At 74.3% G+C, this 53,967-nt stretch carries 59 protein-coding genes and 1 pseudogene (2 of these 60 cut by a window edge); 20 read left to right on the top strand and 40 right to left on the bottom strand.

Annotated features, from left to right (window positions below; translation table 11 throughout):
• Positions 1–53: the 3' end of a bifunctional 3'-5' exonuclease/DNA polymerase gene (locus J7W19_RS31210; protein ID WP_004941188.1), read on the top strand. Its footprint begins 1,573 nt before the window's first position; the window shows 53 of its 1,626 coding nt (coding positions 1,574–1,626); its start codon lies beyond the left edge, outside the window; the stop codon is at positions 51–53.
• Between the two features lie 436 nt (positions 54–489).
• Here J7W19_RS31210 and J7W19_RS31215 read toward each other — a convergent pair whose 3' ends face one another.
• The gene (locus J7W19_RS31215) at positions 490–1,416 is read right to left on the bottom strand and encodes a phytoene/squalene synthase family protein (RefSeq protein WP_004941191.1); all 927 of its coding nucleotides are present in this window, start codon (positions 1,414–1,416) and stop codon (positions 490–492) included.
• A gap of 131 nt (positions 1,417–1,547) precedes the next feature.
• Entirely contained in the window at positions 1,548–2,153 is a 606-nt protein-coding gene (locus J7W19_RS31220; protein ID WP_004941194.1) for a TetR/AcrR family transcriptional regulator, read from the bottom strand.
• A 108-nt stretch (positions 2,154–2,261) separates the two neighbouring features.
• Here J7W19_RS31220 and J7W19_RS31225 point away from each other — a divergent pair, with 108 nt between their 5' ends.
• Positions 2,262–3,164, top strand: a complete 903-nt coding sequence (locus tag J7W19_RS31225) for an NAD(P)-dependent oxidoreductase (RefSeq protein WP_004941197.1) — start codon at positions 2,262–2,264, stop codon at positions 3,162–3,164.
• A gap of 144 nt (positions 3,165–3,308) precedes the next feature.
• Here J7W19_RS31225 and J7W19_RS31230 read toward each other — a convergent pair whose 3' ends face one another.
• Both J7W19_RS31230 and J7W19_RS31235 read right to left on the bottom strand, forming a co-directional pair.
• Positions 3,309–3,929 (bottom strand): hypothetical protein, encoded by a 621-nt coding sequence (locus J7W19_RS31230; protein ID WP_004941200.1) that lies wholly within the window; start codon positions 3,927–3,929, stop codon positions 3,309–3,311.
• Positions 3,930–4,507: 578 nt separating this feature from the next.
• Entirely contained in the window at positions 4,508–5,134 is a 627-nt protein-coding gene (locus J7W19_RS31235) for a CBS domain-containing protein (protein WP_040888526.1), read from the bottom strand.
• A gap of 182 nt (positions 5,135–5,316) precedes the next feature.
• On the opposite strand from J7W19_RS31235, the gene J7W19_RS31240 reads away from it, so the two are divergent.
• Positions 5,317–5,697, top strand: a complete 381-nt coding sequence (locus tag J7W19_RS31240; protein ID WP_004941204.1) for a hypothetical protein — start codon at positions 5,317–5,319, stop codon at positions 5,695–5,697.
• Positions 5,698–5,822: 125 nt separating this feature from the next.
• Here the strand turns inward: J7W19_RS31240 and J7W19_RS31245 are convergent, their stop codons facing one another.
• The 4 genes from J7W19_RS31245 to J7W19_RS31260 all read right to left on the bottom strand — a co-directional run bounded on the left by J7W19_RS31245 (position 5,823) and on the right by J7W19_RS31260 (position 12,563).
• Positions 5,823–8,768, bottom strand: coding sequence for a tetratricopeptide repeat protein (locus J7W19_RS31245; RefSeq protein ID WP_004941207.1), 2,946 nt, complete (start codon positions 8,766–8,768; stop codon positions 5,823–5,825).
• Positions 8,765–10,591 (bottom strand): HSP90 family protein, encoded by a 1,827-nt coding sequence (locus J7W19_RS31250; RefSeq protein ID WP_004941210.1) that lies wholly within the window; start codon positions 10,589–10,591, stop codon positions 8,765–8,767. Before J7W19_RS31250 ends, J7W19_RS31245 begins: the two co-directional genes overlap by 4 nt.
• Positions 10,592–10,668: 77 nt before the next feature.
• A complete protein-coding gene (locus J7W19_RS31255) occupies positions 10,669–12,129 on the bottom strand; it encodes a hypothetical protein (protein WP_210455418.1) in 1,461 nt (486 codons plus the stop codon).
• Between the two features lie 134 nt (positions 12,130–12,263).
• Positions 12,264–12,563 carry a hypothetical protein gene (locus tag J7W19_RS31260; RefSeq protein WP_004947776.1) on the bottom strand — a complete coding sequence of 100 codons (300 nt, stop codon included), beginning with the start codon at positions 12,561–12,563 and terminating at the stop codon, positions 12,264–12,266.
• Between the two features lie 123 nt (positions 12,564–12,686).
• Here J7W19_RS31260 and J7W19_RS31265 point away from each other — a divergent pair, with 123 nt between their 5' ends.
• Entirely contained in the window at positions 12,687–13,055 is a 369-nt protein-coding gene (locus tag J7W19_RS31265) for an arsenate reductase family protein (RefSeq protein WP_004947774.1), read from the top strand.
• Positions 13,056–13,203: 148 nt separating this feature from the next.
• Complete coding sequence (locus J7W19_RS31270) at positions 13,204–13,626, top strand: hypothetical protein (RefSeq protein WP_004947773.1); 423 nt, start codon at positions 13,204–13,206, stop codon at positions 13,624–13,626.
• Between the two features lie 46 nt (positions 13,627–13,672).
• On the opposite strand, the gene J7W19_RS31275 is transcribed toward J7W19_RS31270, so the two are convergent.
• Entirely contained in the window at positions 13,673–14,890 is a 1,218-nt protein-coding gene (locus J7W19_RS31275; RefSeq protein WP_004947771.1) for a flavin-dependent oxidoreductase, read from the bottom strand.
• On the bottom strand, positions 14,887–15,282 hold the full coding sequence (locus J7W19_RS31280) for a YybH family protein (protein ID WP_004947769.1): 396 nt from the start codon (positions 15,280–15,282) through the stop codon (positions 14,887–14,889). The genes J7W19_RS31275 and J7W19_RS31280 overlap by 4 nt, the downstream gene beginning before the upstream one ends.
• A 154-nt stretch (positions 15,283–15,436) precedes the next feature.
• Between J7W19_RS31280 and J7W19_RS31285 the strand changes: the two genes are divergently transcribed.
• Positions 15,437–16,327, top strand: coding sequence for a LysR family transcriptional regulator (locus tag J7W19_RS31285; RefSeq protein ID WP_004947768.1), 891 nt, complete (start codon positions 15,437–15,439; stop codon positions 16,325–16,327).
• Positions 16,328–16,471: 144 nt separating this feature from the next.
• Here J7W19_RS31285 and J7W19_RS31290 read toward each other — a convergent pair whose 3' ends face one another.
• Positions 16,472–17,023 carry a hypothetical protein gene (locus J7W19_RS31290; protein WP_004947766.1) on the bottom strand — a complete coding sequence of 184 codons (552 nt, stop codon included), beginning with the start codon at positions 17,021–17,023 and terminating at the stop codon, positions 16,472–16,474.
• Positions 17,024–17,107: 84 nt separating this feature from the next.
• Positions 17,108–17,779, bottom strand: coding sequence for an ATP-binding protein (locus J7W19_RS31295; RefSeq protein ID WP_004947763.1), 672 nt, complete (start codon positions 17,777–17,779; stop codon positions 17,108–17,110).
• Between the two features lie 176 nt (positions 17,780–17,955).
• Here J7W19_RS31295 and J7W19_RS31300 point away from each other — a divergent pair, with 176 nt between their 5' ends.
• Positions 17,956–18,669, top strand: coding sequence for a class I SAM-dependent methyltransferase (locus J7W19_RS31300; protein ID WP_051072649.1), 714 nt, complete (start codon positions 17,956–17,958; stop codon positions 18,667–18,669).
• 11 nt (positions 18,670–18,680) lie between these two features.
• Here the strand turns inward: J7W19_RS31300 and J7W19_RS31305 are convergent, their stop codons facing one another.
• Positions 18,681–19,142, bottom strand: a complete 462-nt coding sequence (locus J7W19_RS31305) for a MarR family winged helix-turn-helix transcriptional regulator (RefSeq protein ID WP_004947756.1) — start codon at positions 19,140–19,142, stop codon at positions 18,681–18,683.
• Positions 19,143–19,199: 57 nt separating this feature from the next.
• Between J7W19_RS31305 and J7W19_RS31310 the strand changes: the two genes are divergently transcribed.
• The gene (locus J7W19_RS31310) at positions 19,200–19,607 is read left to right on the top strand and encodes a VOC family protein (RefSeq protein ID WP_004947753.1); all 408 of its coding nucleotides are present in this window, start codon (positions 19,200–19,202) and stop codon (positions 19,605–19,607) included.
• An 18-nt stretch (positions 19,608–19,625) separates the two neighbouring features.
• Here J7W19_RS31310 and J7W19_RS31315 read toward each other — a convergent pair whose 3' ends face one another.
• From J7W19_RS31315 to J7W19_RS31335, 5 genes are all read right to left on the bottom strand, one after another.
• A complete protein-coding gene (locus tag J7W19_RS31315; protein WP_004947750.1) occupies positions 19,626–20,030 on the bottom strand; it encodes a hypothetical protein in 405 nt (134 codons plus the stop codon).
• A gap of 113 nt (positions 20,031–20,143) precedes the next feature.
• Entirely contained in the window at positions 20,144–21,094 is a 951-nt protein-coding gene (locus J7W19_RS31320) for an anti-sigma factor RsbA family regulatory protein (protein ID WP_004947749.1), read from the bottom strand.
• A 130-nt stretch (positions 21,095–21,224) separates the two neighbouring features.
• Complete coding sequence (locus J7W19_RS31325; RefSeq protein ID WP_004947748.1) at positions 21,225–21,479, bottom strand: WhiB family transcriptional regulator; 255 nt, start codon at positions 21,477–21,479, stop codon at positions 21,225–21,227.
• Positions 21,480–21,662: 183 nt separating this feature from the next.
• Positions 21,663–22,547: an RNA polymerase sigma factor SigF gene (locus tag J7W19_RS31330; protein WP_004947745.1), complete on the bottom strand. Its 885-nt coding sequence runs from the start codon at positions 22,545–22,547 to the stop codon at positions 21,663–21,665.
• A gap of 222 nt (positions 22,548–22,769) precedes the next feature.
• On the bottom strand, positions 22,770–22,940 hold the full coding sequence (locus J7W19_RS31335; protein ID WP_004947742.1) for a hypothetical protein: 171 nt from the start codon (positions 22,938–22,940) through the stop codon (positions 22,770–22,772).
• Between J7W19_RS31335 and J7W19_RS31340 the strand changes: the two genes are divergently transcribed.
• A complete protein-coding gene (locus tag J7W19_RS31340; protein WP_158688796.1) occupies positions 22,939–23,115 on the top strand; it encodes a hypothetical protein in 177 nt (58 codons plus the stop codon). The two genes, J7W19_RS31335 and J7W19_RS31340, sit on opposite strands and share 2 nt — an antisense overlap.
• A gap of 40 nt (positions 23,116–23,155) precedes the next feature.
• Entirely contained in the window at positions 23,156–23,329 is a 174-nt protein-coding gene (locus J7W19_RS31345) for a CsbD family protein (RefSeq protein ID WP_004947741.1), read from the top strand.
• Between the two features lie 110 nt (positions 23,330–23,439).
• Here J7W19_RS31345 and J7W19_RS31350 read toward each other — a convergent pair whose 3' ends face one another.
• The gene (locus J7W19_RS31350; RefSeq protein WP_004947738.1) at positions 23,440–23,889 is read right to left on the bottom strand and encodes an SRPBCC family protein; all 450 of its coding nucleotides are present in this window, start codon (positions 23,887–23,889) and stop codon (positions 23,440–23,442) included.
• 278 nt (positions 23,890–24,167) lie between these two features.
• Between J7W19_RS31350 and J7W19_RS31355 the strand changes: the two genes are divergently transcribed.
• Positions 24,168–24,434, top strand: a complete 267-nt coding sequence (locus J7W19_RS31355) for a hypothetical protein (RefSeq protein ID WP_004947735.1) — start codon at positions 24,168–24,170, stop codon at positions 24,432–24,434.
• 52 nt (positions 24,435–24,486) lie between these two features.
• On the opposite strand, the gene J7W19_RS31360 is transcribed toward J7W19_RS31355, so the two are convergent.
• Positions 24,487–26,544, bottom strand: a complete 2,058-nt coding sequence (locus J7W19_RS31360; RefSeq protein WP_004947731.1) for a phosphocholine-specific phospholipase C — start codon at positions 26,542–26,544, stop codon at positions 24,487–24,489.
• Positions 26,545–26,739: 195 nt separating this feature from the next.
• On the bottom strand, positions 26,740–28,551 hold the full coding sequence (locus J7W19_RS31365) for a hydroxysqualene dehydroxylase (protein ID WP_004947728.1): 1,812 nt from the start codon (positions 28,549–28,551) through the stop codon (positions 26,740–26,742).
• Between the two features lie 176 nt (positions 28,552–28,727).
• Between J7W19_RS31365 and J7W19_RS31370 the strand changes: the two genes are divergently transcribed.
• Entirely contained in the window at positions 28,728–28,925 is a 198-nt protein-coding gene (locus J7W19_RS31370; protein WP_004947725.1) for a hypothetical protein, read from the top strand.
• Positions 28,926–29,104: 179 nt separating this feature from the next.
• Here J7W19_RS31370 and J7W19_RS31375 read toward each other — a convergent pair whose 3' ends face one another.
• The 9 genes from J7W19_RS31375 to gvpO all read right to left on the bottom strand — a co-directional run bounded on the left by J7W19_RS31375 (position 29,105) and on the right by gvpO (position 33,326).
• On the bottom strand, positions 29,105–29,491 hold the full coding sequence (locus tag J7W19_RS31375; protein WP_004947722.1) for a hypothetical protein: 387 nt from the start codon (positions 29,489–29,491) through the stop codon (positions 29,105–29,107).
• Between the two features lie 130 nt (positions 29,492–29,621).
• Positions 29,622–29,909, bottom strand: coding sequence for a gas vesicle protein K (locus tag J7W19_RS31380; protein ID WP_004947718.1), 288 nt, complete (start codon positions 29,907–29,909; stop codon positions 29,622–29,624).
• A gap of 7 nt (positions 29,910–29,916) precedes the next feature.
• Positions 29,917–30,159 (bottom strand): gas vesicle protein, encoded by a 243-nt coding sequence (locus tag J7W19_RS31385; protein ID WP_004947714.1) that lies wholly within the window; start codon positions 30,157–30,159, stop codon positions 29,917–29,919.
• A complete protein-coding gene (locus J7W19_RS31390) occupies positions 30,156–30,989 on the bottom strand; it encodes a GvpL/GvpF family gas vesicle protein (protein ID WP_004947712.1) in 834 nt (277 codons plus the stop codon). The genes J7W19_RS31385 and J7W19_RS31390 overlap by 4 nt, the downstream gene beginning before the upstream one ends.
• Positions 30,986–31,372, bottom strand: coding sequence for a gas vesicle protein (locus J7W19_RS31395; RefSeq protein ID WP_004947711.1), 387 nt, complete (start codon positions 31,370–31,372; stop codon positions 30,986–30,988). The genes J7W19_RS31390 and J7W19_RS31395 overlap by 4 nt, the downstream gene beginning before the upstream one ends.
• Before the next feature lie 63 nt (positions 31,373–31,435).
• Complete coding sequence (locus J7W19_RS31400; RefSeq protein ID WP_004947707.1) at positions 31,436–31,642, bottom strand: gas vesicle protein GvpG; 207 nt, start codon at positions 31,640–31,642, stop codon at positions 31,436–31,438.
• A complete protein-coding gene (locus J7W19_RS31405) occupies positions 31,642–32,361 on the bottom strand; it encodes a GvpL/GvpF family gas vesicle protein (protein ID WP_004947704.1) in 720 nt (239 codons plus the stop codon). The genes J7W19_RS31400 and J7W19_RS31405 overlap by 1 nt, the downstream gene beginning before the upstream one ends.
• Positions 32,358–32,774: a gas vesicle structural protein GvpA gene (locus J7W19_RS31410; RefSeq protein ID WP_004947701.1), complete on the bottom strand. Its 417-nt coding sequence runs from the start codon at positions 32,772–32,774 to the stop codon at positions 32,358–32,360. Before J7W19_RS31410 ends, J7W19_RS31405 begins: the two co-directional genes overlap by 4 nt.
• A 198-nt stretch (positions 32,775–32,972) precedes the next feature.
• Positions 32,973–33,326 carry a gas vesicle protein GvpO gene (gvpO, locus tag J7W19_RS31415; protein ID WP_004947693.1) on the bottom strand — a complete coding sequence of 118 codons (354 nt, stop codon included), beginning with the start codon at positions 33,324–33,326 and terminating at the stop codon, positions 32,973–32,975.
• Between the two features lie 198 nt (positions 33,327–33,524).
• Here gvpO and J7W19_RS31420 point away from each other — a divergent pair, with 198 nt between their 5' ends.
• Entirely contained in the window at positions 33,525–33,980 is a 456-nt protein-coding gene (locus J7W19_RS31420) for a VOC family protein (protein WP_040890630.1), read from the top strand.
• 106 nt (positions 33,981–34,086) lie between these two features.
• Here the strand turns inward: J7W19_RS31420 and J7W19_RS31425 are convergent, their stop codons facing one another.
• Both J7W19_RS31425 and J7W19_RS31430 read right to left on the bottom strand, forming a co-directional pair.
• Positions 34,087–35,427, bottom strand: coding sequence for a UDP-glucose dehydrogenase family protein (locus J7W19_RS31425; protein WP_004947690.1), 1,341 nt, complete (start codon positions 35,425–35,427; stop codon positions 34,087–34,089).
• A 365-nt stretch (positions 35,428–35,792) separates the two neighbouring features.
• Positions 35,793–36,899 carry a PP2C family protein-serine/threonine phosphatase gene (locus tag J7W19_RS31430; RefSeq protein WP_004947687.1) on the bottom strand — a complete coding sequence of 369 codons (1,107 nt, stop codon included), beginning with the start codon at positions 36,897–36,899 and terminating at the stop codon, positions 35,793–35,795.
• A 124-nt stretch (positions 36,900–37,023) separates the two neighbouring features.
• Here J7W19_RS31430 and J7W19_RS31435 point away from each other — a divergent pair, with 124 nt between their 5' ends.
• Complete coding sequence (locus J7W19_RS31435) at positions 37,024–37,821, top strand: maleylpyruvate isomerase family mycothiol-dependent enzyme (RefSeq protein WP_004947684.1); 798 nt, start codon at positions 37,024–37,026, stop codon at positions 37,819–37,821.
• A 66-nt stretch (positions 37,822–37,887) separates the two neighbouring features.
• Positions 37,888–38,460 carry a signal protein gene (locus J7W19_RS31440; RefSeq protein ID WP_233478200.1) on the top strand — a complete coding sequence of 191 codons (573 nt, stop codon included), beginning with the start codon at positions 37,888–37,890 and terminating at the stop codon, positions 38,458–38,460.
• A gap of 17 nt (positions 38,461–38,477) precedes the next feature.
• Here the strand turns inward: J7W19_RS31440 and J7W19_RS31445 are convergent, their stop codons facing one another.
• On the bottom strand, positions 38,478–38,984 hold the full coding sequence (locus J7W19_RS31445) for a hypothetical protein (protein WP_004947668.1): 507 nt from the start codon (positions 38,982–38,984) through the stop codon (positions 38,478–38,480).
• Between the two features lie 91 nt (positions 38,985–39,075).
• Positions 39,076–41,733, bottom strand: coding sequence for an alanine--tRNA ligase (gene alaS, locus J7W19_RS31450; protein WP_040890638.1), 2,658 nt, complete (start codon positions 41,731–41,733; stop codon positions 39,076–39,078).
• Positions 41,734–41,942: 209 nt separating this feature from the next.
• Between alaS and J7W19_RS31455 the strand changes: the two are divergent.
• Positions 41,943–42,533: pseudogene (locus tag J7W19_RS31455) on the top strand (phosphatase PAP2 family protein); the annotation flags it as partial.
• 222 nt (positions 42,534–42,755) lie between these two features.
• Here J7W19_RS31455 and J7W19_RS31460 read toward each other — a convergent pair.
• From J7W19_RS31460 to J7W19_RS31470, 3 genes are all read right to left on the bottom strand, one after another.
• On the bottom strand, positions 42,756–43,469 hold the full coding sequence (locus J7W19_RS31460; protein ID WP_004947660.1) for a response regulator transcription factor: 714 nt from the start codon (positions 43,467–43,469) through the stop codon (positions 42,756–42,758).
• Positions 43,470–43,476: 7 nt separating this feature from the next.
• On the bottom strand, positions 43,477–44,913 hold the full coding sequence (locus tag J7W19_RS31465) for a sensor histidine kinase (protein WP_004947657.1): 1,437 nt from the start codon (positions 44,911–44,913) through the stop codon (positions 43,477–43,479).
• Positions 44,914–44,975: 62 nt separating this feature from the next.
• Positions 44,976–45,911, bottom strand: a complete 936-nt coding sequence (locus tag J7W19_RS31470) for an NADP-dependent oxidoreductase (protein WP_004947654.1) — start codon at positions 45,909–45,911, stop codon at positions 44,976–44,978.
• Positions 45,912–46,028: 117 nt separating this feature from the next.
• Here J7W19_RS31470 and J7W19_RS31475 point away from each other — a divergent pair, with 117 nt between their 5' ends.
• Positions 46,029–46,457, top strand: coding sequence for a winged helix-turn-helix transcriptional regulator (locus J7W19_RS31475; protein ID WP_004947650.1), 429 nt, complete (start codon positions 46,029–46,031; stop codon positions 46,455–46,457).
• Between the two features lie 195 nt (positions 46,458–46,652).
• Here the strand turns inward: J7W19_RS31475 and J7W19_RS31480 are convergent, their stop codons facing one another.
• Positions 46,653–47,129, bottom strand: a complete 477-nt coding sequence (locus J7W19_RS31480; RefSeq protein ID WP_004947647.1) for a VOC family protein — start codon at positions 47,127–47,129, stop codon at positions 46,653–46,655.
• 138 nt (positions 47,130–47,267) lie between these two features.
• Positions 47,268–49,040 (bottom strand): protein-arginine deiminase family protein, encoded by a 1,773-nt coding sequence (locus J7W19_RS31485; protein ID WP_158688795.1) that lies wholly within the window; start codon positions 49,038–49,040, stop codon positions 47,268–47,270.
• Positions 49,041–49,621: 581 nt separating this feature from the next.
• Between J7W19_RS31485 and J7W19_RS31490 the strand changes: the two genes are divergently transcribed.
• Entirely contained in the window at positions 49,622–51,109 is a 1,488-nt protein-coding gene (locus J7W19_RS31490; protein WP_004947642.1) for an amino acid permease, read from the top strand.
• A 359-nt stretch (positions 51,110–51,468) separates the two neighbouring features.
• The gene (locus tag J7W19_RS31495) at positions 51,469–52,212 is read left to right on the top strand and encodes a transglycosylase SLT domain-containing protein (protein ID WP_210455419.1); all 744 of its coding nucleotides are present in this window, start codon (positions 51,469–51,471) and stop codon (positions 52,210–52,212) included.
• A 68-nt stretch (positions 52,213–52,280) separates the two neighbouring features.
• Here the strand turns inward: J7W19_RS31495 and ligD are convergent, their stop codons facing one another.
• Positions 52,281–53,243, bottom strand: coding sequence for a non-homologous end-joining DNA ligase (gene ligD, locus J7W19_RS31500; RefSeq protein WP_004954274.1), 963 nt, complete (start codon positions 53,241–53,243; stop codon positions 52,281–52,283).
• A 264-nt stretch (positions 53,244–53,507) separates the two neighbouring features.
• On the opposite strand from ligD, the gene J7W19_RS31505 reads away from it, so the two are divergent.
• Positions 53,508–53,967 carry the 5' portion of an ABC transporter ATP-binding protein gene (locus J7W19_RS31505; protein WP_004954271.1) on the top strand. 347 nt of this gene lie beyond the right edge of the window, so the window shows 460 of its 807 coding nt (coding positions 1–460); the start codon lies at positions 53,508–53,510; the stop codon falls past the right edge of the window.

A 53,967-nucleotide genomic window follows, 5' to 3' on the forward strand; every position in this document is an offset into this window, starting at 1 on the left:
GCTTCCCGTTCACGGTCGGCGTGGCGGAGTGCTACGCGGATGCCAAGGACTGACGGGGGCCGATGAGCGGACGCCGACTCGGGACCTGCGGCTCCGGCGTCGCTGATGCGGGTTCGCGGATCCGGCCTCGGCGGTCCGGGTGCGTGCGGGCTCGGGTTCGCGGCCTGGTTGTCGTTGGCTCGGGGCTGTGACCCGGTCGTTCGCGTCGGCCGTCTGCGGCTCAGGGGCGGTGGTCCGGCCGCCTGCGCCCGGGGATGGCGTTGCGGGCGATGGGAGACCGTGGCCCGGGCGACCGCGGCCGTGGTCCGGTGTGTGCGGCTCGGCGGCCGTGGCCTGGCCCCTCTGGCCGCCGGTGTCTGTGGCGGGAAGCCACCCCGGCCGGAACGTGACGGCCGGCCGGCCGCGGTGGCTTCCCGCCACAGTCACCGGGCGGTTCTCCATCCCCCGGCCGGTTCCCTGCCTCCCGGCAGTTCCCGCTCCCAGGGGCGGTCAGCGTCCCCGGCGGCGGTACTCGCGCAGCAGGACCGCCAGCGCGCCCGGCAGCGGCGGGCGGACGGGGTGGCGCAGGACGGCCGGGCCGGCGGCCAGGGCGGCGCCGGCGGTCAGCGTCTCCAGGGCGATGACCGCCCGGGTGAAGGCGCGGTGCCCGGGCGGGGCGAACGCGACCAGCCGCCGGGCCGCGAGCAGGTCGCGGCGGGCCTGGAGGAGCTGGTCGCGCAGCAGGTCGCGGACGCCGGGCGCCTCCCGGCCGCGTTCCAGCGCGGCCCGGGTGACGCCGTACCGCGCCAGCGCCTCCTCCGACAGGCCGAGTCGGCCGTCCCGCAGGTCCTCGGACAGGTCGTTGACGAAGTCGAGGCGTTGGCTGCCGTCGATGTACGCGCGGCAGACCTCGCGCGAGGCGTCCGCGTCGGCCTCCGGCGCGAGCAGCAGCCCGGCGATCGTCATGAACGCGGGGAGCGCGTACACGTCGACGTACTTCTGGTAGTCGGCCTCGGTGGCGAAGCCGGTGGTGTCCCGCTCCAGGGGCGCGCCGGCGAGGAAGTCCTCGACGTGGCCGCGCAGTCGGGGACGCGCGGCGACCGTGTGCAGCAGCGGCGCGAGGGCCGGGTGGCCGTCCGCGTCCGCCTCCCCGGCCAGCCCCGCCCGGACCCGCGCCTCCCAGGCGGGCCAGGCGCCGTCCGCGCCGGGCCCCCGGTCCAGCAGGTTGTCGGTGTGGTGCATGAACGCCGTGGCGGCGATGGCGTGCGGGACGAGCGCGGGCGGCAGCAGCAGCCGTACCGCGAGGTAGGCGTGCCGGCGGTAGCCGGCGACCACGGCGCGCTGCCGGGTGTAGGCGGCGCGCAGCCGGGGGTCGTCGATGTCGGCGGCGGTCAGCGCCCGCTCCCACGAGCGGCCGCCGGGGGCCCACGCCTGCATGCCGGTCCGCCTTCCTGCCGAGACGCGGTGAACGCCGGCCCGTGCGCGGCGAACCCCGCCCTGTGCGCGGCGATCACCGGCCTGGACGCGATGATCGTCCGGCCGAGCCTACCGGCCCGGCCGGGGCCGCCTCACCGGTAGCAGGCGATCAGCCGGGCCAGGTGGCGGCCGGCCGTGTGCAGCGGCTCCTCGCTGCGCGACACCTGGGCGGCCAGCTCCGCGCCCTCCAGGGTGCTGATCACCGTGTGCGCGAGGTCGCGGGCGGCGTCGTCGGCGAAGCCCGCGGCGGTCAGCTTGGCGTGGACGAGCCCGCGCCAGCGGGCGAACGCCTCGGCCGCGGCCTGCTGGATGTCGGGGGCGCGGCCCGCCGTGCCCAGCGCGGTGGCGGTGACCGGGCAGCCGTCCGTCCAGTCGGACGCGCGCAGGATCTCCGCGAGCGTGGTGGTGCAGGCGACGAGCGCGTCGCCCGGGTCCTCCGCGCTCTCCAGCGCGCCGCGCAGGATGTCGGCGAACTCCTCGTCGCCGTGGCGGATCGCCGCGACCGCCAACTCCTGCTTGCCGCCGGGGAAGAAGTGGTAGAGGGAGCCGAGCGTGGCCTCCGCCTCCTGGGAGATCTGCTTGATCCCCGTGCCGTCGTAGCCCTGGCGCTGCATCAGTCGGGAGGCCGCGCGGACGATCCGTTCGCGGGTGTCGAGGACGGCGTCCGGCCCGGTGCCCTTCCCTGTGGTCGTCTTCATCCTCGCAGCCTACCTGGGTAGAGCGTTCGCCCTAATAGGTAGAGCGCTCTTTCTAGTGTTGTGCTACGGTGATCTCCAAGTAGAGCGTTCATTCCAGAGGGGTCTTCCGTGAGCAGCCAGCCCGAGAGCAAGCCGTCCCTGAACAAGCGGCCCGTGACCGTCATCGGCCTCGGCCCGATGGGCAAGGCGATGGCCCACGCCTTCCTGAAGCAGGGCCACGCGGTCACCGTGTGGAACCGCACCGCGTCCAAGGCCGACGAACTCGTGGCCGCGGGCGCCGTCCTCGCCCCGTCCGTCGAGCAGGCGCTGTCCGTCAACGAACTGGTCGTGCTGAGCATGACGGACTACGACGCCGTGTACGCGGTACTGGAGCAGGCCCCGCACGCCGTCCGCGGCCGGGTGATCGTCAACCTCAGCTCGGACACCCCCGAGCGGGCCCGCGAGGCGGCCGAGTGGGCCGCCCGGCACGGCGCCGTGCACCTCACCGGCGGGGTGATGAGCCCGCCCTCCGGCATCGGCAACCCGGAGTCGTCCATCTTCTACAGCGGCCATCAGGCCGCCTTCGAGGCCCACCGGGACACCCTGGCGGTCCTCGCGGGGACCGACTTCCGCGGCACGGACCCGGGCCTGGCGCAGCTGTACTACCAGATCCTCATGGACCTCTTCTGGACCGGCCTGATCAGCTACGTCCACGCCCAGACCGTGGCCGACGCGTACGGCATCCCGGCCGCCGAGTTCCTGCCCTACGCGCAGTCCACGGCGAACCAGCTCCCCGGTTTCTTCTCCTTCTACGCGCCGCGGCTCGACGCGGGCGACCACACCGGCGACGTCGACCGGGTGGGCATGGGCGTCGCGAGCCTCGACCACATCGTCCACACCGTCCGCGCCGCGGGCGTCGACTCCGCCCTGCCCGGCGCCGTCCTGGACGCCTTCCGGCGCGCCGCCGCGGCCGGGCACGAGAACTCCAGCCTCACCAGCCTTGTCGAGGTCTTCAAGAAGGGGGCCGCGTGACAAGGTCGCGCAGCGAGGGTGCCGGCTGGTAGCGCCGTCGGACCGGGCCCCCGTCCCGGTCCGCCGGCGGCCCGGAACCAAGCGCGGGGCACTGCGGCGGCGCTTCCGGCGGCCGCGCCACGCATCGGGGTGAGGTGGCGCGTTTCAGGACACCTCCAGTGGCCACTGCCAGCCCTGGATGACCATCCCACCGGTCGATTCGACTACGCTTCCCGGCCCCTCTATCTGTACGTTGTACGAGACCTCGACTTCGGCCCACAGATCGTTCCCCGGGATGTAGTCACCCGGTCTGTTCATCGCGACGACAGGGATGTTCACGATGTTGTCGGAGACGGAGTCGAACGAATAGGAGCGGGTGTCTCCGCTGTCCTCGATGAAGAAAAGGTTGCGGTCATCCTGTGCTTCTTCGACCGTGTGTCGAGAACCGTCGTTCAGGTTCTCGAACAATGTCTGCCGGAGGTGCAGCCAGCATTTTGACCAATGGTCACCGAGGTCGTCCGGAAAAGAACCGGGAGTTGTCTGACCGGTGATCTCTCCGAATATTTTCACCTGTGGTCTTGAGACGTACTGAGCGCATCCCATTTTCGGAAGGCGGTCGACCCCAATCACGTAGGTGCCTTTTTCGCCGCAGTTCATGTTCTTCAGTGAGCCGTTGTCGTGGGTGTACCAACCGCTTACGTGCACTCCGTCCTGCTGGCCGGAGACGTTCCAGCCGTCCATCGACCACCAGTCAGTTCTTGCGCTCCAGAAATCCTGATCAGTCATTTGAGATCGACCTTCATGACACTGGGGGAGAATTTACAGGGAAATCGTCACAAAGCACTCCCCAGGCGCCCGGCAAGCGTGGGCGAGGGGATGGCGGCGGTTTCGCCGGCCCGCACGCCTCTTGGGGGCGGGATCGCTTTCCCGCTGTCCCTCGAGCGCGCAGTGCTCGAGTATGTTCCCGCGCTACCAAGAATACGCCACCTTGGGAGTCGACTCCGGTGAAGGACGGGCGTCCCTCACCGCAGTGACGTCGCCGGGCAAAAACATGCATGGCGTAGCTCGGGCCACCGCCGATGCGGCACGGGAAGTGCACGCCTTGCCTCTTGGCAGCGTGATCCGCAAGGAACGCGGCATCGTCGAACGCTGCGTCAGAAAGTTCGAGAGTGCGACACACAGTCTCATGGTCAAGTGGGCGAGTCGGGGACGGAGTCGGAGGTCCCTGACCGTCGATCGCGAGGAAGGCACTGCGCCCACGGCTCTGTCGACACCGTTCCCGGTGATATGCGGTCGAATCAAGGCTTGACCACCGAAGCTGACTGCGGCCGTTGCGAAAGACCTGCTTTCGCCGCATGCCTCGGCTAAGCGGACCCCACGCTCAGCTGGTGCTCCACGCTCACCACACCGTCCACGCTGCCGCACAGCCGTACCAGCACCGGCACCAGCCCCTCCTCCCGCACCGAACCGCTCAGCCGCACCTGCCCGTTGGTCACCTCGACGCCGATGCCGGACGGCGGCTCGTGCAGGGTGCGGACCAGCACGTCCTCGATGATCTCCTGGCGGATGGCGCGGTCGTCGCGCAGGAAGACCCGCAGCAGGTCGCTCCGGCTCACCAGGCCCACCAGCCGGCCCTCGGCGTCCACCACCGGCAGCCGCTTGACGTGCCGTTCCTCCATCGTCCGGGCGGCCTCCACGACGCTCCAGTCCGGCCGGGCGCACACCGCCGGACTGGTCATCAGGCCCTCGGCCGTCGTCGCCTCGTGCTTGGCGCGCACCGCCGCCGGGAGCGACGGATCCACCCGCCGGGCCGCCTTCGCCAGCAGGTCGGCCTCGGAGACCACCCCCACCGGGCGGTCGTCCGCGTCCACCACCGGAACCGCTGTGATGTCGTGCTCGTGCAGCACATGCACGATCTCCGTGAACAGAGTGCCGCGCTGCACCCGGACCACCGAGTGCGTCATCAGATCGCCGACGGTTCTGTGCTGCAACATGTCCCAGTCCCTTCCGGTACGCACCCGGTGGCCGGGCGCGCGGCCGGGTCGACCACCGGGAATGCCCCCAGCCTCGCACACGCGGCGGAACGCCGGAGCGGCACCTCCCGCCGTCACACCGGCGGGTGAGCACGGGGTCCGAGGGTGACCCGCCACCGGGCCGGTCTAGGCTCCCGGGCGTGAGCGACATCCACGAACTCCGCCTCGACTGGCACCTGAGCGCCGATCTCCCCGCCGCCCTCCTCGCCGAACTGCGCGGCCATCTGGAGCCCGACCCGGAGGGCGAACGGGAGCCCGAACCCCTGCTCGACGCGACCGGGCCCGCGTGGCGCGTCGGCGGCGTGCTCAGCTCGGTGCTGACCCCGCTGCCCGACGGGTGGGCGCTGGTCGTCCGGCAGGAGGTGCACACCGAGCGGCTGGACGAGCTCCGTGACCTGCTTGGCCGGCTCGCGCCGTATGCGGTTGCCGCCGGGGCGATCGGGTCGATCCGCTTTTACGAGTACGACAATGGTGAGGTGTTGGAGGTGCGCGACGGGGCGGTTCGGGGGATCCGCCTCTGACCGCCTCGTCGCGGGTGCGGGCGGGGAGGGGGGTGCCCCAGCCCCTCCCCCAGAGGGGGCACCCCCATTCACCGTTTCCTGGGGCTCCGCCCCGGACCCCGAAACCGCGCTTCGCGCGGTTGTCCTCAAACGCCGGACGGGCTTTCCTTGGTCGCGTACATGAGGACGTTCTCCGCCTCGGCCCGCCGCGCCCGCGCGACGTCCTCCGGCGCGTCGCCGTACTCGGCGAGCACCGCCCGCGCCCGGGCCGTGGCGGCCGCGTTCCGGCCCAGATCGACCTCCAGCCAGGCGGCCGCCAGTTCGGCGCCCGTCCGCTGGTCGCGCAGCGCGGGGCCGCCCTCGGCGAAGACGGCCACCGCCCGCTCGAGGTGCGCCAGCCCCTCCTCGTACGCCTCCCGGGCCGCGCCCTCCTCCTCGTCGTCGTCGCCCGGAGCGTCCTCACAGCAGCGCACGATCAGTTCGCCGGTCTGCCGGTGGGTGTCCGCGAGTTCACCGCGCAGCAGTTCCCGCGCCTCGTCGTCCCCGGCCGCCGCCAGCGCGGCGGCGCACGCGCGCTCCGCCTCGGCCATCAGCTCCCGGGCCCGGGCCGGGCCGCCGTCCTCCCGGCGGGCGGCGAGCCACGCGCGGGCGCGCAGCACCCGGACGTACGCCTCCGGCCGCTCCAGGCCGCGCCACAGCGCCTCGGCCCGTTCGTAGGCCCGCTCGGCCTCGTCGTCCCGGCCCGCACGGCCCAGGCAGTCGGCGGCCATATGGGCGAGGACGGCGTGGTCCCGCTGGTCCTCCCAGTGCTGCGCGACCGAGGCGGCGCGCAGGAACTGCCCGGCCGCCTCCCGGTGGTCGCCCAGGGCGGCCAGGCACTCGCCGAGCCACCAGCGCGCCTGGACCACCTGACCGTCGCCGTGGCCCTGTTCGAGGTCCGGGAGCGCCGTCTCCAGGACGGACGCGGCCTCGTCCGCGCGGCCCAGCCGGTGCAGTGCCCCGCCGAGGGTGAGCCGGGCCCAGGCACCGAGCGTCGCGCTCTCGCCCGCCTGGTCGGCCCAGTGCGCCGCCTCCAGGGCGTGCTCCACCGCCGGCCCGTGCCGGCCGGTGGCGGTCAGGGCCTCGGACAGCAGGACGTGCACCCGCGCCGCGTGCGCGTCCTCCATGGACTCGGCGCCGTGCTCCAGGGCGGAACGCGCCGCCGCGACCGCCGTCTCCGGATCCCCGCAGGCCATCGCGGCCCGGGCCAGTCCGACCCGCGCCTCCGGCGCGTACCAGGCCAGGTCCGCCGCGTCCGTCAGCTCCACCGCGCGGCCGAACCACCCGGCCGCCCGGGCCGGATCGCCCGCCTCCAGGGCCAGTTCGCCGCGCAGTTGCAGGACGTCGGCCAGCCGGCCGGACACCATCCGGCCCGCCGCGCGGTGCTCCTCGCCGAAGGCGGCCGCCTCGTCGAGCGCGGCCTCCAGCGCGGCCAGGGCGCCCGCCGCGTCCTCCGGGCCGTCGTCGACCCCGTTGCGGAGGACACGGCACCGGTAGAGCAGGGCCGTGGCCACCGACCGCGGCTCCGCCCGGCCCTCCGCGTGCAGCCCGCGCAGCAGCGCACACTCCGCCTCGACCGCCGCCACGGCCTCCGCCGCGCGCCCGGCGAAGGACAGGGCCAGCGCCGCCCGGGCCCGGGCGAGGGCGGCCTGGGCGGGATGCCCGGCGTCCTCGTACAGCAGGGCGGCCGAGCGGAAGCCCTCGACGCACTTCGCCGGTTCCGCGACCCGCTCCATCGCCTCGTGGTCGGCGAGTTCGGCCCGGCCGAGCGGGTCGAGCCCGTCCTCGCGGCCGTGCGCGGCCCGCGCGAACGCCTCCCACGCGGCCCGGACGCCGGGCGCCGGATCCTCCGTCAGCCGGCGGGCCGTGGCCAGCAACTCCCGTACGGTGTCCGGGGACGCCGGGGCCGGCGGCGCGGCCGGCGCGGGCCGGGGGACGGTCAGCCGCTCGGCGCGTACGCCCAGCGGCAGCCGCTCGGCCAGCGGCGCGGCGTCCATCCGCGCGCGGACACGGTCGCCGACGACGGTGCTGCCGTTGCGCCGGTCGAACCGGCCGGCCAGCTCCAGGGCCTCCGCGCGGGCGTGCGCGGACAACTCGGCGGCCGTCCACTCCCGCCCGGCCGGGCCGGGCACCCGCCGCACGCCGAGGCCCAGGTCCGTCAGCCGGCGGGCGAGCAGCGCGACGGGCGCGAGGAATTCGAGCAGGGACAGCGGATCCCCGGAGGGGGCGAAGTGGCCCGTGTGCTCCGCGAGGATCTCCAGGGCCCGCGCCTCGTTGCCGGTGAGCGCGCAGAACTCGATGTGGTCGCCGACGGTGGCCCGCATCGACTCCATGTCCCGGATCATCCGGTAGCCGCGCAGGTGGTGGGCGCGGGCCTCGTCGGTCCTGCCCAGCCGCACCAGCGGGAGCAGCGAGGAGGCGAGGACCACGTGCGGCTCGTGGGCGCAGGTGTGCTCGCCGGCCAGGACCGGGCGCCAGGTCTCCAGCGCCTCCTCCGGCCGTCCCCGCCGGTTCAGCCAGTCGCCCTGGGTGTGCAGCTCGCAGGCGTGGCAGTCGCTCATCCGGTCCCGGTCGGCGGCGAGCCAGGCGGCGAAGGCCCGTTCGGCGCGCGCCGTGTCACCGGTGTCCCGGGCGATCCGGAACTCGCTCTGCCGGACGGCCCGTTCGCTGTGGCCCGCGACCCGGTAGCGGTGCTCCATCTCCGCGTGCCACTTCTCCACCGACGCCAACGGGATGTCCGGCTGGTCCAGCATCCCGCTGGCCACCCACTTGAACATCCAGTGCAGCCGGTGCTCGGCGTACTGGTCGAAGTCCTCCGGCCGCTCGTCCCACATGCGCAGCACCCGGGCGAACGGGACGAACATCTTCTCGGACTCGGAGCTGAAGTTGTAGGCGGACAGCACGTTGAACAGGGTGTCGAGCAGCAGCGCCGTGTCGCCGGCCTGCCCGGCCTCGTCCACCAGCCGCTCGGCGACGGCGTTGCGCGCCGGGCCCTCCGGCTCGTTCATGTTGTCCTGGAGCGCCTGCCGGAGGGCGGAAGCGGTGCGGTTCATCGGCCCTCCTCCGACGGCCCGGACGGCGCGGCGGGGTGGGCGGCCCACTCCAGCAGGCCCAGGAAGGCCCGGTTCAGCAGCGCCGAGTCGGCCGGCCGCAGCGGGCGCTGGGCCATCAGCAGGGCCTGCCCGTACAGGGCCTCCGCGGCGGTGCCCGCGAGGTCGCGGTCGCGGTCCGCGAGCGCGCCCACGCGCCGGACCAGGGGGCTGAGGTGGTTGAGGACCAGCCGGGCGCGCGGGGCCTCGTCCCGCAGCGACCCCAGGATGGACGACCACAGGTCGTCGGCCTTCGACTCCTCCTCGGCGCGGGCCCGTTCGTGCCGCGCCGCGCGGTCGTCCAGATGCAGCGCGGGCACGGTGACCGGCAGGAAGGACCGGAGCACCACGTCGCACCCGAGCGCGTCCAGCCGCGCCCGCGCCGCCGCCAGGAAGTCGGCCAGCGCCAGCTCGTCACCCGGCTCCACGTGGTCGAGGTGCGCGGTGACCGTCTCCGCGTCCAGCTCGGCGACCGTGGTGCCCGGGCGCACCCGGGGCAGCATCTCCACCAGTTCGCCGTCGAAGGTGTAGCCGCCGTTGACCACGCCGACGCCCTGGGCCGCGGCGATCGGCGCGACCTGGCGGAACTCCTCGACGGTCCGGGTGAAGTGGACCGTCCGGTGCCGCTGCGCGAACTCCTCCAGCGTCAGCTGCCCGTCACTGGTCTCGAACGGCAGCCACGGCAGCATCGTGCGCAGCATGTCCGCGTCGTGCCGCGCCAGCGACTTGACGCCCACGTGGTGGACGGACAGGAACTGCCGCAGCCGCTCCTGGTCGCCCGCCGCCAGCTCGGCGAGCCAGTCGCGGATCCGCTCCCCGAGGGCCTCCCGGACGGCGGCCAGCCGGTCGTCGTCGTACAGGCTCTCGCGCGAGGCGGTGGGCCGCAGGCTGTCGGTGTCGACGACGCAGCGGACGAAGAACGCCCACTCGGGCAGGAGCTCGTCGGCGCGGTCGGTGAGCAGCATGCCCTTCAGGTGCACGCGGTGCCCGCCGCGCCGCCCCGGACTGACCGCCTGCGGCAGGACGTACGCGACGCCCCGCACCCCGGCCACCGGCACGTCGAGCTCGATCGCGTCCAACGGCGAGAAGCCGAACAGCTCGTGGCAGTGCCGGGCGAGCGCCACCCGCCGGGCGGACGGGTTCGGGTACGCCCGCTCCCAGACGGGCGGCCGGTCGGTCACCGGGGTGTCGCCCACCCGCACGTCGTGGGGGAGCAGCGAGCCGAAGTCCTTGGCGAGGGCCAGCACCCGCTCCTCGGCCAGCCAGTCCTCCGAGCCGCGGCGCGCGGCCAGGTACACCGTCGTCCCCGGCTCGGGGCGCGCCTCGTCGTCCAGCGTGCGGACGGTGTACGAACCGTCGTCCCGCGCCGTCCACTCGACGGGCGGCGCGCCGGGCGTCCGGGCGGACCGGCTGACGACCCGGATCTCCTCGGCGACGACGAAGCAGGCGAGCAGCCCGATGCCGAACTGGCCGAGGAATTCCGAGCGCGCCGACTCCAGTCCGTCGCGCTTGGAGCTGCGGCCTATGGTGGCCAGCAGGTCGTGGACGTCGGCCTCCGTCAGGCCGATGCCGCTGTCCTCCACCCGCAGCCGGCCCCCGTCGGCGTGCAGGCGCACCGTCGCGGGCGCCCCGGGCTGCTCCGCGCGGCGGGCCGTGATGGCGTCCACGGCGTTCTGCAGCAGTTCGCGGAGGTACACCTTGGGGCTGGAGTACAGGTGGTGGGACAGCAGGTCCACCAGGCCGCGCAGGTCGACCTGGAAAGTGTGCGGTATCTGGTCGTCAGTCATCGTCGCAGCAGCGTACTGGGTGGGTCGGACACCGGGGCGGGCATTATCCGTCGCCGCCCGGGGCGGCGGGGGCGGCCTCAGCGGTACTCGGCGAACCGGGGGCGCAGTCCCGCCCCGACGAGCAGCGCCGCGCCCCCCAGGACACCCGCCGGCACGGCGGGCCAGCCGGCCAGCCGGTCGCGGGCGGACGCCGTCCGTTCCTCCAGGACCGCCAAGTGGCGCGCGGCCAGGGCGTCGAGCGCGCCCGCGAACTCCCAGAAGTCGAACGGCAGCCGCCCGCGCCCGAGTTCGGTGAGCGTCAGCACGGCCGCGTCCGTCCGCCCGGTCGCCTGCTCCTCCCGCATCCGGCGGTCGTCGTCGCGGAACCGCGCGTACCCGTCGCGTACGGCCCGGTGTGCGGCGCGCCCGGGGGCGTAGGAGTAACCGTCCGGCGCGAGGAGCGTGTCGAGGCGCGCGGTCAGGCCCTCGAACCTGCTCACGGCGGCAGATCCGGGGCGGGTGTCGTAGACGAACCAGCGGCCCTCGGTGGCCGCCGCCTCGGCGGCGACCGCCCGGGCCTCGGCCAGCCGGGCCCACGGGCGCAGCCCGTCCCGCGCCGCGTCCCGGACGCCGTCCGCCGCCGCCAGGAAGGCCACCGTGCCCAGGGCGGCGACGACGGCGGCGGCGACCGTCGCGGCGCACAGCGCCGGGCTGAACACCCGCCGGTAGCGGCGGGCCAGCCGCCACTGGCACCACCCGAGGACGGCCAGGGCCGCGACGCCCGTCCCGGCCGTGGCCCAGGCGGCGGTCACGGCCGCGCCGTGCGCGCGGTCCGCCGACCCGGCCGCCCGCCGCACGTACCCGGACGCCAGGGCGTCCGCGGCGGGCAGCAGTTCACGGTGCATCACCTCGCCCGCGTCGACGGACAGGGTGACGGCACCGGCGGGCGGCCGGCCGGCGGGCCGGTCCGGCGCCGTCTCGTCGACGGCGGAGGACCGCGCGGTCAGCTCGTCGTACCGGCCCAGGCCGTCCAGCAGCGCCCGCACCCGCCGGCCCTGGTCCGGGTCCCCGCCCAGCCGCCGCAGCAGGTCGCTGACCTCGGCGCGCCGCTGCCGGGCGGTGAGTAGGGCCAGGACGCGGTTGCCGACCTGGAAGTCGTCCGCCGACCGGCCCGCGGGCAGGACGGCGGGCCGGTCGGCGGAGTGCCCGGGCACCAGCGCGTCGGCGCGCTGCGCGTCGAGGTCGGCCAGGGCGAAGCGCAGCCCGGCCGCCGTCGCCGCCCGCTCCGTGACGGTCTCCCGCAGCCGGTCCGCGTCGGACCGGACCACGACGGCACCCGCCACGGCCGCCGCGCACAGCGCCGCCAGGGCGGCGAGCATCAGCAGCGCCTGCCACCCCAGGCGGCGCACCGGCGCGGCCGGACCGCGCCGCCGGGCCGTGACTCCGTCGCCCACGACGGTCACGGGCGCCGGCGGCGGCCCCTCCTGCTGTGGCCCGGCCGAGGGCGCGGCGGCCGGCGCCGGGACGTCCGGATCCGGGGCGACCTGCTGGATCGTCATACGACGACGCTACGGACGGGCCGGAACCGGTGGACGGCGGACGGGCGAACGGGCGGTGTCCGGGCGGTTGCGGCGCGGCGGTACGGCGACGGGCCGCCCTACCGCGCCGAACGCGGACGAGGACGCGGCTGCGGTCAGCGGCGGCCGGCGCGTGCCGCGGGCGCCTCGGCGTGGATCAGCGACCTGACCATCCGGCAGGTGGCGTTCGACGGCGGGCGCACGCCGATCCGGTCGGCGACCCGGCGTATCCTGCGGTTGGTCGCCTGCTCCGGCCGGTACGCACCGCTGTGGAGCAGGGCTATGGCGAGGCGCATGGCCTTCAGCCGGCGGTTGTGGGACTCGTACCACTCACGGGGATGCCCGGCGGGCAGACGCTTCCTCGGCAGCGTCGCGAGGGTGCACGGGTCGGTGAGCGGTGTTGCTGCTGCGGCCATCGGCGTCCTCCTGACGAAGGGGTCGGGCGACCTCTTCACTACCCCTCCATTCTACTGCCGGGCACTGACAATCGCCCCAGCTCAGACGGGATTTGACGGGGTGGGGGCGGTACCCTGTGCGGCATGGAGATCTGGATCAACCCCGCCTGTTCGAAGTGCCGCTCGGCCGTCAACCTGCTCGACGAGGAGGGCGCCGCGTACACCGTCCGCCGCTACCTGGACGACGTCCCCGACGAGAACGAGATCCGGGCCGTGCTCGACCGGCTCGGGCTGGAGCCGTGGGACATCACGCGCACCGGGGAGGACGAGGCCAAGGAGCTCGGCCTGAAGGACTGGCCGCGCGACGCCGCCGCGCGCGACCGCTGGATCGCCGCCCTCGCCGGACACCCGAAGCTGATCCAGCGGCCGATCATCACGGCGGACGACGGCACCGCCGTGGTGGGCCGCACCGAGGAGGCGGTACGGGAGGCGCTGTCCCGCTCGGTCGGCTGACGGCCGGAGCCCACCGCTCCGAATCCCGTCCCTCGCTGTCCGGAAATCGCCGGTTCCCGGACAGCGGGGAGGGGCTTCAATAGGGGCCTTTCCCCGCGGGGTTCCCCTCGGACACGCGGGTCCCTCCCCTGAGGCACGAGGAGCGAGCATGCCGGTGCGCAAGGCGACGATCCAGGAACACGTGGGACGGGCGGTGGCCGAGGCGAACCCCTCCGACCGGCCGGTGGTGACGGTCTACGGCATCAGCGGGCCCAGCCCGATCGCCATGGCCTTCCTGTCGAGTGTGTGGATCTTCTTCGTGGACACCTACTTCGTCACCTTCACCCAGCAGGCCCTGCTGTTCCACCGGGCCGGCAAACTCAGCAGCCGGCCCAAGGAACTCGTCCTCGCCCTGCCGCACCACCAGGCCCGGCACCTGGTGAGCGACGTGCGGATGGGTTCCCTGTGGAGCTCGTTCCGCTTCCTGATGCCGGGCCGGGAGAAGCCGACGCGCATCAACGTCAACCGCCCCTGGCGGCCGGAGCTCGACCAGCTCCTGCGGGTGCTCGCCGCACAGCCGACGGGCTACTGACGCCGGCCACCGGGAGCCGGGCACGTCGGTACCGGCGACGGCGAGGTCAGCGACCGGCGGGCGCGGGCGTCAGCGACGGGCGGGCGTTGAGGACGGCGGGATCGCCCCCGCTCGCCCGCCGGTAGGCGTCCGTGATGCGGGCGTAGTGCTCCGCGCTCCGCCCGCCACCGTCCGGAACCTCCCGCACCGCCTCGTTCATGGCCCGATTGGCGCGGACGACGGCGGTCGTCGCCTCCCGCCGCTCGTCCGCGTAACGGGCCAGCGCGGCCGGTACGTCGTCGCTGCCCGCCAGCGCGTGGGCGAGCACCCGGGCGTCCACGACGGCCTGCGAGGCGCCGTTGGCCCCCACCGGGTACATGGGGTGCGCCGCGTCGCCGAGCAGGGTGACCCGGCCGCGCCCCCAGGACCGCAGCGGCTCCCGGTCGACCATCGGGTACTCCAGGATCCGTTCGGCACCCGTCAGCAGCCCCGGGACGTCCAGGAAGCCGAGCGACCAGTGCGCGTAGTGGGGGAGCAGGTCGGCGAGCCGGCCCGGGCGGTTCCAGCCGGCCTCCTCGCCCAGCGGCCCGGGCGGCGCCTCCCGTACCAGGCAGACCCAGTTGATCCGGTCGCGCCCGATCGGGTACGCGATGAACTCGGCGTCCCCGTCCCGGACCAGGACCGCCGACCGCCCGGTGAGGAAGGGCTTCCCCTCCGTCACCCCGCGCCACATCCGGACCCCCGACCACAGCAGGGGCCCGCCGTCCGGGTGCAGCAGCCCGCGGACGGCCGAGTGCAGCCCGTCCGCCCCGACCAGCAGCCCGGCCTCGACGGCCCGGTGCTCGCCGGTCGCCCGGTCGAGGAGCCGGGCCCGGATGGCCGACCCGGTGTCGGTGAAGCCGTCCAGCCGCGTCCCGGTGCGGACGGCGTCCGGGCCCAGCCGGTCGCGGACCGCGGCGAGCAGCATCGACTGCAGCTCGCCGCGGTGGACCGAGTACTGCGGCCAGCGGTAGCCCTGGGCGACGCCGCGCGGTTCGGAGAACAGGACGGTGCCGTCGCGGTCGCAGTACACGTTCTCGGCGGTCGGCACGCCGATGGCGGCCAGCGCGTCCCCGAGCCCCAGCTCGGTGAGTTCGCGGACGGCGTGCGGCAGGAGGTTGATGCCCACGCCGAGCGGGCGGATCTCCCGGACGCTCTCCACCACGGTCGCGCCGATCCCCGCGGCGTGCAGGCTGAGGGCGGTGGTCAGTCCGCCGATGCCGGCCCCGGCGACGAGCACGCTCATCGGCCCGCCTCCGGCCCGTCGGCCTCCGGTGCGCCGATTTCCGGCCGGTCGATGATCCGCAGCCAGGTCCCGTCCGGCTCGCGGCGGACGACCTGCGTCCTGCCGCCCGTGCCGTCGGCGGCCCGCGTCGACGTCAGGGCGAGGTCGGCCCCGTAACGGACCGTCGGGAGCGGCGGCTCGGGCGTGAACGGCAGCTCGGCGTGGAGCAGGAGCTGCTCGCACACGGCGCGGATCGCCTCCCGGCCGACCGTCGCGCTGCCGGGCGGGAAGGCGAGGACGGCGTCGGGCGCGTAGAGCGCGGCCATCCCCTCGGCGTCGCGGGCGTTGGCGCGCTCCACGAACAGGCGGGTCAAGTCCTCGGGAGTGGTGGCGCGTTCGCGGATCTCGGACATGGCGAGGCTCCTTCGAGTGCGATGGGGTGTCGGGGGAGGAGTGCCAGGGCTTCCGGGGCCGTTCCGGCGCCCCTCCGGCCTCCTGGTACCAGCCTCCTCCGGGGCGCATCAGAAGTCCAAGACATGGAAAGTCTGGCTGCTAGCATCGCTGGTTATGGAACTGCGTCAGCTCGAGTACTTCGTGACGGTGGTGGAGGAACGGAACTTCACCCGGGCCGCCGAGCGGGTCCGGGTCGCCCAGCCCGGGGTCAGCGCGCAGATCCGCAAGCTCGAACGCGAGCTGGGGCAGGAACTGCTGGACCGTTCGGCGCGGTCCGTGACGCTGACGGAGGTCGGCGCGGCCTTCCTGCCGCACGCGCGGGCCGCGCTCGCGGCCGTCGAGCGGGCGAGGCTCGTCGTCGACGAGATGGCCGGACTGCTCCGCGGCCGCGTCGCCGTCGGCACCGTGACCTCGCACAACGCCGACCTGCCCGGGCTGCTCGCCGGCTTCCACCAGGAGCACCCGGCGGTCGAGATCACCCTCGCCGAGGACACCACGGACCGGCTGGTCGACGGCCTCCGTAGCGGACGGTTCGACGCGGTCATCATCAGCGTGGGGCTGGACGGCCCGGCCGGGGTCTCCCTGCACGTGCTGGAGGACCAGGCGATCGTCGCCGCGGTCGCCCCCGGCCACGAACTCGCCGTCCACCCCGTCGTCTCCCTCGAGACGCTGCGCGACCGGCCGCTGATCAGCCTGCCGCGCGGTACGGGCCTGCGCGCCCGGCTCGACGAGGCGTGCGCGGCGGCCGGATTCCGGCCGCGCATCGCCCTGGAGGCCGGCGACCCCGGCACCCTCGCCGAACTCGCCGCCCACGGGCTCGGGGCGGCGATCCTGCCGGGGGAGTTCGCGGCGTCCCGCGCGCCGGAGCTGGTGCCGGTGGCCATCGATCCGCCGGCGTTGCGCGGTCGGCTGGCCTTCGCCTGGCGCACGGACGGTCCGATCAGTCCGGCGGGGCGGGCGCTGATCGCGCGGGCGCGGCGGGTGCTCGGGGGGCCTGGTCGGTGAGGGTGCCCCAGTCCCGCCCTTTCTCCGTTTCCTGGGGGCAAGCCCCCAGTCCCCCTTATCGCGGCTCCGCCGCTTGTCCTCAAACGCCGGACGGGCTGAAATCAGCCCGTCCGGCGTTTGAGGACAACCGCGCGGAGCGCGGTTTCAGGCTGGCGCCGACCCCTCCGGCCATATCTCCACCACCCGCCGCGCCGCCTCCCCGAGCCCGCTCGTGTCCAGTACGGCAGCGGTCTCCGCTATGCCCTCGTCCGGCCATTCCAGTACCAGGGCCAGAGGCCCGTCCGGCACCGCGGGCAGCAGAAGCCGCACCGGCCGGTGGAACGCCCCGCCCGGATCGGTGCCGTACTCCCGGACGCCGACGGGCCGCTCGCCGTCCGCCGGCCGCAACCCCACCCGCATCGCCCCCGTGCCGGGCCGGGCGTACCAAGCGTCCCCGTACACCTCGTCCGTCCGTCTCCGCCGCCAGAAGACGTGCAGGCACAGGGTGACTTCCTCGGGCCATACCTCCCAGCCCGTGAACATCACCCGTACCCTCGGCCCCTCGGCCACCTGCGCCACCCGCGGAAGCACCGTCGGCAGGTACCGGTCGGCCGGCGGTCCGTCCTCGTACCGCGGCCCCGGGGGCCCCAGGTCGACGAACTCCGGGCGCTCCGGCCCCCGTTCGCCCGATACCTCCGGACCGTCGAAGAATCCCATGGCTGTCCTCCCCGCACCGCCCTCACGGATACTCACACCGACGATCGTGACAGAGGGGTCTGACAACGCCCGCCCGCCGCCGCCCTACCGCCGGAACGCGACGGCCCTCACGTGCTCGCGCGTCGTCCGGTCCAGCAGAACCACCGAGGCCGCCTCCGGTACCGGGCTCCGGCCCGGCTTCCCGGCGCCGAGGGCGGTGAGCGCGTCCGACAGCCGCCGCAGCCCGCGCCGGTGCCGGTCGAAGACGCGGGGCCGGGCCCACCGCCCGCGCGCCTCCTGCCCGGCCAGGGCGTCGGCCGCCGTCAGATCCAGGAGCACCAGGTGCAGTTCGCGGCCCCGGCGCCCGGTCTCCCGGGCGAGCAGCCGCCGCAGCCACGGCCGGCTGCCGCAGTCGTGCACCAGCAGCGGCCCGCCGGCCCGGACCGCGTTCCACAGCCGGCGGGCGTACACCAGGCGCGCCCACGGCCGGTACACCGCGTACGGCAGCCAGGCCGGCATCACCGCCGCGCAGTCCTCGTGCGCGTCCCTCGGGTCGACGACCGACGCGGCTCCCGACCAGCGGCGGCTCAGGGTGCTCTTGCCGCTGCCGGGCAGTCCCGACACCACCAGCACGGCGTCGGCGGGGTACACCAGCAGCGCGGGGGCCCGTTCCGGTCCCCGCAGGTCCAGCAGGCCCCTCGGCCGCGGCGCCGGCTCCGGCCCTCCGGCCGGCGCCGCCCGCCCGGCGGTTCCGGCCGGCCTGCGTATGTCGTCCACTGCTCCCACGGTCCCTTCGGTCACGAGCCCTGACGCCCGGCGTGCACTCCGCCGGAGCCTCGCACAAGACGCCGGGGGAGCGCGGACGGTTGCGCACCGCGCCCGCGCGGCCCGGCGCCCCGGCCGGGACGTGACCCGTGCCGCGAACGGGTCGTTGGCCGACTGTGATCGACGACATGCCCCGGGGCGGCCCCGGCGCCGCGTGGTGGGACCGGCTGTACGAGACCGACCGACCCGAGTACCTCGACCGCGCCGACGCGGCGGGCCGGCGCCGCCGGGTGCTGCGCGGACTGGACCGGCTGGAACGGCTCACCCTCGCCCACCGGACGTGCGGCGGCCTCGTCCTGGACGGCCTGCGGGACGTGCCCCGGCCGCGCTTCCTCGAACTCGGCGCCGGGGGCGGCGGACTGGCCCGCTGGGTCCTCGACCGCCACCCGGCCGCCCGGGCCACCGTCAGCGACGTCGCGCCGGACCTCGTCGAGGCCCTGCGGGCGGGACCGCTCGGCCGCCACGCGCGGGCCACCGTCGAACGACTCGACGCCACTGCGATCGACGCGCCCGACGGCTCCTACGACCTCGCCCTGTTCAGCCGGTCCCTGCACCACCTGCCGCCCCGGGGCGCGGCGGACGTGCTGCGCGAGGGCACCCGCGTCGCCCGGCGGTTGCTGGTCATCGACCTGTGGCGCCACCCCGTGTGCCTGGCGGCCGTCCCACCGGCCTTCCTCTGCGGCGGGCCCGCCCAAGCGCACGACGCCGTCGTCAGCCTGCGCAAGGCGTACAGTCCGGCGGCGCTCCGCCACCTGGCCGCCGCCTGCGGCGCGCCCGTCGCCCTGCGCACGCGGTTCCTGCCGCCCCTGTACCTGGCGGCCGTCGCCACCCGGCGGGGGTGACGCGCGCGTCGCTACGGCCGCCCCGGCTCGCCCCCGCCTTCCTGCATGTGGTGGAAGACCTTGTCGAGCAAGGAGTGCAGCCGTTCCCGCTCCGGGCCGGTGAGCGGGGCGAGCAGCGCGTCCTGCGCGGCGCGTACGTCGTCGGTGAGCCGGGCGAGCTCGGTGGCGCCGGTGGGGGACAGGGTGACGGTGAGGCGGCGGCGGTCGCGGGGGTCGCGGGTGCGTTCGACGTGGCCGAGGGCGGCGAGGTCGTCCACCACCTTCGTCATGTCGCTGGGGTCGATCGCCAGGCGCTCGGCCAGCTCCCGTTGGGCGTGCGGGCCGAAGTCGGCGAGGGCGGCCAGCACGGCCATGTGCCACATCCGCAGATCGCGGTCGGCCAGCCGGGCCGCGACCCGGCCGCGCGCGTTCTTGCCGACGCGGGAGAGGAGATAGGGCGTCAGGGCGGTGAGGGTGGGGGGTGTCTCGGTCACGTCAGTATTGTAGGTTGCGACCCATCATTGGTCTGCGCCCACCATTGGAGAGGTGTCATGGACGCCCTGCATCCCCGCCTGCTCGTCGGCCGGTTCGCCGAGACCTTCCGCTTCTACGCCGCCGTCCTGCCCGAACTCACCGGTGCCCACCTCGTCCGCGGCACGGAGGAAGGGCCGTACGCCCACTGGGACCTGGCCGGCGAGGGACTGCTGATGCTGCTCGACCGCCGGGCCATGGCCGATGTCCTCGGCGACGCGGCGGACACGGACCAGGCCCCCGCCGACCGGACGACGCTGGTCAGCCGCGTCCCGGACGTCGACGCCGGGTACGCCCTCTGCCTGCGGCACGGCGCCACGGCGGTCGCGGCCCCCGCCGCGCGGCCGGAGTGGGGGCCGACCCTGCGGACGGCCCATGTCCGCGACCCCGAGGGCAACCTCGTCGAGCTGCAGTCCTACGACGGATGAGGCCCGCCGGGCCCGCCGTCAGCCGCCGGACTTCCGGATCTCCACGCACTTTACGCCGAGCGGCTTCAGCTTGCCCCCGACGTGCTCCCAGCCCTCCGCGCAGATTTTCGTGCGGTCCGCCACGCCCCGGCCCCAGGCCACCGTGTACCGCAGGCCCTCGTGCCAGTGCTGCAGCGCGCTGGTGTTGTCGACACCGCCGCCGTACAGCCGGTAGTGGCCGAAGAACTTCGCGCCGGGGGCCGGGGTGACCGTCGCCCGCGCCACGTAGAGGCCGTTCCGCTCGACCTGGAGGCAGGTCTGCCCGACGCAGTCGCCGCCGCCCGCCGACGCCGGCGGCGCCACGGCGGCGCAGAGCGCCAGGGTGCCCGCCGCGGCCATGGCCGCGCGTACGGCCCACCGCGTTCTCGCGATGACACGCTTCATCCGTCCCGTTCCTTCCCGTCGGCCCGGCGCCTCGCCGGCGCCCGCCCACGCTCGCCGTTCCGGGCGGGCCGGCGCAATCGAACTGCGCCGGTTTCACCCGCACGACGGGTGGTTCAGGACGACGGGACGCGGGTCAGGAGGCAGCGCGTCGTGGTGCCGCCCGGGCCGGTGTGGGTACGGACCAGGTCGCTCAGGGTGTGGACCAGCAGCAGGCCCCGGCCGCCGGGCCGGTCAGGCGAGGGCGGCCGGCGGCCGGCCAGCGGATCGGTGACGTGCCCGCGGTCCTGCACCTCCCACACCACGTGGCCGCCCTCGGCCCAGATCCGCACCGTTCCCGTCCCGCCGCCGTGCACCACGCTGTTGGTGGTCAGCTCGGCGACGGCCAGCGCCAGGTCGTCCCGGCGCTCGGGCGCCAGGCCGAGCGCCACGGCCCGTTCCACCACGGCGTGCCGCGCCTCCGGCAGCAGCTCGTCGTCGAAGTCGAAGGAGAGGACGGAACCGGCCCGCGGCGGCGGCAGCGGCTGGTTGTAGGCGGCGATGATGTGGTCCGGCGCGTAGGAGCCGCTGGGGCCGTTGCGGTCGCCGTCGATGATCACCGGGTGGGTCGCGTAGGCGTCGGCCACCGCGCGCGGATCCAGCCGTGCCGTGTCGTACGGGCAGACGATGGTCACCCTGCGGCCCGCGAACGCGTGGTTGATCAGGGCCTCGTGCTGGACGCACGCCGGGTACTCCGTGGCGGAGCGGCTCGCCCAGATCGGCTCGCCGATGATGCGGACGTGCCGGCCGGGATGGGCGTCGGCGAAGGCCCGCAGCACCCGTGGGATGATCCGTCCCGGATTGCGGCCCGCCTCCTCCATGTCGACGAACCGGACGCCGGACCCGTCCGGGCCCAGCGCGTCCCGCAGCAGCTCCAGCCGGGCGCGGGGCACGGCGATCGCCACCGGGTCGCCGTCGGCCAGCCCCTCGCGGACGAACGCCGTGAGCGCGGCGACGTATTCTCCACCGTCCCGGTAGAACAACGCCGGGTGGACGAACGGCCCGGCCACGGCCGTCGTGTTGTTCACAGCGTCACCTCGATCACTGGCGGGTCCGGACCGTACGTCCGTCACGGGTCCGCTCACCGTCCCCGCGGGGCGTGCGGGGACGCACGGTGGGCCGGGAACGCCCCGTCCCGCCGGGAGCTCCGCCACCGTACTAGGAAGACGTACCCACACGGCGCCTTCCCGTCCCCCGCAGGAGCTCACGCCTGTCCCCCTCGCTCGTGCCACCCCACACCCCGTATTCCTGGCGGGTCTCCACGGCCCATCGCAGACATTCTTCCCTCACCGGGCAGCGCGCGCAGACCGATTTGGCCCCTTCGGTCTGCGCCAGCGCCGGAGCTCCCGTGCCGATGGGGAAGAACAGGTCGGGGTCCTCTTCCGTACAGGCGGCGTACTGTCGCCAGTCCACGTCGGTACCTCCGTTCCGGGTCTTCCGGGATCGTCCCTCTCTCCACGCCTCGCCCGGAAGTCCGGAAATAACCCTGGAAGAAGCCCCGCGGTCGTGCTCCCGCGCACGACGGCGCCCCTCGCCGGCCCGAGAGCCGTGAGGGGCGACGCCGTGCGCGGTGGAACCGGCCGCCGGAAGGCGGGATCACTGCTGGGCGAGCATCTTCTTGCGCAGCCTGCCGAGGGTGCGGCTGAGCAGCCGGGAGACGTGCATCTGGGAGATGCCGAGCTCGGCGCCGATCTGCGACTGGGTCATCTCCTGCCCGAAGCGCATCTCCAGCATCAACCGTTCCCGCTCGTCCAGCTCCTGCAGCAGCGGCTTGAGGACGTGCAGCGCCTCGACCTTCTCCAGGTTCTCGTCCACGGTCCCGATCCGCTCCGACCACGAGCGCGAGGAGTCGTGACCGCGCGGGCCGGGCTCGGCGGGGGTGTCGATGGAGTGGGCGGAGTAGCCGTTGCTGGCGACCTGGGCCTCGATGACCTCGTCCTCGGAGAGGTCGAGCACCTCGGCCAGCTCCTTGACCGTCGGGGAGCGGCCCAGCCGGCCGGAGAGTTCCTCCGTCGCCTTGACGAGTTCCACCCGCAGTTCCTGGAGCCGGCGGGGGACGTGGACGGCCCAACTGGTGTCACGGAAGAAGCGTTTGATCTCGCCGGTGATGTAGGGGATGGCGAGGGTGGTGAACTCGACCTCACGGGTCAGATCGAACCGGTCGATCGCCTTGATCAGACCGATCGTGCCCACCTGGACGATGTCCTCCATCTGGTCGGCGCGACCGCGGAAGCGGCCGGCGACATAACGCACCAGGGAGAGGTTCATCTCGATGAGGGTGTTCCGGACGTACTGGTACTCGTGCGTACCTTCCTCCAGGACCGCCAGCCGGTCCAGGAAGAGCTTGTTCAGGGCCCGGGCGTCGCGCGGGTCGATGCCTCCCGCGTCCTCCACCTGCGGCAGATCCACACCGAGAGGCCCACCCGCCGCCGTGCTGCTCCGCGCGGCTCCGGCCGTCTGCGTCACGCTCGTGCTGGTCACGTGCGCCCTCCTTCAACTGTGCTTGACAGTTCGGCTCCTGCCCCGGGTTCGCCGGGACATGCCTGTAAGCAGGGCGAATTTCGGCCGGACTCCCATGCGGTTCCGGCCGGACAGCAGTGGGGCCCGGCGGGGATCAGGTCCCGCCGGGCCCGAGGACGGGGCCGTGATGGCCGTGGTGGCCGTGATGCCCGCGGTGTCCGCGATGGCCGTGACGTCAGAAGGTCACCATCGGTACCAGCGACTGCGGCCGCCGCCCGAGTCCACGGAGCGCACGAGGAAGCCGAGCAGCCAGATGACGAGCACCGCCACGGCGACCCACCACAGAATCTTCACGGCGAATCCGGCACCGAAAAGGATCAGAGCGAGGAGCAGGACCAGAAGAAGGGGAACCATGGAAATCAACCTCCGACGTGTCGTCTTCCCGATGCTTTCGCTTTTATCCGCGCTTCCTTTCTTCATGCCGGGCCGATACGGATTCGAGACCGAACTCGCCCGGCGCGCATACGACTTAGGTGCGCCGGTGGCCGATGGGTTTACGGAGGGCGGGCCCGGGCAGTCGCCGGGATGAAATCACCACGGACCGCCATCGACACCGAGGAGATATCGAGATGAGCGCTCAGGAAAAGGCCAAGGCCAAGGCGGAGCAGGCCAAGGGCAAGCTCAAGGAGCAGGCCGGCCGGGCCGTCGGCAACGAGAGCAAGGAGGCCGAGGGCCGGGCCGACCAGGCCAAGGGCGACCTGCGGGGCGCCAAGGAGAAGGCGAAGGACGCGTTCCGCGACTGACGTCCTTCCGGTGGGACCCCCGAGGGGGCCGCGGTCCGAGGACCGCGGCCCCCTCGCCGTTCCGGAGAACGCCCCCCGTTCCGGAACCCGGAACGGGGGGCGCCTCAGGCTCACACCCGGCCGCGCCACCGGCCCGTCTCCAGGCCGCGCGACTCGATGAACGTCTTGAACCGCTCCAGATCGCCCGTGGCCTGCCGGCGGACGAACCCGAGCTTGTCGCCCACCGTGTCCACCACGCCCTCCGGCGTGTGGTCGAACTGGAGCATCACCTTGGTCCGGGCCGCGTCCAGCCGGTGGAACGTGACGACGCCCGCCTGCCGGACGTCACCGTCCACGGTGGTCCACGCCACCCTCTCGTCCGGGATCTGCTCGGTGATCACCGCGTCGAACTCCCGCCGGACCCCGTCCGTCTTGGTCACCCAGTGCGTCAGCGTCGGCGAACGCTGCTCGACCCGCTCCACGCCCTCCATGAATTGCGGGAACTCCTCGAACTGCGTCCACTGGTTGTACGCCGTGGTGACCGGAACGGCGACCTCGACGGATTCCTCGATCTGCGACATGCTGCCTCCTCGCGCGGTAGGTACGCGCCGTGTACAGAGGGAAAGGCGGACACGTCGCGGATGCCCGGGAATCCGGCGGGCAGACATGCCGTTCCGGCGGTTCTCCGATCCGGCGGGACGGAACACATTCGTCGCCGGAGAACCACACGTCCCGGCGGCAATGCCGGAAACACCCCTTTGCGCGCGCCCTTTTCCGCGCCCGTACGCGCCCCGCAGAATGGGCGCCCGGCAGCACCGGAGCGAGCGCATGGAAACCGCGAAGAAGGGGGTGAAAGCGGATGAACCACACCAACACGGACCATCCGGGTTTCGCCGCCCTGTCGGCCCGGCTGACCGGACGGGACGAGGACGAACTGCGGGCGACCGGGCTCGTCCGGCTCTACCACGACGCCACGCTGGAACGGGTCGGCCGGGAGGCCGTCGGGCGGTTCCTCGACGACCTCGACGCGGCGGGCGGCGACCCCGACGCGCTGGTGGATCCGGAGTCGCGCGGGATCGCGCGGGCCATCGTGCAACTGTGGCGGACGGGCGTCTGGCCGCCCTGACCGGGGAGCGGTAGTAGGGGAGCGGCCGGACGCCCGGACGCGCGGGCGGGGCTCAGCGGGTGGCGATGGCCGGGTCGCTCACCCCGGAGGCGCCCGTCTCGACGTGCCCGGCGAAGCGCCGCAGGTAAGTGCCCTCCTCATGCGAGACCACCGTGACGTCGTACCACCGCTTGCCCGCCCGCGTCCGCACCGTGTGCCGCACGGTGGCGCCCGGCCGCACGGTCAGGGTCTCGGCCGGGCCGCCGTAGGCGTCGGTGACGGTCAGGTGGCAGTCGGCCGTGCCCCGCTGGGTCAGGACGAGGTCGAGGTCACCGGTGGCCGCGTTGTGGCGGGCGGTGACCTCGGGGCCGGCGGTGCCGCCCGGACCTCTGAAGCTCCGGAGGAAGCCGTTCGGGCCGTGCACCGTGAGGTCGTAGACGCCCTTGGAGTACGCCGTGTTCCAGGTGTCGGCGATCGTCTTCCCGGCCTCCGTGGTGTAGGTCCACGGGCCGTCCGTGCGGTTGGGCGAGGTGACGAGGAACTGCGCGCCCGCCGCCTCGCCGCCGCCGAACGTCAGGGTGTACCTGCCGGTCGCCGGCGTCCCCGTCCCGTCGGTGAACGGCGCGTAGGGCAGCGGCCGGGTGGGACGGGAGCCCGGCTCCTGGCGGGGGAGGGAGCCGGTCGCGGGCGGCTTGGGGACGTAGTCGGGGTGGCGCAGCCGGTCCGGGGGCCGGTAGCCGTCCGTGGCCGGCAGCGCGGCGGGCCCGGTGCTCGCCCGGCTGAAGTCGAAGGCGGAGGTGAGATCGCCGCACACCGCCCGCCGCCACGGCGAGATGTTGGGCTCGCGCACCCCGAAGCGGCTCTCCATGAACCGGATGACCGAGGTGTGGTCGAAGACCTCGGAGCACACGAAACCGCCGGTGCTCCACGGCGAGACCACCAGCATCGGTACGCGCTGCCCCAGCCCGTAGGGGCCCGCCGTCTTGCCGATGCTCCCCTTGTAGAGGTCGGGCCCCGGGTCGACGGTGGACAGTCCCTGGGCCGCGGAGGCCGGCGGGAAGGGCGGGACGACGTGGTCGAAGAAGCCGTCGTTCTCGTCGTAGGTGATGAACAGCGCGGTGCGGCTCCACACCTCGGGGTCGGCGGTGAGCGCGTCCAGCACCTGGGCGATGTACCAGGCGCCGTAGTTGGCGGGCCAGTTGGGGTGCTCGCTGTACGCCTCCGGCGCGGCGATCCAGGAGACCTGCGGCAGCCTGCCGGCCTTCACGTCCGCCTTGAGGACGTCGAAGAGGCCGTCGCCCTTGCGGACGTCGGTCCCGGTGCGGGCCTTCTCGTACAGCGGGTCGCCCGGCTTGGCGTCGCGGTAGGCGTTGAAGTAGAGGAGCGAGTTGTCGCCGTAGTTCCCCCGGTAGGCATCGCCGGTCCAGCCCCACTTGCCCTTGGCGTCCAGGCCGTCGCCGACGTCCTGGTAGACCTTCCACGAGATCCCGGCCTTCTCCAGCCGCTCGGGGTAGGTGGTCCAGCCGTACCCCGCCTCGTCGTTCCCGAGGACCGGGCCGCCGCCCTTGCCGTCGTTGCCGGTGTACCCGCTCCACAGGTAGTAGCGGTTGGGGTCGGTGGACCCGATGAACGAGCAGTGGTAGGCGTCGCAGAGGGTGAACGCGTCGGCGAGGGCGTAGTGGAACGGTATGTCCTCGCGGGTCAGGTACGCCATGGTGGTCGCCGTCTTGGCCGGCACCCACTGGTCGTAGCGGCCCTTGTCGAAGGCCCGCTGCCCGCCCGCCCAGTCGTGGTTGAGGTCTTGGAGGAACTGCATGCCCAGGTGGTCGGCCTTGGGGCGGAACGGCAGGATGTCGCGCTTGCCGTCCGACTGGTGCCAGACGGACTTCCCGCTGGGCAGGGTCACGGGCCGCGGGTCACCGAAGCCGCGTACGCCCCGCAGGGACCCGAAGTAGTGATCGAAGGAACGGTTCTCCTGCATCAGGACGACGATGTGCTCGACGTCCCGGATGCTGCCGGTGCTCCGCCGGGCCGGAATGGCGGCGGCGCGGGCGATGCTGCCGGACAGCGCGGTGAACGCGGCGGTGCCGCCGGTCAGTTGCAGGAACCGCCGGCGGTCGATCTCTCCCATGGGCAAGGTGACCTCTGAGGGTGTGTGGGGGAAGGGGGACGAAGCGCTCCAAGGACAGCGAGGCGGGTGGAAGGGGTGGTGGCGACACTGTGACGCCGGGGGGTACGGCAGGGGAACAGGGTGTCCGCGCCATCCCGGGACCCGTCCGGCGCCTGAGATCAGCCGGCGGATCCGGGCGACAGAACGGCCGACGGATCAGCCGACGTCCAGGACGTGCCGCAGCCCCTGCCGCCAGCGCTGCCGGTCCAGCGCCCGGGCCGCGGCGAACTCCGGCGCCTCGTACCCCCGGAACGTCCGGACCTCCGCCGCACCGCCCCCGCCCGTACCCCCCGCCGCGGCCAGGATCGCCCCGGCGGCCCGCCGCCCGGCCTCGTTCGCCGTCTCCATCGAGGCGAAGTCGACGTTGCTGTACGTCCGGACGTGATCGGCGGCCAGGAACAGGTTCCCCACGGCGGTGGTGGCCTCGGGCCGCAGGTCCCAGGAGCCGGCGGTGTTCATCAGGAACGGGTCGTCGTCGCGCAGGCCGCCGCTGCCGTCCTCGGTGATCGCCTCGTCCAGGTTCCAGGTCTCCAACCGGGCGTCGTCCAGCGGCGCGTGGTCGGCGAGGTGCGCCTTCATCTGCGCCCACACCTCGCGTGCGACCTCGGCCCGGGTGCAGCGCCGGGCGGGTTTGCCGTAGAGGATGCCCGGTGTCTCCCAGTCGGAGATCACCACGGACAGCGACTCCCGCACCCGCCCGTCGCCCCAGGTCCGGGCGAAGGGCGCCGACCAGACCCGGGACTGGGCGATGGACGCCAGCTTCCAGGGGGAGTCCACGTGGACGACGTGGCCCCGGATGCCGGGGGCCTGCTCGCGGAGGTAGTACTGGATGCCGCCGCACCAGGTGTGCCGCAGCCCGTCCATGGCCGCCAGCCGGGGGTCGGCCGACCGGAGGGCGGGGTTCCAGAGGCGGACGGCCCGGTCGGCGGGGAGGGCGACCACGAACCAGTCGGCGTCGATCCGTTCCGTCGTGCCGTGCGCGGTCCGGGTCGTCGCCGAGGCGATCCGGCCGCCGCGCAGGTCGAGCCGCTCCACGGTGCGGCCGAAGACGAACCGCACGCCGAGCGAACGCAGGTGGGCCGCCCAGGGGTCGAGCCACGCCTCACTGGTCGGCGCGTCGAAGACGCGGTCGAACGGCCCGCCGGCGTCACTGCCGCGGCCCGCCAGGTCGTAGAGGATGGACTCCATGCCCTGGCCGCAGGTCCGGGTGCTGGCCACGGGCGCCCGGAGCGCCTGCAGCAACTGGACGCCGCCGCCGAGGAACTTCTGGTAGTCCTCCGACATCCCGTCCGCCCGGATGAAGTCCCACCAGCGCACGTACTCCCACTGCCCGAACCGGCGTTCCGTACAGCTCGTCAGCAGCATCACCGCCTGCTTGGCGAAGAACAGCGCCTCCCACGGCGGCAGGCGCACGCCCTCCTGGAGGAGGCCGGCGAGCGAGGCGATCAGCAGGTTCGCGTCGGAGAGCGACGGCGGGGCCCACCGGGCGACGGGGACGGGGATGTCCGGCCGCCCCGGGACGCGGGCGAACTCGCCCCACCGCACGGGGGTGAGCCGGGAGTGCACGCTCCGCCCGCCGGGCAGCGGGATGCGGCGGAGGGTGTCGGGGAGGTTGTGGTAGAAGCCGAACACCCCGCGGTGGCCGTGCTCGCCGGGCAGGTCCCGGCGGCCCCCGGTACCGGTGTGCGGGACGTACAGGGAGCGGGCCTTGCCACCGGGGACCGCGCGCCGCTCGTACACCGTCACCGCGAAACCGCGTTCCGCGAGCTCGTGGGCGACGGTGAGGCCGCCGACGCCGGCGCCGATCACGGCGACGCGACGGCCGTCCGCGGACCGGGCCGCCCGCCGGGACGCGGACCGCGCGGTGCCCGGCGCCAGGCCGGACGCGGCGCCCGCCGCCGCCCCGAGGAACAGGGTGCGACGGCGGGGATCCACGGACGGTCCGGCTGCCGCGGGCAGTTCGGGCATGGAGCGCACCCCTTCCTCCGGAGCCCGGACCGGAGGGGCCCGGGGCTCACGCCGGACGCTACGGGCCGGGTGCGCGCCCGGGTCGGAAAACGCCGCCGGGTCCGTCGAACGGGTTGTGGTGTCGCTCGCGGGTGCCGTCGTTCTGGCTGTCGGTGCGACCGTGCGATGATCGGTCGGTGAGGAAGCGGGAACGTGAGTGCGAGCGCTGCGGACGGCTCGGCCGGAGGCGCCGGCGGAAGTGCCGGCGGTGCCGGACCGGGCGGTTCGAGACGGCGGACACCGTGGCCGACATCGCCGAGACGGCGGTGGAGGTGGGGGCGTTGCGGGCGGTGGCGCGCGGGGTGAGTGCCCTGGCGAGGGCGTTCTTCGTGTGACGCCGACGGGCCCCGGACGGTTGGGCGGGCCGCTCGCCGCTCGCCGCTCGCCGCTCGCCGCTCGCCGCTCGCCGCTCGCCGCTCGCCGCTCGCCGCTCGCCGCTCGCCGCTCGCCGGATCGGCGGATCGGCCGCCGGTTCGGAGGAGCGTCTTCCGGCTCGGCGGATCGGCCGGCCGGCTCAGCGGATCGGCCGGAACGAGAAGTACGTGTGCGACGGGTCGTTCCAGGAGCGGCCGGAGGCGACGAGCGCGGTCGCGCTGCCGACGCAGTCGCTGCTCGGCCAGAGGTGCACGGTCCGGTTGGTCATGTTGGTGCCCCGGACCGCCCCGGCCGAGGACGTGTTGTAGCAGACACCGATCTCGGGGCTGAGTTCGATGCCCCGCCGGCCCGCGAAGTCGAACCATTCGACGTAGCAGGTCCCGCCGCCGGGCGGCGGGCAGGCCGGCTCCATCGAGCGGGCCGCGGCGCGGCCCGCCGTGCCGGGGGCCGTCTGGGACAGGCCGGTCGCCCCCAGGACGAGGACGGCGGCGCACAGGAGACGCGGGATCGCACGGCGACGGATCATGGGAATCCCCTCCCGTCCGGAAACGCGTGGATGCGTGGTTCGTCCGGACTTCCCCGTCATGGTCATGCCTGGCTGTGCGGCCGTCCATCACCCGAACGAGGGGCACCCGCCGCTCATCCGCCGGCTCCCGTCACCCGCGGCCCAGCAGCGGTCCCAGCGGACCGAGGTCCAGGTCGAGTTCCGCGGGGTCCAGGTCGTACTGCCGGCAGAGGCCGTCCATGCGGTCGGCGAGCAGCATCAGGGTCATGCCGATCCGCTCCTCCTGCTCCTCGGTGAGGTCGCCCTGGTCGACGCGGCGCAGCGCCTGACGCTCCATCAGCTCGCGGAGGAGCTCGAGGATGGTCAGGACGAGTTTCATCAGGTCGCGTTCGACGGTGTCGCGGTCCAGCTCCACACGGCGGTTCACGGCCGCGCCCATGTCTCCGTCATCCCTCCGTGTCGTCGCTCCGTCGCTCGTCCGTCGTCCCGGCCGGGTCCCGGCGGTCCTCCCAGGGCGAGGGCACCCGGGCGTCCACGGAGCTGATCAGGGCCCGCAGATCGATCCGGACGAGGTCGACGTCCGCGATCCGCAGGGTGATGTCGCCGGTGAGCACCACCCCGCCGGCCAGCAACCGGTCGAGGAGGTCCACCAGGGACAGCCGCTCCGCCGGGAGCCCGCCGGCGTTCACGGGGCGTCCGGGACGCAGGGGTCGTGGGTGACGAAGGAGTAGGGGGCCCACGGTCCCGTCAGCCGGATCCGGAACCCGTCGGCCGCCCGGTCCGTCAGCGCGGAGACCGTCCTCGTGAACTCCTCCGCGCGGTCCCGTGGCACCAGGTAGGCGGCGTTGAGGAGGTTGCGGCCCGGGTGCGCGGCGAGGGGTGGGTTCTGCGGCGGGTACAGCCGGACCGCCTCCGCCAGGGCGGCGAGCGTCTCGTGCACCGCCTCCGCCCGCCGGGCCTCCTGCCGCGCGCCCGTCTCGGCGGCCCGCCGCTCGGCGCCGCGCCGCCGCAGGTAGTCGCGGCCGGAGGGGGGACCCGACGGCTTCGGCGGCGGCGCCGGTGCCGCCGGGGCAGGCGCGGCGTACACCGTGACGCCCCACTCCACGCGCCCCTCCAGCCGGTCGAGCGCGGTCCCGAACGCCTCCCGGCCCGCCGTCAGCATCCGCCGCAGGCCGTCCTCGTCGTGGTAGACGGTCGCCAGCCGCAGCGGCAGCGCGCAGGGGAAGAGGGAGACGGCGGCGTCGACGACCCGCTGGTGGCCGCGGGCCACCCGCTCCAGCCACGCCAGGTCCTCCAGCCGCTCGCGCAGCGCGTCCTCCTCGAAGTCCGCCGCGGGCACCCGGCCCACCAGAGCCGCGAACCCCTCGTGGCACACCTCCCGCACCGGCTCGCCGGCCACGCCCGTCACCGTGTCCGGCACGTTCCGGGCCGTCCCGGTGTCCCGGGCGACCGCGTAGGCGTACAGCAGGTCGGCCTTGGCCGCCGACTCGCCTCCCACCACCGGTTCTCCCGTGGTCACCGCTCCTCACCTCCCCTTCCGTCCGCCCGCCGGTCCCGGACGGCCTCCGTCTCCTGGCCGGGCAGAGCCGGCCGCTCCTCCTCCAGCGCGGCGAGACGCGCCCGCAACCGCTCGTTCTCCTCGCGCAGTTCACGGGAGCGGGCGCCCGAGGAGAGCGAGGGGTCGCTCTCCCACCAGTCGATGCCCATCTCCTTCGCACGGTCGACCGAGGCCACCACCAGACGGAGTTTGATCGTCAGCAGTTCGATGTCGAGCAGATTGACGCGGATGTCGCCCGCGATCACCACGCCCTTGTCGAGCACCCGCTCCAGGATGTCGGCAAGGTTGGCCCCCGAACCCTCCGCGGGGGAGCGGGCGTCGGGCAGTCGGCTCGGGAAACTCATGGCTCTCGGGGCTCCTCTGCGTCGTCGCGGGCGGCGGGTACGGACGGGCCCGGCCGGCGGGTGTCAGCCCGGCGGCGCCGGCGAGCGCCGCCGGGCTTCCTCCAGCCGGTCCAGCAGGGCGTCCTCCAGCCGGTCGAACTCCGCCTCGTCCAGCCGCCCGGCCTCCAGCTCCTGTTCCAGCGACCGGAGTTCGCCCTGGATGACGGCCGGGTCGTAGTACAGCCGCTCGGCCTCGGCGAGGACGCGGCGGAGGACCCAGCCGACGAACATCACGAGTCGACGAAGCTGTACGGCGGCAGCGGGCCGTTCACCTTCAGGTCCAGCTGCGGGTGGGCCCGGCGCAGCCGGTCGGCGGTGGTCAGCAGCCGCTCGGCGGCCGACTCCGGCACCAGCAGGGAGAGGTTGAGGAACCAGCCGCCGCTCTCCGGCCCCGGCCGGCAGTCCTCCGCCAGCGGCTCCAGCGTGTCGCGCACCAGGTCGGCGTCCCACGCCTCCCGGGAGCGGACCGCCTCGGCCACCTTCTCCCCGAACCGCAGCCGCTCCTCGTACGTGCCGCCGCCGGCCTTCCGGTTGGCCTCCGCCAGGGCCCGCAGCTCGGCGTTCTCGGCGAGGACGAGGTGCAGTACCGCGTCCTCCTGGTGCACGGCCTTGACGTTGTACTCGACGCGACCGGTGAGCTGCTCCAGCTTCGACCGGTAGTGCTCGGCGTGCTCCGTCAGCACCCGGACCACGTCGCCGTCGCTCTCGCAGACGCTGCCGAACCGCATCGGCAGGACCGAGGACTTGCGGCCGGCCTCGGACAGCACCTGCTGGTGGGCCAGCAGGTCGCGCCGCTTGGGCCGCAGTTCCTCGGGGCAGTCGCTGACCACCGCCGCCAGCCCGGCCTCCGTCACCAGGCGCACCGGGCGCGGCGGTTCGCCGATGCCGGTGAGCCCCTCGGGCAGTTGCGCGCGCTCGCCGCTGGTGATGCCGTAGACGTAGGTGCTCACTCGCTCTCCTCCTTCTTGCTCCGCGAGGAGCTCCGGCGGGTCCCGCTCGACTCGCCGTCCCCGCGGGCCTGCTGGAAGGCGTCGGTGATGGACTGGGCGGCGCCGGAGAGCACGCCCTTGCTCTTGCCGCGGGCGCCGCTCTCGGTGACCTCGCCCACCAGGTCGGGCAGCCCGGCACTCCGGTGCGGGCCGGCCTCCAGGTCGAGGCGGTTGCACGCCTCGGCGAACCGCAGGTACGTGTCCACGCTGGCGACGACGACACGTACGTCGATCTTCAGGATCTCGATGCCGACCAGGGAGACGCGGACGAACGCGTCGATGACCAGGCCGCGGTCGAGTACGAGCTCCAGGACGTCGTACAGACCGCTGGTGCCACCGGCACCCCCGGACTGCTGCGCCGGGACAACACTCATGTCGGAACTTCCTCTCGTGGCCGACGGGCCGGCGGCAGCGGGCGGTCCCGCGCGCCGGCGGTCGGCGTCCGTCGGGAGTCGGTACGGCGGTGTCCGTCGCGGACGGTGTCCGTGGTGGCCGGTGTCCTGCCGGACCGGTGTGCTCGCGGACGCCGTCCGTCGCGGACGGTTTCCCTCGCCTTGCGGACGGCGCGCCCCTCAGGAGTCGGTCCTGCCGCGCTCGTAGCGCCGCGCGCGGCGGTAGCCGGTGAGGTTGCCCTCGGGATCGAGGGTGACCAGGTAGAGCCCCATCACGCTCATCGTCTCGGGGACGCGGGGGATCTCCTCCACCTCGATCTCCACCGTCCAGCCGTCGGGGGTCCGTTCGAAGCCGGACACTCCCTCGGGCCGCAGGCCCGCCAGTTCGGCGAGCTGCTCGCGGGCCGCCCGCAGGATGCGGGGTACCGGGATGGTGACGGATGCGCCGTTTTCCTTGTGGCCTTGCCTGTCGTCTTGCCTGCCGTCTTTGACGTCTTTTTCGTCTTTGCCGTCGGATTCGGACTTGGCTGTCATGTAGGGCCTCTGGGGTCGTCTGCAAGGACCTCGCCAGTGCGCGTACCGCGTGAAGCCATGGCCAAACCCCCTTGTGTGAAAGGCTCGTTGTCCTCCGGGGGAACCGGTCGTAGGCCGTCCGCCCTCGGCCGCGCGCCGTAGGGACGGGCGGCCTCGGGACGGAAGAGGCGGGAGTGACCCCTGTGTAACAGTGTGGCCATGACACACACCTGGCCCGAGCACCTGGCCGTGGGCGCCGTGCGGTTCGCCCGGCCCACGGCCCACTACGACGACGTGCTGACCTTCTACGCGGACGACCTCGGCCTCCCGGTCCTCGCCCGCTGGCGTGACCACGACGGCTACGACGGCGTCGTCCTGGGACTGCCCGGAACCCCCGTGCACATGGAGATCACCCAGCACGGCACCCCGCCCCGCGTCCCCGCGCCCCACCCGGAGAACCAACTGGTGCTGTACCTGCGCGGACCCGAGGCCCGGGACGCGGCCGTGCGCCGGCTGGAGGAGCGCGGCCGACGGCCGGTGGCCCCCGCCAACCCGTACTGGGCCCGGCACGGCGCCGTGCTGTTCGAGGACCCGGACGGCTGGCTGGTCGTCCTGGCGCCCTGGGTGTTCGGCAGCGATCCGCAGCCGGGCGACGCGCCGGTGGGCGGCGCCTGACGGCCGGCGGCCGGTCCTCGATGTCCGAGTCCCCGACAGCCGGTTCCCGGCGGCCGACGGGAGCCTCGGTGGGCCTCCGCGGGCCGCTCCGGCCGTCGGCCTCCGCTCAGACCCCCGTGATCCCCGCGGACCCCGCCGGATCCGGGACCCCGGCCGCCGGCCGGTTGCCGATGCCCCGGTAGCGCAGCGGCAGCCGCGCCAACTGCCACGGGCGCAGGCAGTTCTTGCCGTCCACGACGACCCGTGGGCGGGCGAGCCGCGCCCCGAGGTCCGTCCAGTCGGCCTCGACCACCTCCGGCCACTCGGTCAGGATGACGGCGGCGTGCGCGTCGCGGACCGCCGTCCGCAGGTCCGCGACGGGTTCGGTGCCGGGGAAGAGGGCCGCCAGCCCGCCCTGGCCGAGCGCCGGGTCCCAGATCCGCACCCGCGCGGCCTCCCGGACCAGCGCGGGGACCAGCGACAGGCTGGGCGCCGCCCGCATGTCGTCGCTCCACGGCTCGTACCGGGCGCCGAGCACCGCGATCACCGACCGGCGGAGATCCTGCCCCAGCTCGCGGCGGAGGATCTCCCGGACGACGCCGGGCTGGGTGGCGTTCACCTCGACGACCGCGTTCAGCAGCGGGGTGCGCACGCCCAGCGCGGCGGCCCAACGGGCCAGCGCCAGCGTGTCCTTGGGCAGGCAGGAGTCGCCGAAGCCGAGCCCCGGCTGGAGGAACGCGTGCCCGATGCGCGGGTCGTAGCCGACCGCCTGCATCACGTCGTCCACGTCGAAGCCCGGCGCGGAGCACAGCCGGGCGATCTCGTTGGCGAAGCTGATCTTCGCGGCGAGGAAGGTGTTGCTGGCGTACTTGGCCATCTCCGCGCTGGCCGGGGTGGTCACCACCCAGGGGCAGATCGTCCCGTCGTACAGGCTGCGGAGCAGTGGGAGCACCCGGCGCGACCAGATGCCGACGACCAGCCGGGAGGGGGCCGTCCAGTCCTCCATGGCGCTGCCCTGGTTGAGGAACTCGGGGTTGCTGGCGAACCGGTCCCGCAGGTCCGGCCGGGCCGCGAGCAGCCGGTCGCTCGTGCCGGGCGGCACCGTCGACTTCAGCACCACGCAGGTCGCCGGGGTGAGCCCGGCCGCCTCCTCGACGGCGGCGGTCACCTGCCGGAGGTCCGCCGTCCCGTCCGGCGCGGGCGGTGAGCCCACCGTGACCAGCACGGCGTCGAAGGGCCGCTCGGCGTGAGCCGGCGCGAGCGCGCCGGCGAAGGAGAGCCGGCCGGAGGCCAGCGCGAGGGACAGCTGGTCCTGCAGTCCCGGCTCGACGACCGGCGCCCGGCCCAGCGTGAGGGCATCGAGCCGGTCCCGGTCCTGCTCGATGCCGGTGACGAGATGCCCGGCCTGGGCGAGGGCCACCGCCCCGGTCACCCCGACGTATCCCTGACCCACGACGGCTATGCGCATGACGACTCCCCGGTGCCGAAACGGTGGTGGTGCCCCCGAAGAGCCGGGCGGCACGCCGCCGCCCCGCACCGCTCCAGCGTGCCGGTTCCGGCCGCCGGCGGCGAACGGATGTGGCGAACGGGTGACGGGGCGGCCGTCGCCGGGCACCGGCAGCGCGTGGTCCCTCCGGGAGGGGGCGCCTCCGTTCCGCCGTTCTTCCCGGACCCGCGGCATCGCGGCTCCGCCGCGAGGTCCTCGAACGCCGGACGGGCTGAAACCGGCGCCGCCGCCGGGGTCGCCCCGGACCCGCCCGAGCACCGGCTCTCTCGGGTCGCCGGCCGTCGAGAACGGCGGGTGCGGCGGACCTTGGGCCGCTGCCCGCGGGCTCAGCCGGTGCGTGCGACGGCGATCAGGGCGACGTCGTCGTCCAGCGCCCCGCCCGCGTGCGCCAGCAGGTCCGCGTGGACGCGGTCCACCAGCCGCCGCGGATCGCCCTCCCGCCAGCCCGCCACCCGCTCGGCGAGCGGGTAGAAGCGGCCCTCGGCGTCCCGGGCCTCCACCGCGCCGTCGGTGTAGAGCAGGAGGACGTCTCCGGGGCCGAACCCGAAGGACTCGGCCGTGTAGTCGTCCTCCGACACGTCCCCGCCCAGGCCCAGCGGCAGCGCCGGGTCCCGGACGGTCAGCGGGACCGCCCGGCCGCCGCGCAGCAGCAGCGGCGGGGGATGGCCGCAGCTGATGATCCGGACGACGGGCTCGGCGTCGGGGATCTCCAGGACCGCCGCGGTCACGAAGGTCTCGGACGCGGACCCGCTGTCCGCCGGCTCCACGGTGTCCCAGTACACGGTGTTCTGCAGGTGGGCGACCAGCCGGGGCAGCGGCGGGTCGCGGTGCGCGGCGGCCCGGAAGGCGCCCAGCAGCAGGGCGGCGTCCCCGACCGCGTCCAGCCCCTTGCCCCGGACGTCCCCGATCAGCACCCGCGTCCCCGCCCGGCTGCGGACGGCGGCGTAGAGGTCCCCGCCGACCCGGGCCTGCGCGGCGGACGCCCGGTACACCGCCGCCATGCGCAGCGGTCCGCTGCGCGCCGGGAGCGGCCGGAGCAGCACCGACTGGACGACGTCGGCCACCAGCCGGACCTGCGCCAGTTCCCGCTCGTGCCGCTCGTGCGCGTAGCGGAAGACCACGACGACCGTGGAGATCAGCAGCAGGCCGATGATCTGGGCCTCGTGGTTGAAGGTCGTCAGCCCGCCGTGGAAGATCCCGATCACCACCTGCGCGGCGACGGCCAGGACCCCGACCGCGCCGGTGACCAGCGGCCCGGCGAACGCCGCCGTGATCGCCGGGGCGACCACCAGCAGCGGGCCGAGGTGGACGTCCGGGCCGGACAGCAGGTCCACGGCCACGATGACGGCGATGAGCCCCAGCGGCACGGCCAGCAGCGAGTGGCGGTGGTGCCGGGCCGGCCCGGCACCGGACGGTCCGTGCGAGCGGCGCATGTCTCCTGCTTACACTCCCCGGCGCCGGGGCGCCCGCCGTGCGGGTGCGTACGGTGCCGGGACCCGCCCGGCGGTCGGCGAAAACGGATGTCCCCGCATCGCACCGGCTCACTACCGTGCACCCATGAGCGTCCTGACCTTCGACCGCCACCGCGCCGAAATCACCGGCCAGGCCGGGCGGTTGCTCTCCCACGTCGAGGGCGTCCCGCTGACGGCGCCCGTCCCGTCGTGCCCCGGCTGGACCGTCGCCCACCTGCTCCGGCATGTCACCGGCGCGCTGACCTGGGCCGGGACGGTCGTCGCGGGCCGGGCCGCGGAGCCCGTGCCCCACGACATCGTCGACGACGTCGAGCCCCGCCCCGGCGACGACCGGTCCACGCTGACCACGGGACTCGCCCGGGCCGCCGAGCGGCTGTCCGGGGCGCTGGCCGAGGCGGGCCCCGACACGGCCGTCTGGTCCCCGGGCCCCCTCGCGACCACGGGCTTCTGGGCCCGCCGGATGGCCCACGAGACGGCCGTGCACCGGGCGGACGCCGCCCTGGCGGCCGGCGTCCGCTACACGCTCGACGACGCGGTCGCCCTCGACGCGCTGGACGAGTGGACGGCCTTCGCGGCGCTCCCGGAGGCGTACGGGCCCCGGCCCGGTGCCCCGGACCTGCTCGGCCCCGGCCGCACCCTCCGGTTCGAGGCCGTCGGCACGGCGGCGGACCCGCTGGGGGAGTGGCTGATCGACCTCACCGGCACCGCCCCCGTCCGGCGCCGCGCCGCGGAGCGGGCCGCGGTCACCGTGCGCGGCACACCCGGTGACCTCCTGCTGGCCGTCTACCGCCGGCCCGTTCCGGAGGGAGCCGTCGAAGTCCTGGGCGACGCGGCCCTGTTCGACCTGTGGCGCACCCGCGCCGGATTCTGGCTGGAGGAATGAGCGCTCCGGTGGAGGGTGCGTCCGAAACGGGCTCGCCGCCGGTATCGGCTCTCGTAGTATTCGCACATGCGATTGATGCGTTCCACCGCTCTTCTGTTCGGTGCCGGCGCACTGCTGTTCACCGGCGCGTGCTCCTCTTCCTCCGGTGACGGGGAGAGTGACGACGCGCCGGCCAAGCTGTCCGCCGCCGACCTGCAGAACCGCTGGTGGGACTGGACGGAGGCAGACCAGGACGGGGCGAATCCGATCGACGACCGGGACGGGCGGCTCTGCGGTAAGAACCAGCCGACCGACGTCTGGTTCCTGGCCGGCACCCACGGCGGCCCGGCCAAGCGCTCCTGCCGGGTGCCCACGGGCGTCCCGATGGCATTCCCGCTCGTGAACCAGATCGCCTCCAAGAGCGGTTGCGACGCCTTCCTGGCCACCGCGAAGGGCACCGCCACCCTCGACGGCAAGGCCCTGGAACCCGAGCGCCTCACGGGAACCCCGGTGAAGGAGATGCGTTCCGGCTCCCTCGCCTGCGGCCTCTGGGTCCAGACCGGGCCCCTGTCGGCCGGCACCCACACCCTCCGCTTCGAAGGCTCCGCGGGCTCCTTCTCCACCTCCGTCGACTACCGCCTGGAGGCCGCGTCCCGCTGACGGGCGGGACGCGGCCGTCACTCCACGACCGAGGCGCGCATCCGGTCGACGGCCCGCAGGATCTCGTCGCGGTTCTTCCCCCGCTTGATCCAGGCGGGCAGCCGGCCGAGGTATGTCATCTTCCGGTGGTGCTCGTACCACGGGGGCCGCTCGCGCAGCGTCGCGCCCACGAACCGCCGCAGCAGGTCGAGCTGTTCGAGGTTGTACGCCCACAGCGGACCGTGCCGGGTCTCCGTCCGCAGCCACAGGGGCAGCCGGAAGTACGGGTCCGTGGTCTCGCACCAGCGGTAGACGGTCGGGCCCTGGTACGTGCGCGTCAGACCGCAGGCGCGGCAGACCAGCCGCCGCTCCGGCCGCCCGAGGGACCGCGACGCGAGGGGCTCCGCGTCGTCGGAGGGCTCCGGGGCCGCGATGACGCGGGCGACCCCGTCGCACCGGGGGCAGTGCACGAGGACCAGGTCGGCGAATCCGTGTTTGGTGAACAGCGGGTCCTGGAACCGGGACGGCGGGGGCAGCGGAGGCATTCCCCCAGTATGGAGGGCGGACACCCCGGGCCGGGAGCCGGGGGCGAACCCTCCCGCCCGCCCCTCCGGCCCGGGCGCCCCGCGCCCCCGCTCAGCCGGCCGCGGCCGCCACCAGCCCCGGCAGGTCCGCCAGCACCTCCGTGATCCGCCGGGCCGGCAGCCCGCCGCCCTGGGCCAGGTCCGGGGAGCCGCCGCCGCGTCCGTCGAGGAGCCGCTTGACGAGGTCGGAGGCCGAGCGTCCCGCGTCCCGGGCGGCGCGGTTGACGGCCACCACGACGATGCCGCCGCCGCCCGCCGTACCGCCGACCGCGACCACGGCCGGGCGGTTCGCGGGCAGGCGGTCCCGGACGGCGACGGCCAGGGACCGGGCCGCGTCCGCGCCGCCGTCGGCGGTGGCCGTCACCACCGCCGTCCCGGCCGCGTCCACGGCCGTGCCGGCCAGCCCGGCGGCGCGGGCCGCCGTCGCCTCGTCGCGCAGCCGCTGGTTCTCCCGCTCGGTGGCCTTCATCCGGTCGAGCAACGCGGCGATCCGCTCCGGCAGTTCGGCGCGCGGTGCCTGGAGCTGCTCGGCGATCCGGCCCACCAGGTCGCGCTCGCGCGCCAGGTGGTCGAACGCCTCGATGCCCACCGCCGCCTCCAGCCGCCGCATGCCCGCGCCGACCGAGGACTCCGAGGTCAGCGAGAGGACGCCGATCTGCGCGGACCGCTCCACATGCGTACCGCCGCACAGTTCGCGCGACCACGCCCCGCCGATCTCGACGACGCGCACCCGCTCGCCGTACGTCTCGTCGAACAGGGCGAGCGCGCCCAGCTCCTTCGCCTCCGGCAGGGTCATCCACCGCACGTCCACCGGCAGATCGCGGCGGAGCGCCCGGTTGGCGGCCTCCTCCACGTCCCCGCGCACGGCCGGGCCGAGCGCGCCGCGCCACGGGAAGTCCAGCCGCAGGTAGCCGGGGCGGTTGTACGAACCGGACTGCAGCGCCGTCGGGCCCAGCACCTGCCGCAGCGCGGCATGCAGCACATGGGTGCCCGAGTGGGCCTGGCGGGCGCCGAGCCGCCACTCGGGGTCCACTGCCGCGTGCACGGCCCCGCCCGGGGCCAGCTCACCGGCGGTGACACGCACCTGGTGCACCACCAGCCCCGGCAGGGGCCGCTGCACGTCCAGGACGTCGGCCTCCACCGACGCCCCGGACAGCCGGCCCGCGTCGCTGTCCTGGCCGCCGGACTCGGCGTAGAACGGCGTCCGGTCCAGGACGGCGGTCACCACGTCACCGGTGCGCGCCACCGGCACCGGGCCCGCCGGGCCGAGGAGGGCGAGGACGCGCGCGTCGCTCTCCAGGGCCTCCCACGCCCGCCAGTCCGTCGGCCCGTGCTCGGTGAGGACCGCCCGCAGCGCGGCCGTGTCGGCGGCGCCGGACTTGCGGGCCCGGGCGTCGGCGCGGGCCCGCTCCCGCTGGGCGTTCATCAGCGCGGTGAAGCCCTCGCGGTCGACCTCCACGCCCTGCTCGGCGGCCATCTCCAGGGTGAGGTCGATCGGGAACCCGTAGGTGTCGTGCAGCAGGAACGCCTGCCGGCCCGGCAGCGACCGGCCGCCCGCCGCCTTCACCTCCGCCACGGCCGTGTCCAGGACGGTCGTCCCCTGCTTGAGGGTGTCCCGGAAGGCGTCCTCCTCGCCGTACGCCTGGTCCGCGATGCGCGCGAACCCCTCGGCGACCTCGGGGTAGCTCACGGCCATGAGGTCGCGGGCCACCGGCAGCAGCTCCGGGAGCGCCCGGTCCTGGTGGCCCAACTGCCGCATGGAGCGGACCGCGCGGCGCAGGACGCGGCGCAGCACATAGCCGCGGCCCTCGTTGCCGGGCGCCGTGCCGTCGGCGAGCAGCATCAGCGCCGTGCGGACATGGTCGGCGACGACGCGCAGCCGGACGTCCGCCTCGGCGTCGGCGCCGTAGCGGACGCCCGCCAGTTCGGCGGCGCGGTCGAGGACGGGACGGGTCTCGTCCGTCTCGTAGAGGTTGTCCACGCCCTGGAGCAGGGTCGCCATGCGCTCCAGGCCCATGCCGGTGTCGATGTTGCGGCGGGGCAGCTCGCCGAGGATCGGGTAACCGGACTTGCCGGGGCCCTCGCCCCGCTCGTACTGCATGAAGACCAGGTTCCAGAACTCCATGTAGCGGTCCTCGTCCACCGCCGGGCCGCCCTCGGGGCCCAGCGCGGGGCCCCGGTCGTAGTACAGCTCCGAGCAGGGCCCGCAGGGGCCGGGGACGCCCATGGACCAGAAGTTGTCCTCGTCGCCCCGGGCCACGATCCGCTCGTCGGGCAGGCCCGCGACGCGCCGCCAGATGCCCCGCGCCTCGCCGTCCGAGTGGTGCACCGTCACCCAGATCCGCGCGGGGTCCAGCCCGTAGCCGCCGTCCGCGACGGGCGTGGTCGACAGCTCCCAGGCGAGGCCGATGGCCTCCTCCTTGAAGTAGTCGCCGAACGAGAAGTTCCCGTTCATCTGGAAGAACGAGCCGTGCCGCGTGGTGCGGCCGACCTCCTCGATGTCCAGCGTGCGCACGCACTTCTGCACGCTCGTCGCCCGCTGCCAGGGGGCCGGGGACTCACCGGTCAGATACGGCTTGAAGGGCACCATGCCCGCGTTGACGAAGAGGAGCGTCGGGTCGGGGGTGGGGAGCGGGGCGCTGGGGACGACGGTGTGGCCGCGCGCCGCGAAGAAGTCCAGGAAACGGGTACGGATGTCGGCGGTACGCACGGTCGCGCTCACGGTCCCTTCGTCGTGCCGGCCTCGGCGGTACTGCGGTGATCTTGCTGTTCGTTCATCGTAGGTGCACATGATGTGCAGCAGGGGGACGCGGACCGGTCTTCCGGGACGGTTCCGGGTCGACCCCTGACGAAGGTCAGGGGTGGACCCCGACCTTCGGGCCGGGTGCCCGCCGCTCGCACTCCCTAACGTCCGGCGGTATGGAACGCACACGACACACCCGCCCCGGCGGCACCGCCCGGCCGCTCGGCGCCCTCGCCGTCCTGGCCGCCGCGGCCGGGGTACTGACCTGGGCCGCACCCGGCGGACCCGGACCCGACGGCCGGACCGAGGTCACCGGCGGCCCCTCCGCCTCCCTCTACCGCTCCGTCGCCGGCGCGGCGGGGGACGCCCCCGGGGCCGTGGGCACCGTGCTCTCCCTCGCCACCGAGGGGACCCTGGTCGTCCTGGGACTGCTGCTGCTGTGGACGGGCTGGACCGCGCTGCGCCGCCGCGACGTCCCGGCGCTCGCGGCCGTCCTGCTCGCCGGCGCGGCCACGGTCGCCGCCTACGCGGTCAGCGAGCTGCTGAAGGAGGCCGTCGACGAGGAGCGCCCGTGCCGGGCCCTGCGCGGCGTCGGAACCGTCGACACCTGCCCGCCGCCCGGCGACTGGTCCTTCCCCAGCAACCACTCGACCCTCGCCGCGGCGCTCGCCGTGGGCGTCGCCGCGGCCCGGCCGCGGCTGGCCGCCGTGGCGCTGCCGGTCGGCGTCCTCGCCGCCGTGCTGCGGGTGGCCGTCGGCGCGCACTATCCGCACGACGTACTGGCCGGGGCGGTGCTGGGCGCCGCGGCCGCGGCCGCGGCCCACCTCGCGCTGCGGCCCCTCGCCGTCCGGCTGCTCTCCCGGCCGGGGGTGCGGCGGTGGCTCCCCGGCCCGGGCGGGGACCTGCCCGGGGCGGCGCCGGTCCTGCCCGGCGCGCCCGCCCGCCTGCCCGGCGCGGCCCCGGCCGGTCGGGGACCGCAATCCCCCGGCTCAGGAACGGAGTTCCCCCACCCCTCCCCGGGTCGTCCCATCCGGAACGCTCATCCCCGCCTCATGGGCGACGACGGCCGCGGCCGCCCGGTTGTCCACCCCCAGCCGGGCCAGGATGGAGCTGACGTGCGCCTTGACGGTGCCTTCCACCACGCGCAGCCGCCGGGCGATCTGCCCGTTGGACAGCCCGGCGCCCAGGTGGGCGAGCACGTCCCGTTCCCGGGCGGTCAGGGCGGCCACCCGTTCCCGGGCGGCGGCGCGCCGGCCGGCGGCGGCCCCGGCGCCGCCGCCGGCGAGGTGGGCGACCACCCGGGCGGCCACCTTCGGTGACAGGTAGGCGGCGCCCTCGGCCACCGCGCGCACCCCCGCGATCAGTTCCTCGGGCGCCCCCGACTTGACCAGGAAGCCGGTGGCGCCGCCGGACAGCGCCCGCAGGATGTAGTCGTCCTCGCCGAACGTCGTCAGCATCACGACCCCGGTGCCCGGCACGGCCTCGCGGATCAGCGCCGCCGCCTCGATGCCGCCCGTGCCGGGCATCCGGATGTCGAGGACGGCCACGTCGGGGCGGTGCCGCCGGACCAGCTCCACCGCCTCGCGCCCGTCCGCCGCCTCCGCGACGACGTCGAGCCCGGGGTCGGTGGAGAGGACGGCCCGGACCCCGTAACGGATCATCGGCTCGTCATCGGCGATCAGTACACGGATCGTTTCGCTCATCCCGCGCTCACCCCCGGAGCACCGCGAAGGACGCCAGCCGGCCGTCCCGGAAGCAGAGTTGGTACGCGTCGCCGGAAGCGTCCACGAAACGGTCGGCGGTCACCGCGTAGTACTCGCACTCGACCCCCGGTCCCTTGGGCTCGGCCGCCCGCGGTCGGTAGGGCAGCTGGCGCTTCGGCAGCAACGCCGCCACATCGGAACGATTCTGTCCCACGCGCAACGACGCGTACGCGCCGGGGGCGAGCACCGAGTCCGTGACCGTCAGCGAGCCCCACACCGTCAGACCGCCGCTCAGCACGGCCAGGGCCAGCACCGGCACGGTGACCGCCGCGGCCAGCGTGCGGCCCGCCCGGCGGCGGGCCCGCCGGTGCTCCGGAGGCAGCGGGGCCGGCGCCGGGAGCCCGGCCGCCGGCTGCGGCGGCGCCGCGTGCGGCAGCCGGGCCGTCACGGCGAAGCCGCCCGCGCCGTCCGGGCCGTGGCGGAGCTCGCCGCCCGTCAGCCGGACCCGCTCGTCCAGTCCGATGAGCCCCCGGCCGCCGCCGGTGAGCCCCGCCGCGGCCGTGGGCGGCGCGGTGTTCCGCACCGACACCACCGTCTCGCCGGACCCGTGCGTCACGCGCACCTCCGCCGCCGCGCCCGGCGCGTGCTTCACCACGTTCGTCAGCGCCTCCTGGACGACCCGGTGGGCCGCCCGCTCGACCGGTCCCGGCACCGCGTTCTCGTCGTCCTCGCCGCCCTCGACCCGCGAGGTCACCGCGAGCCCCGAGGCGGCGGCGTTCGCCACCAGCCGCTCGATGCCGTAGTCCGCGGGCCCGGTGGGGGCCCGGTCCGTGTCCTCCCGCAGGATGCCGATGACCTCGCCCAGCCGCTCCACCGCGGCCGCCGCCCTGGCCCGGACGTCCTCGGCCGCCGTCCGGTGCGCCTCCGCCAGGCCGGGCGCCAGCTTCAACGCCCCGGCCGACAGGGCGACGAGGCTCAGGTCGTGCCCCAGCGCGTCGTGCATGTCCTGGGCGATCCTGGCCCGTTCCCGTAGCCGGGCCTGCTCGGCGACCAGCCGCCGCTCGCGCGCCAGTTGCTCCGCCCGCGACCAGCCCGCCCGGGCCAGCTCCTGGTACTGGCGCCACACCCGCCCCGCGAACCACGGCAGCAGCGCCGCTCCCACCACCAGCGCGACGAACACACTGCCCAGCGGGAACAGGGCCGGTACGGCCAGCACGGCCACGGCTCCAGCCGCCACCAGCCCGCCGAGCGCGGCGGCCATGGGCCAGGTCCGTCCCGAACGGTGCCCCGCCAGAAAGGCGCACACCGCGCCCGGCAGCGCCCACCACAGGGAGCCGGCCCCCAGCCCGGCCCCCAGCCCGGCCGCCAGCACGGCGGCCGGAGCGAGCACCGTTCCCGGGTCGCGGAGCAGCGGGGGCTTGTCGATCGTCGTCGTTCCGTACACCCGACGCACCGTACGCGGCCCGCGGAACGCGCCGGAACTGCCGAAAGTCGCATGGACACCCGTCAGGGCGTCAGGACCAGCCTCCCGCGCAGACCGCCCTCCGCCAGCCGCCGGTGAGCCCGCGCCGCCTCGGCGAGCGGCAGGGTCCCGGCGACGCGGGGGGTGAGCCGGCCGGCGTCGGCCAGGGCCGACAGCCGGGCGAGGCCGGCGGCGTCGGCCGCGACCCAGAGCTCGTTGACGGTGATGCCGCGCAGCGGGGTCGGCGCCGCGCCGCCGACGACGGAGACGAAGGCGCCGCGGTTGCGCACCGCCCCCAGGGCGGCCACGCCGAGCACGGCGGCGTCGAGGGCGGCGTCCACGCCGCCGGGAACCAGGGCGCGGACCGCCTCCGCCGGATCGGCCGAGCGCGGGACGAACCACTCGGCGCCCACCGAGCGGACGAACGCCTCGTCCTCCTCCGCGGCGGAGGCCGCCACGCGCAGCCCGCGCCCGGCCGCCAGTTCCACGGCGTACCCGCCCACCGCGCCGGCCGCGCCGGTGACGAACAGGGTGGATCCCGGAGCCAGGCCGAGGGTGTCGAGGGCCTGATCGGCCGTCAGGCCGTTCAGCGGCAGGCCGGCCGCCTCGGCGGCCGAGAGGCGGGCGGGGGCCGGCGCGACGGCGGTCGCGTCGAGGACGACCCGGTCGGCGTAGGTGCCGAGGGAGAGGTCGAGCCGGTCCCGCAGGCCGATCACCCGGTCGCCCGGAGCGAACTCCACGAGCCCCGGTCCGACCTCGTCCACCCGTCCGGCGACATCCCACCCGATGCCGGTGACCTCCCGTGGAGCCATCAGTCCTGCCTCCACCAGCGTTCCGGAGCGGGTCAGCGCGTCGACCGGGTTGACCGCGGCGGCCTCGACCCGCACCCGCACCTGCCCGGCACCCGGTCGCGGAAGCGGCACCTCGACGAGCTCCAGCGCCTCCGGTCCACCCGCCGTCCGTACGACGATCGCCCGCATCCTCGAACACCTTCCGTTCCGTTCTCGCGTTCGACTGAACGGCTTCGAACCTAGGGAGAGTTACTCTCTCCAGGGAAGAAGGCACTTCACAGTGGCCAGGGCACCCGAAGGAGAGTCATGGGGACCACGAACACCGAGGCACGGGCCGCGTACGACGCCTACCTGGCCGTATGCCCCGCCCGCCACCTGCTGGACCGCATCGGGGACAAGTGGGTCAGCCTGGCCGTCAACGCCCTCGCCGAAGGGCCGCAGCGCTATTCCGACCTCGCGCGCCGCCTGGTGAGCGTCAGTCAGAAGATGCTGACGCAGACCCTGCGGAACCTCGAACGGGACGGCCTGCTCACCCGGACGGTCACCCCGGCGGTGCCGGTCCGGGTCGACTACGCCCTGACGCCGCTCGGCGAGAGCCTGGTGCCGCTGATGCGGGCGATCAAGACGTGGGCCGAGAGCAACATGGACGACGTCCTGGCGGCGCGCGCCCGGTTCGACGCGGCGGCGGGGCCGTCCGCGTCCGGCTCGGCAACAGGTACGGGAAGGAGCCGCTGACCGTCGGCGCCGCGCGCGGGCGCGACGCGCGGGCGGCCGGCGGAGGCCGGTCCAGGGGCTTCGCCCAAGGCGAGCCCAGGCCGAGGCCGCTTCCCGCAGGGGTTCCCGGCTGGGGCGGCCTGCCCCGGCGGCCGGTGCCGCCTGCGGCCGGAGGGGGCCGCCACACGCTCGGAAGGGCGGCCGGTGCCGGCCAGGTCACCCCTCCCCGGCCGCCGCCTCCTCCAGTTTCCGCACGTCGATCTTCGTCATCTCCAGCATCGCCCGCATCACCCGGCTCGCCCGCTCGGCATCCGGATCGCTCAGCAGGTCGGTCAGCCGGCGCGGGATGATCTGCCAGGAGAGGCCGTAACGGTCCTTCAGCCAGCCGCACGGCCCCTCCTCGCCGCCCTCGGAGAGCTTGGCCCACAGCTCGTCGACCTCCTCCTGCGAGGTGCAGTCGACGTAGAGGGACACGGCCTCGTTGAAGGTGAAGCGCGGGCCGCCGTTCAGGGCGATGAACTGCTGCCCGGCCAGCTCGAAGGTCACCGTCATCACCGAACCGGGCTCGCCGGGCCCCGCCTCGCCGTAGTGCTGGACATGCACGATCCGGGAGTCGTCGAAGACGGACGTGTAGTGCGCGGCCGCCTCCTCCGCCTGGTCGTCGAACCACAGGAACGACGTGATCTTCTGCATGACGCTCTCCTGACCGCTCCACGAACACGGTGTTCTCAGGGCACATCGGTCATGGCCCGGCGCTACTCTGCCGTGCGCCCCAGGGCGCCCACAATGTGTGCGTCACCCGAACGGCCGCGCGGCATATCTGACGCCCCGTCAGGGAACCTGCCGTAGCGCGTTGGTGGCGCAGTGGACCTCACCCCCGCCGAGGTGGGCCCAGGAGAAGTCCTCCACCCAGTGCACCCGCACCCCCTGGGCGCGCAGCCGCCGTTCGGCCTCGTCCCGGAACAGGTCCCGGCCGCCGACCCGGGGGCCGTGCGGGGCCGGCGGGGCGAAGTCCCGCGCGGTGAGGGAGAGTCCGTTGGCGAGCGCGGGGGAGAAGGCGAGGTGGCGGCGCACCCCGTCGCCCGCGTCCTCCTTGGCGTACAGCACGGGCAGCGGCACCAGCTCGTCCTTCCGCAGCCCGGTGGCGCGCAGCAGCACTGACAGCTGGCCGTCGATGTGCCGCGCGGCGTCCGCGTTGTCGCCGGTCCGCCGCTCGTGGTCGAGCATCTGGTCGACGGTCGGCTTTCCCCGTGCGTCGGTGTCCGCGAACAGCACCTGCCCGCCCTCCCCGGCGCGGTGCGCGCGGCGCAGCAGGTCCAGCGCCAGCCGGGGGTCGGAGTAGGCGAGCGTCCAGCCGCGCGCGTTGTCGGCCCGGACGACGTGGACGGTCTCGTCGACGTGGCCGACCAGCAGCCAGGACGTGTCGAGGACCAGCGGCTCCTGCCGGCCCTGGGACCGCAGCATGGTCACGAACGACGGGTCGGGGTGCCGCTCGGGGGTGGCGCCGTAGAGGATCCGGCCCTGCGGATGGCCGGGGTACGGCGGCAGTGACTCGACGTTGCCGGTGAAGTTCAGCAGCTCGTCCACGCCCGCGTCGCGCCGGGCGGTGTACTGCTGGACGACGCCCACGCCGGGCCCGCGCAGATCGCGGTAGAGCAGCCGGCCGGCGCGGCGGAGGCTCGCGGCGCGGCCGTCGGGGGACGTCCAGTGGTTGGGGGAGCGCAGCAGGATCCGCATGGTGCGGCGGCCCTCGGGGGTCCGTTTGGTGACGTAGCCGGGCTCGGCGACGTCCTGCCGCCACACGTCCCGCCACCACTCGGCCGTGCCGGGCTGGAAGCGCAGGGCGCCGGCGGGCAATCCCGACTCCCGCGCCGCCTTGCGCAGCGAGCCGGCGAAGGCGTCCCAGCCGCCGGGGCGCCGGCTGGAGGTCGGCACCTCGGCGGGCTGCCCGGTGCCGGGCCCGGGGGCGGCGGCGAAGACGTGCCGGGCCGGCTGGAGGTCGTGCTGGAGCAGCACGGGCACCACGCGCAGCCGGACCGCGGCGGCGCGGGTGGCGCCCCGGTCGGTGACGGTCAGGGTGACGTCGACGCGGCCGTCCCAGCGGTCCCGGTCCCGGACGACGTCGCGGCCCTCGACGGCCAGCCGGACGCCGCGCCGCAGCTCGTCGGCCCGGAGCGGGCCGCCGGCCCCCAGGGAGACGTACCGTCCGCCGCGCTCGACGAAGATCCGGGCGTAGCGGGCCTGCGCGGCCGGTACCGATACCCGAGCGCGCGCCCCGGCGCCGGCGGCCGTCGGCGGCACCCGCAGCGGGGTGAGGTCCTCCAGGTCGGCGGCGCCGTTCACGACCTCGTCGGCGGCGTCGTTGCAGGCGGCGAGGCGCTCGTCCACGGCCACGTCGAGCCGGTCCAGGTCGCCGGGGCGCAGGGTGCAGCGGCGGGCGTCGTCGTCCAGGTTCGGCAGCAGCTCGGTGCCCTGGGGCGCCAGCAGCCGGGGCGCGGCGACGGGCGCGGCCTGCGCGCCGGCGGCGGGGACGAGGGCGGCGAGCACCGCGGCGCAGGCCAGCGGGGAGACGAGGGACACCCTCGTCACGGGTCGGTGTGTCATGGACGACACTCTTCCGCCGGGTGGGCGGCCCGGCATCGTCCGGCCGGGCGATCGGCCGCTGCATCCTTCGGACCGGTCCCGGCGGAATCCGTCCTCTCACGGGGTGAGGCCGGGAAATCGGCGGCGGAAGCGGCTTACCGCCGGAAACGTTGCGCAGGGTAGTCGAACGTCCCTCACGTCCCGCCCATGACCTGCGATCTTGCCGATCGTGAGTCACTTAGCGTGAGTTTTCAAAAATGTCAATTCTCCGCAAACTCTTGACGACACCTTCACGCGCCTCACACCATTCCCGCATGGACTCGTCAGACACCCAGGAGATCGCCACGGCGTACCCGCGCCGGCACCACGGCGTCCTCCGACATCGCCCCGCGGGGCGACGGCACCCCTCGGGGCGCTGACGTCCGACGTCCGGCGGGAGGAGTCCACCCCCCCACTTCCGTATGTCCCGGACTCCAGAGCCATCCCATCCCGCACACACCTTCTGAACCACCAGGACCGGCGTCGCCAGCCGGAGCCCGGGCGGTGTCCCCTGCCGGGACGCCCTCCGGTCCTGCCCCCCACCAACGAAGGCGAAGACATACATGAGCGACCGCACTCTCACTGCGGCCGACACGCCCACCGGTGTGTCCGCCCCGGTCACGACGTCCGCGCACGTGGACGCCGGTGACGCGGGCTACAGCAAGGACCTCAAGTCCCGCCACATCAACATGATCGCGATCGGCGGAGCCATCGGCACCGGCCTCTTCCTGGGCGCCGGCGGCCGGCTCGCGAGCGCGGGACCCTCCCTCTTCATCGCGTACGCGATCTGCGGCGTCTTCGCCTTCTTCGTCGTCCGGGCCCTCGGCGAGCTCGTCCTCTACCGCCCGTCCTCCGGCGCGTTCGTCTCGTACGCCCGCGAGTTCATGGGGGAGAAGGGCGCCTTCGCCGCCGGCTGGCTGTACTTCCTCAACTGGGCCACCACCGGCATCGCCGACATCACGGCCGTCGCCACGTACACCCACTACTGGCACCTGTTCAGCGACATTCCGCAGTGGGTCCTCGCGCTGATCGCCCTCGCCGTCGTGCTCACCGTGAACCTCATCTCCGTGAAGTACTTCGGCGAGATGGAGTTCTGGTTCGCGATCATCAAGGTCGGCGCCCTCGTCGTCTTCATGGCGATCGGCATCTTCCTGCTGGCCAGCCAGCACGAGGTCGGTGGCCACGCCCCGGGCCTGTCCAACATGCTCGACCACGGCGGCCTCTTCCCGTCCGGCCTGATGCCGATGCTGCTGATCATCCAGGGCGTCGTCTTCGCCTACGCCTCGGTCGAGCTGTGCGGTGTCGCCGCGGGCGAGACCAAGAACCCCGAGAAGATCATGCCCAAGGCGATCAACTCGATCATGTGGCGTGTCGGCCTGTTCTACGTCGGCTCGGTCGTGCTCCTCACGCTCCTGCTGCCGTACAACGCCTTCACCGGCGGCGAGAGCCCGTTCGTCACCGTGCTGTCCAAGATCGGCGTGCCGTACGCGGCCGGCGTGATGAACCTGGTGGTCCTCACCGCCGCGCTCTCCAGCCTGAACTCCGGCCTCTACTCCACCGGCCGCATCCTCCGCTCGATGGCCATGTCGGGGTCCGCCCCGAAGTTCACCGGCCGCATGAACAAGGGCCAGGTCCCCTACGGCGGCATCCTGCTCACCGCGTTCTTCTGCGTGCTGGGCGTCGGCCTGAACTTCGTCGTCCCGGACAACGCCTTCGAGATCGTGCTGAACTTCGCCGCGATCGGCATCATCGGCACCTGGGGCATGATCATGCTCTGCTCGCTGCTGTTCTGGCGGCGCGCCAAGGCCGGTCTGGTCTCCCGCCCGGCCTACCGGCTGCCCTGGGCGCCCTACACCCAGATCGTCACGCTGGTCTTCCTGGCCGGTGTCCTGGGCCTGATGGCGGCCGACGAGGGCGCCAGCCGCGACACCATCCTCTGCCTGCCGCTGATCGCGGCGGCCCTGGTCGGCGGCTGGTTCCTGGTCCGCGGCCGGGTCGCCCGCACCCAGCGCGAGGCGGAGCTGCGCGAGGCGGCGACGCCGCGGGCGTAGCGCCTACGGAACGACGGCACCGGGCCGCGTCCCCTTCGAGGGGGCGCGGCCCGGTCGCGTTTTTCCGCACGCGCGGTGGCGGAACACCGACGGTGAGCAGCGGCCCCTGTGAGGCCGCGCATAGGGCCCCGGTCACATACGGATCTCTTTAGTGCTGTGCGCTCCCATAATCCCCGCGGAATTCGTTGGAGTGGTGCGCTGATAACGACGTGGGGGAGTAGGTCACAGTGCTTGTCGGGGTTTTCGACCGCCGCTAAGAATGGTTGGACCGCACGGCGCCGTCCGACCGAGAACGGCGCTTTTCTCTGCGCCGGTCCAGGCCCGTGCGGTTTCCCGATGCGAAAGGTTCATTCCTTCTCATGCGTTCCAACCACTCCGGCTATACCCGTCTGACCAAGGCCCACAAGTTCTCCGCCGCGGCGCTGACCGCCGCCGGTGCCGCCGCTGTCGCGTTCGGTGCGGCCTCGCACGCGGTGGCCGCTCCGGCGCCGGTGAAGCCGGTCGCCTGGAGCGCGGAGGCTTTCGGTCAGGCGCAGGACGCCGAGCGGAAGGACGCCGCCGACAAGGCGGCCGAGCAGGCCCGGGCCGAGGCCGCCGCGGCCAAGCACACTGCCAAGACCAAGGCCGAGGCGGACGCGAAGGCCAAGGCCGAGGCGGACGCGAAGGCGAAGGCGGATGCCAAGGCCAAGGCAGACAAGGACCGCGCCGAGAAGCAGGCCGCGAACCGCTCCACCACCCGCAAGCCGCTGAGCAAGCCCGCCGCTCCGGCGCCGAAGGCGTACGGCAATGACCTGGAGGGCTGGATCGCCCAGGCGCTGGACATCATGAAGGCCAAGGGCATCCCGGCTTCCTATGACGGTGTGAAGCGGAACATCATGCGGGAGTCGACCGGTAACCCGCACGCGATCAACGACTGGGACGTCAACGCCGTCAATGGTGTGCCGTCGAAGGGTCTGCTGCAGATCATCGACCCGACGTTCAAGGCGTACCACGTCGAGGGCACGTCCTGGGACATCTACGACCCGGTGGCCAACATCGTCGCGTCCTGCAATTACGCGGCCGACAAGTACGGCTCGATGGACAACGTGAACTCCGCCTACTGACGGAGAGCGAAAAACGAAACGCGCCGGAGGGCGGCGGCACCGGAAACCGGATGCCGCCGCCCTCCGGCTCATCCGGGCCGCGTCAGGTCCGTTCGCAGCCGGTGCCAGATGGGGTGGCGGAGGTGCCCGGCCGGGGTCCAGCCGGTGAGGGTGATCTCGGCGACCAGCCGCGGCTCCACCCAGTGGACGCCGGTCGCGTCCACCGGTCCCGCGAAAGGTGAGCTGTCCCGGGCCATCGCGTCCAGGTAGCGGGCCAGGTCGCGGCGCTCCTGCCCCGAGAGGCCGGAGCCGACGGAGCCGACGTACCGCAGGCCGGACGGCTCCTCCACACCGGCCAGTACGGCCCCGGGCAGCCCGGCGATCACCCCCCGGCCCTCGGTCCAGCCGCCGATGACCACGTCGAGCGTGAGCAGGTGCTTCACCTTCCGCCAGTCGGGTGACCGCACCCCCGGCAGGTAGAGGGAGGCCAGCCGCTTGGCGATGACGCCCTCGTAGCCGTGGCGGAGCGTGGCGTCCCAGGCCCGCCGCGCGTGCCCCTCCAGGTGGCTGGGGACGGACCAGCTGCGGCCGGTCAGCCCCATGCCGTAGAGGATGGCGCGGCGCTCGCCGTAGGTGGCGCCGAGCAGGGAGCGGCCACTCAGGTGCATGACATCGAAGATCATGAGGTGGACGGGGTACTCCATCGCCAGGTGCGCCGCGCGGCGCGGGTTGGCGATGCCCATCCTGCGCTGGAGCAGCCCGAAGTCCGGCCGGCCCCGCTCGTCCAGCGCCACCAGCTCCCCGTCGAGCACCGCGGACCGGCCCTGGAGCTGTGCGCCCAGCTCCAGCAGCTCCGGGTAGGTGGCCGTCACGTCGTTCCCGGCCCGGCTCGTCAGCCGGACGGTCCCGTCGCCCGCGGTGCTGACCACACAGCGCACCCCGTCCCACTTCACCTCGAATCCCCAGCCCGCGTCCTCGCCCTCGGCCGGCAGTGGGCCGGGCACGGTCAGCATGGGCCGGATCTCGGGGAGCCGGGCGACGGGCAGTGCCATATCTCCGATGATCAGGGCAGTGGCGGGTTTTCGCAGGTCATTCACCCGTGCGGGGGCAGCGGGGGCCGGGCCGTCCGGGGCGCCGTCGCGGGCCGTGCCGGCGGCCCTCCGCCCCCCGCCTCCGGCAGCCCCGACGACCGGGCGGCACCCCCGTCCGACCTGGGGAAAACCCCACCAGCCGAGCCCGGCTGTCTCCATGGCCGGCCCCTGCCCCCGTTCCGTAGCGTCGACAGCGTCGACAGCACCGGCGGAGAAAGGGACACCATGGCGTTGCGCCGCGACCGCATACCCACCGAGGAGCGCCGGGGCACGGCCCCGGCGGTCGAGCTACGGGCCGTGCGGCGCCGGTACGGGCGGGGCGAGGGGGCCGTCGACGCGCTGCGCGGGGTGGACCTCGCCCTGCCCGGCGGGAGCTTCACCGCGGTGATGGGTCCCTCCGGCTCGGGGAAGAGCACCTTCCTCCAGTGCGCCGCCGGACTGGACCGGCCCAGCTCCGGCGAGGTGCTGCTCGGCGGCGAGCCGATCACCGGGCTGAGCGAGGACCGGCTGACGAAGCTGCGGCGCAGCCGCGTCGGCTTCGTCTTCCAGTCGTTCAACCTCCTCCCCTCGCTCACCGTGCAGCAGAACGTCCTCCTGCCGCAGCGCCTGGCCGGGGAGCGCCAGGACCGGCATCGCGCCCAGCGGCTGCTGGCCGAGGTGGGCCTGGACCGGCACGGGCGCCGCC

Source organism: Streptomyces mobaraensis NBRC 13819 = DSM 40847 (assembly GCF_017916255.1).
Classification (GTDB): Bacteria; Actinomycetota; Actinomycetes; order Streptomycetales; family Streptomycetaceae; genus Streptomyces; species Streptomyces mobaraensis.

What these genes read in the sequence shown, in the direction of transcription:
- gvpO (WP_004947693.1), bottom strand. Translation starts at nt 33,326, where the DNA reads ATGACAGCCAAGTCCGAATCCGACGGCAAAGACGAAAAAGACGTCAAA.
- J7W19_RS31285 (WP_004947768.1), top strand. Translation starts at nt 15,437, where the DNA reads ATGGAACTGCGTCAGCTCGAGTACTTCGTGACGGTGGTGGAGGAACGG.
- J7W19_RS31470 (WP_004947654.1), bottom strand. Translation starts at nt 45,911, where the DNA reads ATGCGGGCGATCGTCGTACGGACGGCGGGTGGACCGGAGGCGCTGGAG.
- J7W19_RS31435 (WP_004947684.1), top strand. Translation starts at nt 37,024, where the DNA reads ATGAGCGTCCTGACCTTCGACCGCCACCGCGCCGAAATCACCGGCCAG.
- J7W19_RS31215 (WP_004941191.1), bottom strand. Translation starts at nt 1,416, where the DNA reads ATGCAGGCGTGGGCCCCCGGCGGCCGCTCGTGGGAGCGGGCGCTGACC.
- J7W19_RS31380 (WP_004947718.1), bottom strand. Translation starts at nt 29,909, where the DNA reads ATGGGCGCGGCCGTGAACCGCCGTGTGGAGCTGGACCGCGACACCGTC.
- J7W19_RS31440 (WP_233478200.1), top strand. Translation starts at nt 37,888, where the DNA reads ATGCGATTGATGCGTTCCACCGCTCTTCTGTTCGGTGCCGGCGCACTG.
- J7W19_RS31250 (WP_004941210.1), bottom strand. Translation starts at nt 10,591, where the DNA reads ATGACTGACGACCAGATACCGCACACTTTCCAGGTCGACCTGCGCGGC.
- J7W19_RS31485 (WP_158688795.1), bottom strand. Translation starts at nt 49,040, where the DNA reads ATGACACACCGACCCGTGACGAGGGTGTCCCTCGTCTCCCCGCTGGCC.
- J7W19_RS31355 (WP_004947735.1), top strand. Translation starts at nt 24,168, where the DNA reads ATGAACCACACCAACACGGACCATCCGGGTTTCGCCGCCCTGTCGGCC.
- J7W19_RS31255 (WP_210455418.1), bottom strand. Translation starts at nt 12,129, where the DNA reads ATGACGATCCAGCAGGTCGCCCCGGATCCGGACGTCCCGGCGCCGGCC.
- J7W19_RS31410 (WP_004947701.1), bottom strand. Translation starts at nt 32,774, where the DNA reads ATGAGTGTTGTCCCGGCGCAGCAGTCCGGGGGTGCCGGTGGCACCAGC.
- J7W19_RS31220 (WP_004941194.1), bottom strand. Translation starts at nt 2,153, where the DNA reads ATGAAGACGACCACAGGGAAGGGCACCGGGCCGGACGCCGTCCTCGAC.
- J7W19_RS31420 (WP_040890630.1), top strand. Translation starts at nt 33,525, where the DNA reads ATGACACACACCTGGCCCGAGCACCTGGCCGTGGGCGCCGTGCGGTTC.
- J7W19_RS31315 (WP_004947750.1), bottom strand. Translation starts at nt 20,030, where the DNA reads ATGAAGCGTGTCATCGCGAGAACGCGGTGGGCCGTACGCGCGGCCATG.
- J7W19_RS31375 (WP_004947722.1), bottom strand. Translation starts at nt 29,491, where the DNA reads ATGATCCGTCGCCGTGCGATCCCGCGTCTCCTGTGCGCCGCCGTCCTC.
- J7W19_RS31350 (WP_004947738.1), bottom strand. Translation starts at nt 23,889, where the DNA reads ATGTCGCAGATCGAGGAATCCGTCGAGGTCGCCGTTCCGGTCACCACG.
- J7W19_RS31490 (WP_004947642.1), top strand. Translation starts at nt 49,622, where the DNA reads ATGAGCGACCGCACTCTCACTGCGGCCGACACGCCCACCGGTGTGTCC.
- J7W19_RS31300 (WP_051072649.1), top strand. Translation starts at nt 17,956, where the DNA reads ATGCCCCGGGGCGGCCCCGGCGCCGCGTGGTGGGACCGGCTGTACGAG.
- ligD (WP_004954274.1), bottom strand. Translation starts at nt 53,243, where the DNA reads ATGGCACTGCCCGTCGCCCGGCTCCCCGAGATCCGGCCCATGCTGACC.
- J7W19_RS31260 (WP_004947776.1), bottom strand. Translation starts at nt 12,563, where the DNA reads ATGGCCGCAGCAGCAACACCGCTCACCGACCCGTGCACCCTCGCGACG.
- J7W19_RS31340 (WP_158688796.1), top strand. Translation starts at nt 22,939, where the DNA reads ATGGAAATCAACCTCCGACGTGTCGTCTTCCCGATGCTTTCGCTTTTA.
- J7W19_RS31400 (WP_004947707.1), bottom strand. Translation starts at nt 31,642, where the DNA reads ATGTTCGTCGGCTGGGTCCTCCGCCGCGTCCTCGCCGAGGCCGAGCGG.
- J7W19_RS31275 (WP_004947771.1), bottom strand. Translation starts at nt 14,890, where the DNA reads ATGAGCGTGCTCGTCGCCGGGGCCGGCATCGGCGGACTGACCACCGCC.
- J7W19_RS31245 (WP_004941207.1), bottom strand. Translation starts at nt 8,768, where the DNA reads ATGAACCGCACCGCTTCCGCCCTCCGGCAGGCGCTCCAGGACAACATG.
- J7W19_RS31345 (WP_004947741.1), top strand. Translation starts at nt 23,156, where the DNA reads ATGAGCGCTCAGGAAAAGGCCAAGGCCAAGGCGGAGCAGGCCAAGGGC.
- J7W19_RS31265 (WP_004947774.1), top strand. Translation starts at nt 12,687, where the DNA reads ATGGAGATCTGGATCAACCCCGCCTGTTCGAAGTGCCGCTCGGCCGTC.
- J7W19_RS31335 (WP_004947742.1), bottom strand. Translation starts at nt 22,940, where the DNA reads ATGGTTCCCCTTCTTCTGGTCCTGCTCCTCGCTCTGATCCTTTTCGGT.
- J7W19_RS31430 (WP_004947687.1), bottom strand. Translation starts at nt 36,899, where the DNA reads ATGCGCCGCTCGCACGGACCGTCCGGTGCCGGGCCGGCCCGGCACCAC.
- J7W19_RS31360 (WP_004947731.1), bottom strand. Translation starts at nt 26,544, where the DNA reads ATGGGAGAGATCGACCGCCGGCGGTTCCTGCAACTGACCGGCGGCACC.
- J7W19_RS31445 (WP_004947668.1), bottom strand. Translation starts at nt 38,984, where the DNA reads ATGCCTCCGCTGCCCCCGCCGTCCCGGTTCCAGGACCCGCTGTTCACC.
- J7W19_RS31310 (WP_004947753.1), top strand. Translation starts at nt 19,200, where the DNA reads ATGGACGCCCTGCATCCCCGCCTGCTCGTCGGCCGGTTCGCCGAGACC.
- J7W19_RS31460 (WP_004947660.1), bottom strand. Translation starts at nt 43,469, where the DNA reads ATGAGCGAAACGATCCGTGTACTGATCGCCGATGACGAGCCGATGATC.
- J7W19_RS31270 (WP_004947773.1), top strand. Translation starts at nt 13,204, where the DNA reads ATGCCGGTGCGCAAGGCGACGATCCAGGAACACGTGGGACGGGCGGTG.
- J7W19_RS31395 (WP_004947711.1), bottom strand. Translation starts at nt 31,372, where the DNA reads ATGAGTTTCCCGAGCCGACTGCCCGACGCCCGCTCCCCCGCGGAGGGT.
- J7W19_RS31290 (WP_004947766.1), bottom strand. Translation starts at nt 17,023, where the DNA reads ATGGGATTCTTCGACGGTCCGGAGGTATCGGGCGAACGGGGGCCGGAG.
- J7W19_RS31480 (WP_004947647.1), bottom strand. Translation starts at nt 47,129, where the DNA reads ATGCAGAAGATCACGTCGTTCCTGTGGTTCGACGACCAGGCGGAGGAG.
- J7W19_RS31365 (WP_004947728.1), bottom strand. Translation starts at nt 28,551, where the DNA reads ATGCCCGAACTGCCCGCGGCAGCCGGACCGTCCGTGGATCCCCGCCGT.
- J7W19_RS31425 (WP_004947690.1), bottom strand. Translation starts at nt 35,427, where the DNA reads ATGCGCATAGCCGTCGTGGGTCAGGGATACGTCGGGGTGACCGGGGCG.
- J7W19_RS31475 (WP_004947650.1), top strand. Translation starts at nt 46,029, where the DNA reads ATGGGGACCACGAACACCGAGGCACGGGCCGCGTACGACGCCTACCTG.
- J7W19_RS31230 (WP_004941200.1), bottom strand. Translation starts at nt 3,929, where the DNA reads ATGACTGATCAGGATTTCTGGAGCGCAAGAACTGACTGGTGGTCGATG.
- J7W19_RS31495 (WP_210455419.1), top strand. Translation starts at nt 51,469, where the DNA reads ATGCGTTCCAACCACTCCGGCTATACCCGTCTGACCAAGGCCCACAAG.
- J7W19_RS31280 (WP_004947769.1), bottom strand. Translation starts at nt 15,282, where the DNA reads ATGTCCGAGATCCGCGAACGCGCCACCACTCCCGAGGACTTGACCCGC.